This window comes from Bradyrhizobium sp. CCBAU 051011 (assembly GCF_009930815.1).
Lineage (GTDB): Bacteria > Pseudomonadota > Alphaproteobacteria > Rhizobiales > Xanthobacteraceae > Bradyrhizobium.
Map to the genome: position 1 here is coordinate 3,305,448 of NZ_CP022222.1, position 57,671 is coordinate 3,363,118.

45 protein-coding genes, 7 pseudogenes and 1 riboswitch (2 of these 53 cut by a window edge) are annotated in these 57,671 nt (G+C 60.6%); of the genes and pseudogenes, 30 read left to right on the plus strand and 22 right to left on the minus strand.

Annotated features, from left to right (window positions below; genetic code table 11):
* Together ACH79_RS15610 and ACH79_RS15615 are read right to left on the minus strand one after the other, a co-directional pair.
* Window positions 1-970, minus strand: partial view of a glycosyltransferase gene (locus ACH79_RS15610; protein ID WP_161851791.1) — the beginning only. It extends 1,370 nt beyond the left edge of the window; 970 of the gene's 2,340 nt are visible here — the first part of the coding sequence; the start codon lies at window positions 968-970; the stop codon falls past the left edge of the window.
* A 2-nt stretch (window positions 971-972) separates the two neighbouring features.
* A complete protein-coding gene (locus ACH79_RS15615) occupies window positions 973-3,000 on the minus strand; it encodes a glycosyltransferase (protein WP_246738551.1) in 2,028 nt (675 codons plus the stop codon).
* A gap of 30 nt (window positions 3,001-3,030) precedes the next feature.
* Between ACH79_RS15615 and ACH79_RS43950 the strand changes: the two genes are divergently transcribed.
* Window positions 3,031-3,441 (plus strand): hypothetical protein, encoded by a 411-nt coding sequence (locus tag ACH79_RS43950; protein ID WP_246738552.1) that lies wholly within the window; start codon window positions 3,031-3,033, stop codon window positions 3,439-3,441.
* Here ACH79_RS43950 and ACH79_RS15625 read toward each other — a convergent pair.
* Window positions 3,419-4,321 (minus strand): hypothetical protein, encoded by a 903-nt coding sequence (locus ACH79_RS15625; protein ID WP_161851793.1) that lies wholly within the window; start codon window positions 4,319-4,321, stop codon window positions 3,419-3,421. The two genes, ACH79_RS43950 and ACH79_RS15625, sit on opposite strands and share 23 nt — an antisense overlap.
* Before the next feature lie 707 nt (window positions 4,322-5,028).
* On the opposite strand from ACH79_RS15625, the gene ACH79_RS15630 reads away from it, so the two are divergent.
* The 8 genes and pseudogenes from ACH79_RS15630 (at window position 5,029) to ACH79_RS15665 (ending at window position 19,023) form a co-directional block, all read left to right on the plus strand.
* Window positions 5,029-6,318, plus strand: a complete 1,290-nt coding sequence (locus ACH79_RS15630) for a glycosyltransferase (RefSeq protein ID WP_161851794.1) — start codon at window positions 5,029-5,031, stop codon at window positions 6,316-6,318.
* A 412-nt stretch (window positions 6,319-6,730) separates the two neighbouring features.
* Window positions 6,731-7,037: pseudogene (locus tag ACH79_RS15635) on the plus strand (transposase); the annotation flags it as partial.
* A gap of 946 nt (window positions 7,038-7,983) precedes the next feature.
* Window positions 7,984-8,891: pseudogene (locus ACH79_RS15640) on the plus strand (peptidase domain-containing ABC transporter); the annotation flags it as partial.
* A pseudogene (locus ACH79_RS15645) lies at window positions 8,881-10,230 on the plus strand (HlyD family type I secretion periplasmic adaptor subunit). The pseudogenes ACH79_RS15640 and ACH79_RS15645, both read left to right, overlap by 11 nt.
* Entirely contained in the window at window positions 10,227-12,269 is a 2,043-nt protein-coding gene (locus ACH79_RS15650; protein WP_371419408.1) for a tetratricopeptide repeat protein, read from the plus strand. Before ACH79_RS15645 ends, ACH79_RS15650 begins: the two are co-directional and overlap by 4 nt.
* 247 nt (window positions 12,270-12,516) lie before the next feature.
* Window positions 12,517-16,398, plus strand: a complete 3,882-nt coding sequence (locus tag ACH79_RS15655; protein WP_246738553.1) for a glycoside hydrolase family 99-like domain-containing protein — start codon at window positions 12,517-12,519, stop codon at window positions 16,396-16,398.
* Window positions 16,399-16,989: 591 nt separating this feature from the next.
* A complete protein-coding gene (locus tag ACH79_RS15660; RefSeq protein ID WP_161851796.1) occupies window positions 16,990-17,850 on the plus strand; it encodes a glycosyltransferase family 92 protein in 861 nt (286 codons plus the stop codon).
* Window positions 17,851-17,904: 54 nt separating this feature from the next.
* Window positions 17,905-19,023, plus strand: coding sequence for a hypothetical protein (locus tag ACH79_RS15665; RefSeq protein WP_161851797.1), 1,119 nt, complete (start codon window positions 17,905-17,907; stop codon window positions 19,021-19,023).
* A gap of 81 nt (window positions 19,024-19,104) precedes the next feature.
* Here ACH79_RS15665 and ACH79_RS15670 read toward each other — a convergent pair.
* The 9 genes and pseudogenes from ACH79_RS15670 to ACH79_RS15710 all read right to left on the minus strand — a co-directional run.
* A pseudogene (locus ACH79_RS15670) lies at window positions 19,105-19,788 on the minus strand (IS3 family transposase); the annotation flags it as partial.
* A gap of 22 nt (window positions 19,789-19,810) precedes the next feature.
* Entirely contained in the window at window positions 19,811-21,403 is a 1,593-nt protein-coding gene (locus ACH79_RS15675) for an IS66 family transposase (protein WP_161851783.1), read from the minus strand.
* Between the two features lie 74 nt (window positions 21,404-21,477).
* Entirely contained in the window at window positions 21,478-21,822 is a 345-nt protein-coding gene (tnpB, locus tag ACH79_RS15680) for an IS66 family insertion sequence element accessory protein TnpB (protein ID WP_071916490.1), read from the minus strand.
* Window positions 21,819-22,166 (minus strand): transposase, encoded by a 348-nt coding sequence (locus ACH79_RS15685; RefSeq protein ID WP_246738322.1) that lies wholly within the window; start codon window positions 22,164-22,166, stop codon window positions 21,819-21,821. The genes tnpB and ACH79_RS15685 overlap by 4 nt, the downstream gene beginning before the upstream one ends.
* A gap of 116 nt (window positions 22,167-22,282) precedes the next feature.
* Complete coding sequence (locus ACH79_RS45110; protein WP_161851799.1) at window positions 22,283-22,387, minus strand: class I SAM-dependent methyltransferase; 105 nt, start codon at window positions 22,385-22,387, stop codon at window positions 22,283-22,285.
* Between the two features lie 30 nt (window positions 22,388-22,417).
* Window positions 22,418-23,595, minus strand: a protein-coding gene (locus ACH79_RS15695; RefSeq protein WP_246738128.1) for an IS3 family transposase whose coding sequence is annotated in 2 segments (ribosomal slippage) — window positions 22,418-23,298 and window positions 23,298-23,595 — 1,179 coding nt in all. Because the reading frame shifts where the segments join, the coding sequence is not laid out codon by codon here.
* A 552-nt stretch (window positions 23,596-24,147) separates the two neighbouring features.
* Complete coding sequence (locus ACH79_RS15700; RefSeq protein ID WP_161851800.1) at window positions 24,148-24,774, minus strand: class I SAM-dependent methyltransferase; 627 nt, start codon at window positions 24,772-24,774, stop codon at window positions 24,148-24,150.
* Window positions 24,775-24,846: 72 nt separating this feature from the next.
* The gene (locus ACH79_RS15705) at window positions 24,847-25,413 is read right to left on the minus strand and encodes a hypothetical protein (RefSeq protein ID WP_246738554.1); all 567 of its coding nucleotides are present in this window, start codon (window positions 25,411-25,413) and stop codon (window positions 24,847-24,849) included.
* Between the two features lie 61 nt (window positions 25,414-25,474).
* On the minus strand, window positions 25,475-26,377 hold the full coding sequence (locus ACH79_RS15710; protein WP_161851801.1) for a UDP-glucose/GDP-mannose dehydrogenase family protein: 903 nt from the start codon (window positions 26,375-26,377) through the stop codon (window positions 25,475-25,477).
* Between the two features lie 727 nt (window positions 26,378-27,104).
* On the opposite strand from ACH79_RS15710, the gene ACH79_RS43955 reads away from it, so the two are divergent.
* Genes ACH79_RS43955 through ACH79_RS43965 form a run of 3 tightly spaced genes read left to right on the plus strand, consistent with a single transcriptional unit; the run spans window position 27,105 to window position 28,507 of the window.
* Window positions 27,105-27,425, plus strand: coding sequence for an Arm DNA-binding domain-containing protein (locus ACH79_RS43955; RefSeq protein ID WP_246738555.1), 321 nt, complete (start codon window positions 27,105-27,107; stop codon window positions 27,423-27,425).
* 33 nt (window positions 27,426-27,458) lie between these two features.
* Window positions 27,459-27,950, plus strand: a complete 492-nt coding sequence (locus tag ACH79_RS43960; RefSeq protein ID WP_246738556.1) for a hypothetical protein — start codon at window positions 27,459-27,461, stop codon at window positions 27,948-27,950.
* The gene (locus ACH79_RS43965; protein ID WP_246738557.1) at window positions 27,926-28,507 is read left to right on the plus strand and encodes a tyrosine-type recombinase/integrase; all 582 of its coding nucleotides are present in this window, start codon (window positions 27,926-27,928) and stop codon (window positions 28,505-28,507) included. Before ACH79_RS43960 ends, ACH79_RS43965 begins: the two co-directional genes overlap by 25 nt.
* 211 nt (window positions 28,508-28,718) lie before the next feature.
* Here ACH79_RS43965 and ACH79_RS15720 read toward each other — a convergent pair whose 3' ends face one another.
* Genes ACH79_RS15720 through ACH79_RS15730 form a run of 3 tightly spaced genes read right to left on the minus strand, consistent with a single transcriptional unit; the run spans window position 28,719 to window position 29,825 of the window.
* On the minus strand, window positions 28,719-28,997 hold the full coding sequence (locus tag ACH79_RS15720; RefSeq protein WP_161851802.1) for an AlpA family transcriptional regulator: 279 nt from the start codon (window positions 28,995-28,997) through the stop codon (window positions 28,719-28,721).
* 10 nt (window positions 28,998-29,007) lie between these two features.
* Complete coding sequence (locus ACH79_RS15725) at window positions 29,008-29,238, minus strand: DNA-binding protein (RefSeq protein WP_371419409.1); 231 nt, start codon at window positions 29,236-29,238, stop codon at window positions 29,008-29,010.
* A gap of 2 nt (window positions 29,239-29,240) precedes the next feature.
* On the minus strand, window positions 29,241-29,825 hold the full coding sequence (locus tag ACH79_RS15730; protein ID WP_161851803.1) for a hypothetical protein: 585 nt from the start codon (window positions 29,823-29,825) through the stop codon (window positions 29,241-29,243).
* 204 nt (window positions 29,826-30,029) lie between these two features.
* Here ACH79_RS15730 and ACH79_RS15735 point away from each other — a divergent pair, with 204 nt between their 5' ends.
* From ACH79_RS15735 to ACH79_RS15765, 7 genes are all read left to right on the plus strand, one after another.
* On the plus strand, window positions 30,030-30,464 hold the full coding sequence (locus ACH79_RS15735) for a DUF1376 domain-containing protein (RefSeq protein ID WP_161851804.1): 435 nt from the start codon (window positions 30,030-30,032) through the stop codon (window positions 30,462-30,464).
* A 320-nt stretch (window positions 30,465-30,784) separates the two neighbouring features.
* Complete coding sequence (locus tag ACH79_RS15740; protein ID WP_161851805.1) at window positions 30,785-31,987, plus strand: non-ribosomal peptide synthetase; 1,203 nt, start codon at window positions 30,785-30,787, stop codon at window positions 31,985-31,987.
* Entirely contained in the window at window positions 31,984-33,111 is a 1,128-nt protein-coding gene (locus ACH79_RS15745; RefSeq protein WP_161851806.1) for a 2-hydroxyacyl-CoA dehydratase subunit D, read from the plus strand. Before ACH79_RS15740 ends, ACH79_RS15745 begins: the two co-directional genes overlap by 4 nt.
* Before the next feature lie 70 nt (window positions 33,112-33,181).
* Window positions 33,182-34,342 (plus strand): 2-hydroxyacyl-CoA dehydratase family protein, encoded by a 1,161-nt coding sequence (locus tag ACH79_RS15750; RefSeq protein WP_161851807.1) that lies wholly within the window; start codon window positions 33,182-33,184, stop codon window positions 34,340-34,342.
* A gap of 20 nt (window positions 34,343-34,362) precedes the next feature.
* Window positions 34,363-35,145 carry an acyl-CoA dehydratase activase gene (locus tag ACH79_RS15755; RefSeq protein WP_161851808.1) on the plus strand — a complete coding sequence of 261 codons (783 nt, stop codon included), beginning with the start codon at window positions 34,363-34,365 and terminating at the stop codon, window positions 35,143-35,145.
* A gap of 18 nt (window positions 35,146-35,163) precedes the next feature.
* Complete coding sequence (locus ACH79_RS15760) at window positions 35,164-36,591, plus strand: KamA family radical SAM protein (RefSeq protein WP_161851809.1); 1,428 nt, start codon at window positions 35,164-35,166, stop codon at window positions 36,589-36,591.
* Window positions 36,592-36,692: 101 nt separating this feature from the next.
* On the plus strand, window positions 36,693-37,433 hold the full coding sequence (locus tag ACH79_RS15765) for a bifunctional 2-polyprenyl-6-hydroxyphenol methylase/3-demethylubiquinol 3-O-methyltransferase UbiG (protein WP_161851810.1): 741 nt from the start codon (window positions 36,693-36,695) through the stop codon (window positions 37,431-37,433).
* On the opposite strand, the gene ACH79_RS15770 is transcribed toward ACH79_RS15765, so the two are convergent.
* Window positions 37,416-38,165: a 4'-phosphopantetheinyl transferase superfamily protein gene (locus ACH79_RS15770; RefSeq protein ID WP_371419410.1), complete on the minus strand. Its 750-nt coding sequence runs from the start codon at window positions 38,163-38,165 to the stop codon at window positions 37,416-37,418. The two genes, ACH79_RS15765 and ACH79_RS15770, sit on opposite strands and share 18 nt — an antisense overlap.
* A 196-nt stretch (window positions 38,166-38,361) precedes the next feature.
* Here ACH79_RS15770 and istA point away from each other — a divergent pair.
* Together istA and ACH79_RS15780 are read left to right on the plus strand one after the other, a co-directional pair.
* Window positions 38,362-39,811 (plus strand): annotated as a pseudogene (istA, locus tag ACH79_RS45115) (IS21 family transposase).
* 14 nt (window positions 39,812-39,825) lie between these two features.
* Complete coding sequence (locus ACH79_RS15780) at window positions 39,826-40,062, plus strand: IstB-like ATP-binding domain-containing protein (protein WP_161851812.1); 237 nt, start codon at window positions 39,826-39,828, stop codon at window positions 40,060-40,062.
* A 480-nt stretch (window positions 40,063-40,542) separates the two neighbouring features.
* Here the strand turns inward: ACH79_RS15780 and ACH79_RS15785 are convergent, their stop codons facing one another.
* The 4 genes and pseudogenes from ACH79_RS15785 to ACH79_RS15800 form a co-directional block, all read right to left on the minus strand.
* A complete protein-coding gene (locus ACH79_RS15785) occupies window positions 40,543-40,995 on the minus strand; it encodes an HdeD family acid-resistance protein (protein WP_371419411.1) in 453 nt (150 codons plus the stop codon).
* A 660-nt stretch (window positions 40,996-41,655) separates the two neighbouring features.
* Window positions 41,656-42,057: a hypothetical protein gene (locus ACH79_RS15790; RefSeq protein WP_161851813.1), complete on the minus strand. Its 402-nt coding sequence runs from the start codon at window positions 42,055-42,057 to the stop codon at window positions 41,656-41,658.
* A 1,485-nt stretch (window positions 42,058-43,542) separates the two neighbouring features.
* Window positions 43,543-43,956: pseudogene (locus ACH79_RS15795) on the minus strand (IS256 family transposase); the annotation flags it as partial.
* Window positions 43,957-44,024: 68 nt separating this feature from the next.
* A pseudogene (locus tag ACH79_RS15800) lies at window positions 44,025-44,313 on the minus strand (DDE-type integrase/transposase/recombinase); the annotation flags it as partial.
* 107 nt (window positions 44,314-44,420) lie between these two features.
* Window positions 44,421-44,635, plus strand: a riboswitch (cobalamin riboswitch).
* 100 nt (window positions 44,636-44,735) lie between these two features.
* Here ACH79_RS15800 and ACH79_RS15805 point away from each other — a divergent pair.
* The 5 genes from ACH79_RS15805 (at window position 44,736) to ACH79_RS15825 (ending at window position 51,278) form a co-directional block, all read left to right on the plus strand.
* Window positions 44,736-46,670 carry a ribonucleoside-diphosphate reductase subunit alpha gene (locus ACH79_RS15805; protein ID WP_202639251.1) on the plus strand — a complete coding sequence of 645 codons (1,935 nt, stop codon included), beginning with the start codon at window positions 44,736-44,738 and terminating at the stop codon, window positions 46,668-46,670.
* Window positions 46,661-47,734 (plus strand): ribonucleotide-diphosphate reductase subunit beta, encoded by a 1,074-nt coding sequence (locus ACH79_RS15810; RefSeq protein ID WP_202639252.1) that lies wholly within the window; start codon window positions 46,661-46,663, stop codon window positions 47,732-47,734. Before ACH79_RS15805 ends, ACH79_RS15810 begins: the two co-directional genes overlap by 10 nt.
* A 40-nt stretch (window positions 47,735-47,774) precedes the next feature.
* Window positions 47,775-48,464: a hypothetical protein gene (locus tag ACH79_RS15815; protein WP_371419412.1), complete on the plus strand. Its 690-nt coding sequence runs from the start codon at window positions 47,775-47,777 to the stop codon at window positions 48,462-48,464.
* A gap of 568 nt (window positions 48,465-49,032) precedes the next feature.
* Window positions 49,033-49,344 (plus strand): DUF736 domain-containing protein, encoded by a 312-nt coding sequence (locus ACH79_RS15820; RefSeq protein WP_161851815.1) that lies wholly within the window; start codon window positions 49,033-49,035, stop codon window positions 49,342-49,344.
* A 1,682-nt stretch (window positions 49,345-51,026) separates the two neighbouring features.
* Window positions 51,027-51,278, plus strand: coding sequence for a helix-turn-helix domain-containing protein (locus ACH79_RS15825; RefSeq protein ID WP_161851816.1), 252 nt, complete (start codon window positions 51,027-51,029; stop codon window positions 51,276-51,278).
* 402 nt (window positions 51,279-51,680) lie between these two features.
* Here ACH79_RS15825 and ACH79_RS15830 read toward each other — a convergent pair whose 3' ends face one another.
* Both ACH79_RS15830 and ACH79_RS15835 read right to left on the minus strand, forming a co-directional pair.
* Window positions 51,681-52,574 (minus strand): ImmA/IrrE family metallo-endopeptidase, encoded by an 894-nt coding sequence (locus tag ACH79_RS15830; RefSeq protein ID WP_161851817.1) that lies wholly within the window; start codon window positions 52,572-52,574, stop codon window positions 51,681-51,683.
* Window positions 52,571-52,921, minus strand: coding sequence for a helix-turn-helix domain-containing protein (locus tag ACH79_RS15835; protein ID WP_161851818.1), 351 nt, complete (start codon window positions 52,919-52,921; stop codon window positions 52,571-52,573). The genes ACH79_RS15830 and ACH79_RS15835 overlap by 4 nt, the downstream gene beginning before the upstream one ends.
* A 131-nt stretch (window positions 52,922-53,052) precedes the next feature.
* On the opposite strand from ACH79_RS15835, the gene ACH79_RS15840 reads away from it, so the two are divergent.
* The 4 genes from ACH79_RS15840 to qatB form a co-directional block, all read left to right on the plus strand.
* Window positions 53,053-53,298 (plus strand): DUF2188 domain-containing protein, encoded by a 246-nt coding sequence (locus ACH79_RS15840; RefSeq protein WP_161851819.1) that lies wholly within the window; start codon window positions 53,053-53,055, stop codon window positions 53,296-53,298.
* Window positions 53,299-53,346: 48 nt separating this feature from the next.
* Complete coding sequence (locus tag ACH79_RS15845; protein ID WP_161851820.1) at window positions 53,347-54,705, plus strand: phospholipase effector Tle1 domain-containing protein; 1,359 nt, start codon at window positions 53,347-53,349, stop codon at window positions 54,703-54,705.
* Between the two features lie 200 nt (window positions 54,706-54,905).
* Window positions 54,906-56,840: a Qat anti-phage system ATPase QatA gene (qatA, locus tag ACH79_RS15850; protein WP_161851821.1), complete on the plus strand. Its 1,935-nt coding sequence runs from the start codon at window positions 54,906-54,908 to the stop codon at window positions 56,838-56,840.
* A gap of 83 nt (window positions 56,841-56,923) precedes the next feature.
* Window positions 56,924-57,671: the 5' portion of a Qat anti-phage system associated protein QatB gene (gene qatB, locus ACH79_RS15855; RefSeq protein ID WP_161851822.1), read on the plus strand. It continues 53 nt past the right edge of the window; the window shows 748 of its 801 coding nt (coding positions 1-748); the start codon lies at window positions 56,924-56,926; its stop codon lies off the right edge, out of view.

Genomic DNA, 57,671 nt, shown 5'->3' on the forward strand with positions numbered 1-57,671 from the left:
CGTGATGTGAATCAGACGCGGCACCATCCAGGAACTCCAGGAGAGCGTCGCTGTCGACGGAGAGTGGCTCCCCCTCCATCGCGCCGGCGGTCCAGTTCTCGTGGGTCTGAGCCTCCAGCGCGGCCAGCGTTTGCGCGGCTCCGGCGGCGCCAGCGATGACGACCGCGAGCGAAAGGGTGCTGTTCCGCGGCACCGGCAGCGGAAAGCGATCGCGCCAATTTACGTAGTCGACAAGCGGAAGCGAGGCGGGAATCAGTTGATCATACAGCTTGCCGCGCAGGCATTCTGCATCGTAGCCGCCGAGGGCGTCGATCATTCCGGCGAGACCGTCGGGAAAGGCAACAAAAACGGCCGTGGCCGGAATTTGCTCTCCGTCCTCCCTGCGCAACGAAACGCTGTGAACGCGTCCGTCGGCAAGGCGTTGCGGAACGTGAAAATCGAAGGAGCGAACGTTCCGGTGTGCGGCAGCTTCGCCGATGTGCGTCCAGGCCGTGGCGTGAATCTGTGCGACAGCTTTTCCGTCAACAATTGCCTCCAGGAAGAGAGCGGTTTCGCTATCGATCCAGCCCTGGAAGCGCAGCCCGCCGAGCCAGCACAGCTCACATCTTTGGTGCAGATCGATGAGGCTTGCGCGATCACTCTCCAGGTCGACAGGTTGACCGACGGGAGTGCCAATATTGGCGAGGCGTGCCTCGAGGGTACGCGCGGCGCGAAGCAGATCTGGCTCGATCGTGACTGCAAACCCGCAAGTCGCCTGGAGCCCTTGTTCAGCGAGCTCAGGAACGAAGAGATCGGCATAGATTGTCGTGAACACCAGACCATCGAGCAAGATCTCAACGGTAAAGCGGCGCCCCGGCGCGTGGCGCGAGTACACAAAGCCGGACAACGTGCCGTCGCGCGCGAGCTCGAGGCGGCCGGCGAGCTTTGATCTGATCAAAGGTTCGGGCTGGGGCGGGGAGGGCCGCGACATGCTCAGGACCACATGATCCAGTCGACCACGCGATCGACAAGCCCTGCCGCGTCCACATTGGCAGGAATGGCAAGGTCCCCTTTGCGGGGCGTCAGCGAGCCGCCGGACCAGTCGCGATATGCGACGGGCCTTGTCGCCTGTTTAGCTGCCTCGATGAGAGGATGGCCGAAGACGGGCTGCTCGAAATTGGTCAGGAGCCAGCCCGGATTATGAGGCGCCAGGACCTCACCCAGTTCGTCCGCCGCAACCACGCCCGTGACGAAAAGACTGGGCTGCGACATCAGGCGATCATCGCCGCAAGTGGTTCCGGCGACGACTATCGGCAGCGATGGGTCGCACCGCCACAGACGATCTGCCAATGTTTGTATCATGCGCAGGGATGCGGGCGATGGCGTGGAGGGAACGATGACAAGAGACCTGTCAGAGGCGGAGATCGGAGGCAGTGCCAGGGAGCATGTGGGCCAATCATGCAGGACGATCTTGCGGCTGGGCCACCGTGCCTCGGCATAAGCCCTGGCCGCTTTGCTGGGGACGAGAAGTGGAATCGTGTCAGCGGGCGGGGAAGCGATCTCGTCTACGCTCTCCGATATCAGCCAGCGGTCAATCGGAAGATTGAGGTTCCGGATCAGCTCGATGAGCCGTGGCGGCGGATTCGGCTCGAGGATCTCGACACGGGTTGGGGATAACCGTGTCAGGATGTCGCCGGCCTCGGCGAGACCTGTCTCTGTGTCGAGGCGCAGACGAGTGGCCTGCGGCAAACCTCCGTCGGCAGCCCTGAGATGAAGCACGTCGTGCTCCCGCAAGAGCAGGATCGGGTGCTCGCCATGCAGTCGGAGGTAGCATATCCGCGCGTCGGTGACCGCAGGGTAGGTCCGATCACTCGCGAGCACCAGCACCGATGGGTCCGCCGGCCACGGCAGCGCGCATTCGAGTGCGGCGCGCGCCGCCCGCAGCGGATCGGCGATCTCAAAAGCGCGGCACTCCTCCCGGTAAGTCGGAAACCGCTGGTCTAGGATACGCAGATTACGAAGCACGAGGCCTCGCTTCTCCTCCTGAAAGGACTTCGAGCCGTGATGTCCGACATAGATCGACGGCGCGCAAACATTGCGGAATCCGTTGGCGCGCGCGCGAAGGCAGAGATCGACGTCCTCGAGATAGCCGCGCTCAAAATTATCCGAAAGCTCGCCCACACTGTCGAGGCAAGCACGGGTTATATAGAGGCAAAATCCGATGCCGCTTGCGACATCGATCGCGCGCCCCGCGTTGGCGACGCTGGCGATGCGATCGATCGCGACAATCTCCTCGTAACCGAGCATCGGATTACCGTCGTTCGGCGTCGGAAAGGAGAAGACGTCGGCGTTATTCGAGAGCGGCGTGACCGTTCCGATGTTCGGCGCCGAATGTGCGACAACAGCCAATCGATCGGCGAAGTCCGGCGGGACAAGGGTGTCTGAGTTGAGCAGCACGACGTCGCCCGTCGGGATCTCCTTCAGGCCACGATTGATCGCACCGACGAAGCCGAGATTGACTGCGTTCACGAGGAGACGGATCTTGCCGCCAGCGGCAAGCTCGCTCAGATAACGCCGCAGCTCCAATTCCGGGCTGGCATCATCGATGGCGAGAACCTGAAAGGCGTCCTTGCGGGACCCCCGCGGGCACCTTGCCTTGTCGAGGCTCTCGAAGCATTCGATCGTGGCCTGTGCATCCCCATAGACGGGGACGATAATGGTGGGCAGGTCAGCGTTTGATCTGACCTTGGTGAAAAGGGGCGGAGCGGGTCGAAGGCTCATCGTCGAGGCAAGGTTGGGCGCCACGCGTCGAACCTGGATGATGTCTCCGCCGCATGTCAGCGTCACGATCTGAGCTGCATTGGACGGCGGCCGTCGAACCAGGAAGGTCGTTGCCTGCACATCTGCGCTCGCCAGAGGGTGGAATGGATTGGGCTCGAGAACGCTCGTCAGCATGCCGTCTTCGGTTGCAAGGCTCACTTCGACTGGAAGCGCCTTGGTCCAGGCGACCCAGCCCGTCACGTGATTGTCAAATACCGAGGTGGCGGCCCAATGCTGGCCCCCGGCAAGCCGCAGCTCCGCGATTGCAACTCGAAGAATGGCTGGATTGCCTTCGCGAGGTATCAGTTGAGCGGCTGCGACCTGTCGCCGATTGTCGGCAGCCCACGCCAGCATCCGGCGATTGGCGCTGACATCGGAAGGATCGACCATAAGCGCTTGCGCAAGGTCGGCCAGTGCAGCTTCCTCAAGTCCAAGGTTCCAGGCGGCTTCGGCGCGGAGGACGAAGCAATGAGCGGCCGGCGGGGGCGCAGTTCGGACGCGTCGATCTGCGTATTTGAGCGCCTTAGCGAAGTCCCGGGCAGTCAACGCCTCGGCCGCGAGGCGTTCAAGCGCGATATGCGCACGAGGCCCGACAAGCGAGGGGACTTTATTGAACACGTCAAGAACCATGCGGTGGTCTGACCTTGTCGATCGCGTTAGCGTCAGAATTCTCTCGGCTCGACCGGCTGCGGAAAACGCGGACTCGGCCAGAGCCGACAGGCTTTCGTGCCGGCTTTGCCGGTATCATGACGTTATCTGCGGCCGCTATCCGGTTGACACCGATGCGAATGCCGACCAGAGGCTCGCGGTTGGTCGGGCCGGACAGTACGACGCGTTTGCCGACGGCGCGCAAGGTCGGCGCGTTCAAGAACGTCGCCTCCGCGACGAACCCGAATCCTTCGTCGCTAATTTCCAGCACGACACCCGTGATCGCCAAGGCTCGTCCGCGGGTGCCCGCATAGGTCCCGAGCGAGACCATTTTGCCGCTGCCCCCCTGGCCGTTGGCGAATTCGACTGCATAGCGAATATCGAGACCCACAGGCTTCTCCGGCCAGTCAAGGGCAATCCCTTCGATGCGCGATGGGGCTGTTGGACCCGCAATCCATGTGTTGGATGCGACGACAACATCGCCGCGACCTGCAACGTGGCCGAGGACCTTGAGGCCCTCCACTGCAACATTTGCGTGCAAAGCCGCTCGCTCACCTGGCGCCGCGAGCGGCCTGCGGCCGGACTGAATCGGTTCGATACGAACCATGGCCCCGCGCGATCCGCCGGGTCGCATCGGTTCAACCTTAATCTGCAATGTGCCGGGCGCGTTGACCCGAACCATCAGACCGGAATTGGGCTCCCAAAGCGTCGGCTCGGTCGCATCGGGATGCATGATGAGCTCCATGCGTCCCTCATGCCCCTCCGTCGGTACAACCGTGACGTGGGGCGGAGAGGCAACATCGTCCGCGCTCTTGTAGCTCACGAAGAACAGTCCCCGATCAAGACTTACGACTTTCTGCTGTTCGCCCATCATTGCGCCCGACTCGCATCCGATAAACTAGGACCTTCTTTTGCTTGCCTGACAGCCGCCGGTGACTGCTCGAGAGGTGGAGGGCTACTCCACGAAGGGTTCGCTTTTTAGCGAACGCTTCTCAAGGGAGCCGTGGACGCCAATCGATGGGAAGAGATCGTCGCAAGTATTCAGTTTGTGTGCTGAGCAGCTCCGCCAATTGACGAAGCCCGTCATTCTCGTTTCTCAATAGCTCGATGACATCAGCGATGTCATTGATACCGACCAAGTCGCGACACCAGTCTTGCCACTCAGAGTCAAGGCGCGGTTGTTTGATCTTCATCAGAAGGCTCACTGCGTCTGAACTTCGATTGAAGCAACCTATCAGGACTCGAATGGCGAGAGCAAACCGAACGTGGGTTTCGTTAGTCATAATTGTTTCACTTTGGGATAGGAAACTGTCAGACGCATCGAAAGCTTTGACCGGAGAAGTAGTTCAACAGTTTAGCCATCGGGAACTTGCGGAGAACTGACACCATGGGGTCATGACGGATCGATTGACTCTGAATCGAATCTAATTCGCGCCCTTGCTCACGAAACGAGCAAAGACGAAAACCCCACCGTCTAAGTTCGTTTGAACTGGAAGGTGCGTGCTTCGCGGCCGACAACCATTGCTACAGGTATCTCCATGCTGGCACTCATTCACCATGCGACCACCCGGAGCTTCGTCGATGAAGATTCTATTCGTTCACAACAATTTCCCGGCTCAGTATCGCAACATAGCGGCTGCCTTGGCCAGGGAGCCTAGCTTCGAGGTCGTCGCCGTCGGTGCATCGACTGCAAGATCGATGCTATCCGTGAGATTGACTAGATACGCTCTTCCGGACGCGGACGTTTCAGGAACGCATCCGTTTGCACGACGCTTCGACGTCGAGTGCCGGCGCGCAGAGCAGGTGCTGTACACTCTTTCGAGCCTGGTGACGTCGGGGTTCGCGCCGGATATGATCCTCGCCCATCCCGGATGGGGCGAGACTCTGCCGTTGCGCACGATGTTTCCGAAGGCGCGATTGGTCGTCTATTGTGAATTTTTTTACGGGGCCGAGGGGCGCGACGTCGGATTTGATCCGGAATTTCCAATGCCCGGACTCGATGGTCACATGGGGCTCCAGTTGAAGAATGCGACGACCCTGCTCGCGCTCGAGGATTGCGAAGTGGGCATCTCGCCAACAAAGTGGCAGCAATCGACGTTTCCCACACGTTATCAGGACAAGATTAACGTGATTCATGAGGGCGTCGACACGGCGCGCATGCGGCCGAATTCACAGGCGCGCCTAGCGCTACCGAACGGACAGCACCTGCGCCCCTCCGACGAGGTCGTGACGTTTGTCGCGCGCAATCTGGAGCCGCTGAGGGGCTACCATATCTTTATGCGCGCGCTGCCCGAGACCTTGAAACGCCGGCCGAACGCGCAGATCATCATCATCGGCAGGGATGGCGTGTCCTACGGACTGCCGCCCCCGGCGGGCGAAACCTGGAAATCGAGGTTCCTTGACGAGGTGCGCGATCGCCTCGATTTGTCCCGTGTTCATTTCATGGGCGGCGTCTCGTATGAAATCCTTATTGCAGCCCTTCAGGTGTCATCGGCGCATGTCTATTTTACCTATCCCTTCGTGCTGTCCTGGTCGATGTTGGAGGCAATGAGTGCGGGGTGCCTCGTCATCGGTTCTGACACGGCACCGGTACGCGAAGTCATCACTTCCGGCGAAAACGGCTTACTCGTCCCATTCTTCGCGGTTGACGAGCTTGCCGGACGGATCGTTGAAGCGCTGGAGCAGCCAGCAAAATTCTCCCCCCTCCGCGATAGGGCCCGCCGCCACGTTATTTATCATTATGACGCCGAGCAGGTCTGCGTGCCGCGAATGCGCCGCCTTCTTGATTTAAGGGCAGATTCCGCGTCATCCCCGCGCGTTTTCTCGCCTACGCCGCCCGGTTTTCGGCGCGTCATAGGGACAGCGCTTTGAGGTCCACGAAGGCGCCCGCGGTGTGGACAGCGTCTGCCATACTTCCAGCTTGGAGTCGCGCTCGCGCTGCTTCAGTCGCCGAGACACGCTACGCCAGCATAAGCGTGACCTTGCCCCCATATGTGGAACGGGCCGCGTGGCAAGAGCTTTTTGAGTCGATTTCACACATTGGGACGGTGCGGTCATATGTCCGGCCTTTGCGCGCGGCACCTGGCCGCTGGCCTCGATGAGATCCGCGGAAGGAGGAGCTAAATCAAGTTTACGCGCTTGAGCGCATTGGGGGCAGTAGCTTCGCTCGTTTCGGGATGTCGTCCCATGGGTTCATCGGCTTGTTGTTGCACCTTGCCCTCTGCCGGCCTGCGCCGGTCAGATCGCTTTGGCGGTAACTGCGTCCATCAGACGGCGGCCGCGGTACGACGCGCAAAATCCCCGGCGCGTCTTCATCTCCGGCCAGAAGCGCGGCGTCTTCGGCCTCATCAAGCGCGAGCTGCGCCGCCGCTCCGCCATCGAGCCCATCATCGGACACATGAAGGCAGAGGGCCACCTTGGCCGCTGCCTTCTCAAAGGCCGCGCCCGGCGATGCCGCCAATGTCGTCCTCTCAGCAGTAGGCCACAACTTCCGCCGCATCCTCGCCTGGCTCAGAGAACTCTTGTGCCTGTTTTTGGGGCTGCTATGGCGATCGTTCGCCTGCCCAGCCCAGCTCAATACGGCTTCTTAACGACGACGAACTAAAACGGTTTCTCAAACGGTGTTTTTCTCTGCGGAGCCGCAAACAGCTCTCGATAATGTGACCACACCAAAGGCGGTCCCGGATTGGCTGGGCCGCTGACGACCTTCCTCCAGCATTCTCTGAAACGTCGCGCCGCCGTTCACAAAGCTGAGTGCTCCACTTGTTGAGCGATGCTAGCTAAAAAGCCGCCTAGCTTTGCTCAATTTGACTGGCGATCGGCCGTCTGGCGCAGCCGGAATCCTAGATCGACTGCGGTTGGACGATCCCTCAATAGATTTGCGCGCGCGAACTTAGTGCTCCGCTTCAACAAATCTCATGTGACGCGCGGGCGACATATTTCGGCGGCTGCAGCCTCATGGCCGGTTGGTGAGACGATAGTCTGTTTCGAACGGGTTTGTTTTGTTTCAAACAGGGCAGACAGACTGAGGTCTGTGCCACGCCCAGGCCTGTTATCTATTTCCAAACGCGCTGATTTTCGCGCGCAAACGCCCGCTGGCCTTGTCCGGTTTCTGACAGTAGTACAGCGCGTTCAAAACACCGGCTGTCGTCTGCCCCGTGCGAACTGTTTTCAAGGGTAATCCGCCGCTTAACGAGGCGGACGCCGTTGGCACGGCGGTTGCTATTAGGATGCAGCAACACGGCTGACGGCCCGCAGACCCGCGATGCTCTCACTCTCTCTGAGTTGCAGAACTTTGCCGCTGACCAGCGTGTCAGCTCATCCACGGAGCTTGGTAGGAGGTATCATGGCTATCAACCGGACAGGACTATTCGCAGGCAGGAACCGGCGCGCAATCGCTCGTTGGCGGGGCAGGTAATGACTTCCTTATAGATGTGACCTCGGGACGCGGCACGCAGGTCCGGGGCCTGCATTGCGCAAGCGCTTGGCATGAATGTTGGCAGACAAGACCGGCTCCTGACGTCGCGATCGGCAAGTGAGATGGCGCAGCTTATCAACCAATATGATGAAGCGCGCACCGCTGTCACGATGGTCGGTAATCTCGTCAACGAACCAGCGGAAGAAGGGCGTTCCGGACACGGCGTCCGCTCGCCGCTTGAAGGCAGGGTGGAGTTTTCCGACGTCACTTTCAAATATAAGGGCGCGGTCTCCCCAGCGCTGAACAACATCTCCTTCGAGGTGCCCAGGGGAACGACGCTTGGCGTGATGGGCAAGAGCGGCTCGGGCAAGACTACGATCACGCGACTATTGCCCTGGCTGCATTCCGAATATGACGGATTAATCAAGATCGATGGTATCGATGTTCGCGAGTACGACATCGATCATCTCCGGCGCAACGTCGGTGTCGTGCTCCAGGAGAATTTCCTGTTCAGCGGCACGATCCGCGAGAACATCGCCGCGGCCAAGCCGGATGCGACGTTTGACGATACTGTAAGGTCCGCAAGACTGGCCGGTGCGGAAGAGTTCATTGACAAATTGCCGCGCGGCTACGAAACCTACGTTTACGAAGGTTCGCCGAACCTCTCGGGAGGCCAGCGGCAGCGGCTCGCGATAGCGCGCGCCCTGATTGTTGATCCGCCGATTCTGATTCTCGACGAGGCGACGAGCGCACTCGACGCCGACAGCGAGGCGATCGTGAACGCCAACATCTCGCGGATTGCCCATGGCCGCACTCTGATCATCATCTCGCACCGGCTGTCGTCGCTAACGAGGGCGGGCGCCATTCTCGTACTCGATCGGGGCGCGGTCAACGACATCGGGCGGCACGAGGAGTTATTGGAGCGCAACGATATCTACAGTTCGCTGTGGTATCAACAGAACACGCATTTGGAGCCTGGGCGCGCAGCGAAAAGCCGAACCTCCGGAGTCCGACCCTTGTCTCCTAATCAAGCGCCGCTTGCGACCATTCGCCAATTCCAGTCCGAAACTGACGCTATCCGGGAGGAGGCCGAGCCTCTGATCGCGCGGGCCACACTGTTTGTACTTTCTGCGTTTCTGGTTGCGATCGTCGTCATCCTCTCCCGGACGCGGGTCGATCGCGTCATTACCAGCGTGAGCGGCAAGATCGTGCCGGTCGGTCAGATCAGGGTTCTCCAGGCGCTGGATCCGTCGATCATCAACACGATCGATGTGCGCGAGGGCGAGCAGGTGCAGCCGGGCCAGCTGCTAGCTACCCTCGACGCCACCTTCGCATTGGCCGATCTGACGCAGGTGAATTGCAGATCGCAAGTCTCGAGATACAAGTGGCGCGGGGCGAAGCCGAACTTAATGGGCAGCTTCCCGTCTTTGCCAGCAAGTCGGATGCGGATTACCAGAAGTACGCTGCCCTGCAGAAGGCGCTCTACGACCAACGGATGGCACAATATACTGCCCAGCTCAACAGTTTCGACTCCAAGAAGAAGCAGACGCGGGCGACGATCGAAAAGCTTCGAGGCGACGATGCCAGGTATCGGCAGCGGGACGAGATTTTGCACAATGATCGAGACCATCCGCACGACGCTCGCCGAGCATGGCACGGGGTCTCAGCTCAACATGTTTATCTCACAAGACGCACGGCTAGAATTGCTGCGAACACTCGAGAACACGCATAACAGCCTGATCGAAGCGCAAAATACGTTGGGAGCGCTGATCGCCGATCCGGACGCTTTTAAGCAACAATGGTTTGCCGCTCTGAGCCAGGATCTGGTTGCAACGCGGAACAAGCTCGACGACGCGCGATCCGCCTACGAGAGGGCGCTCAAGCACCAGGATCTCATCCGCCTGACGGCGGCTGAATCCGCGGTCGTGTTGAGCATGGCAAAGCTTTCGGTCGGTTCGGTCCTCAAGCCGAGCGATCCCTTCATCACGCTGATGCCGGTCGACACCAAACTGGAGGCGGAGATCAAGATCGTTTCGCGCGATATCGGTTTCATCCGGCCCGGAGACCTCTGCACGATGAAGATAGAGGCCTTCAATGCCGCGGAGCACGGCACGGCTGAGGGCAAAGTTCGCTGGATCAGCGAGGGCGCGTTCACGACTGACGAAGATGGAAAGCCCCTCGACTACGCTTACTATAAGGCGCGTTGCTCAGTGGACTCGACCAATTTCAAGGATGTGCCGAACATTTTTCGCCTGATTCCCGGCATGACACTTGCCGGAGACGTCAACGTCGGCAGCCGATCGGTCGGAATGTTTCTGCTTGGCGGGATGTTCAAAGGTATTCGGGAGGCCATGCGTGAGCCATGAGGCTGTCCGCCCGATCGCTCTTGCAGCGGCTTCGATCTGCTTTTGCGTCCACCCGCGCAAGCCCGCTTGAGCGTGGGATGGCTGCATACGAGCGCGGTCGGTATCTTGAGGCGCTCAAGCTCTGCAAGGTGGCATCGCAGGCCGGCGACCCCGAAGCCAGCTTTCAGATCGGGATGCTTTATGCAAAGGGCCAAGGGGTTGCCGGAAGTATTCCTGACGCCGTGGTGTGGTACGAACATGCGGCGCAGCTCGGGCACACCGAGGCGCAATTTCAAGTCGGGCTGATCTTTCTGTACGGAGCCAACGCCATGCCCGGTCCGAACAGGCCGGAGACGTGGCGTCAGTCGTCGACCGTTCGGCTGGGCGACAAGGCATCGAACGTTCACGACCTGGTGTTCCCACATGGGACGAGCGTCGCGAGGGATGTCGATGCAGCTTTTCGCTGGATCTCGGCTGCGGCAGAAGCCGGTAAGGCCGAGGCGCAGACCATCCTTGGCAATATGTACAGCGAAGGGCAGGGCTGCGCTAGGGACTACGCTGCAGCGCTCAGGTGGTACCAAGCCGCGGCCGACCAGAAGTTTGCTCCGGGCGAGTTCGCACTCGGCGATGTCTATTACCAAGGGCGTGGCGCGCCCGTCGATTTCGATCGGGCCGCTGTCTGGTATCGCAAGGCCGCCGATCAGGAACACTTGAGGGCGAAGGTCGCGCTCGCGTTTATGAAGCTGAAGGGCACCAGCACGGGCGAGGATCATGCCGAAGCTGCACGGCTCTTCCAAAGCGCTGCGGCGCACGACGATCCGATCGCGCTTTACAATATCGGTCTGTTGCGCTGGAACGGCGACGGCATCGCCAAAGATCTCGATCGGGCCGAGACTGCGCTGCGCAAGGCGGCGCGCAAGGACTACCTGCCGGCGATCCAGGCGCTGGCGGAGTTTTACTCCCACGGTGCAGGTGCCGAGCCCGATCTGCGGGAAGCGGCCATTTGGTACGAGAAGGCGGCCGAGTGCGGCGACGTGCAGGCGCAGTTCTTCACCGGCCGTTTCTACGCCACGGGCACAGGGGTTGCGCCCAACATCCGCCACGCCGCAAAATGGTTCCAGCGTGCGGCCGAAAAAGGCCATGCCACGGCCGCATTCAATATTGCCATCTTCTATCTCAACGGCTCGGGGGTCGAGCGCAATGTGCAGGCGGCGATCAAATGGTTTGAGCGTGCGTCCGAAGGCGGCATCAGCGCCGCGCAGGTGCAACTCGGCCGGCTCTATTCCGTGGGGAACGGCGTGCAGCGCGATCAGAAGCTCGCAGCAGAATGGTTGAGCAAGGCCGCCATCAGCGGCGATCCTGACGCCAAGACCGCCTATGCTCTTTTCTTGCTTAACCAGGATAGTTCTGTGGAGCGCCTCGCAAGCGTGGGCTCCCTGTTAACAGAAGCGGCCGAAGGTGGCCATGCACCGGCCGCGTTTCACCTCGGTGCACTGCAAATGGGTAAGTTCGGCGGGATTGCCGATGTTCGAAGCGCTATCCCATGGTTCACGCGCGCGGCCAACGCCGGCCATGTCGAAGCCCAGTACACGCTAGCGCTTCTCTATTCCGATCCGAAACACGCCGTGAGAGATGCGAAGACCTCGGCGTCCTGGATGGCAAAAGCGGCGCGCGCGGGCAATCCGGCCGCGCAGTTTCAGCTTGCCGTGATGTACTGCACCGGCACGGGAGTCCCTCAAGATCTGGCCAAGGGCGTAAGCTGGTACGAGGCCGCGGCGGAGCAGGGACACAGCGTCGCACAGTACAACCTGGCCGTGATGCTCGGGAAAGGGCAGGCTTGTGAAGCCGATTCGAAGAAGGCGCTGGAATGGCTACAAAGAGCGGCCGGGCAAGGGATGCCGGAAGCACAGGTCGCACTGGGCGACGCGCTTATATCCGGCAACGGCATCGCGCAAGACAGAGACGGTGCCGTGCAATGGTATCAGCAAGCAGCGCGGCAAAGCAATGAGACTGCGGCTCGGCGTTTGCAATCGATCGGTGCGACACCTATCGACACCTGATAGTTGTCTTGCGAGCATCTGGATGCGGAGAACCGCGATGCGCTTTTTGGAGCAGAAAGATGCAAAAAAAGCAAGCAACACCTATAGTTCGCACAAACGACGTCGGCCTTTATATTGAAGACAGCAGATTGCACTACCTTAGAGTTGCGAAACAAAGCAAACAATGCGCGAATGACTGTGTGAACATGGCAGATTTTCTTCGAAGCTCGCGCGCGATGCCGGCCAAAAACAGCCTCGCCGAGGCGCCATGGCAAAATTTCAACTTAGCGGACATTCGAGCGTCACGAAGATGAATGGCTTAGGCGGCAAAGAACCTGCGGCCGAGCAGCTAAACGCTGCGCCTGAGCAAGAAGCGGCCAAGTCGGCTATCGACGTTGCGGTTGCCGCGCGTAGGCTCAAGCGGCTTGGGCTATTTGACGAAGTTTTCTATGCCAGGAGCTACCCGGACATAGTCGCCGTCGGCGTCGATCCGTTCGAGCATTTTTTCCATTACGGCTACAAAGAAGGTCGCAAGCCCAATCCCGTCTTCGACCCGATTTGGTATCTCACGACCTATCCAGATGTACAGGAGGCGGACGTGCATCCGCTCTTGCATTATGCCTCGGCCGGCGAGCCCGAGGGGCGAAGGCCGAGCCCCTACTTTCAGCCGACCTGGTACAGAGAGAAGTACAGCATTCCGGAAAGCGAGAGCCCGCTCGCCCATTATTTGAAGAACCGTATGGGTTCGTTCAGCCCGATCCCGGAATTCGATGCACAATATTACCTGCAGACCTACCAGGACGTTGCGGCCGCCGGCGTCGATCCGTTCGAGCACTTCATCTTCCACGGCTACAAGGAAGGCCGCAACCCGTCGGCCGAGTTCGACACCAAGTTCTACATCCAGCGCTACTTCAAGGGTAAGGCCGACCAGAACCCGCTTCTGCACTATCTGGAGCATCGGCACGACGACGGCATCTATCCGTCACCGCCCGAGAACGAAGCCACCATTCCGGCCGAGATCAAGCGCTTCACCAAACCGAGTCCGCTGTTCGAGGAACTGAGGCCGCTGCCGGCGAGCGCCAAGCCGCGCGCAAAAGTACTGGCCTATCACCTGACCCAGTTTCACGCCTTCCCCGAAAACGACAAATGGTGGGGTACGGGCTTCACCGAATGGACCAACATCGCCCGCGGCGTGCCGCGCTTCAGGGATCACTATCAGCCGCGGATTCCGCGCGACCTCGGCTTCTATTCGCTCGCCGACGTCGAGACCATGCGCAAGCAGGTCCGGCTGGCGCAGGCGACCGGCATCTACGGCTTCGTCTATTACTACTACTGGTTCAACGGCAAGCGGCTGATGGAAAAGCCGATCGAGCACTTCCTGAAAGCGCGCGACATCAACATGCCGTTCTGCCTGATGTGGGCAAACGAGAACTGGACGCGGCGCTGGGACGGCATGGAAGGCGAGGTGTTGATCTCGCAAGACTATCTCTCAGACGATGACGAGCGGCTGTTGTCGGACTTCAACCGGCACTTCAAGGACAAGCGCTACGTCCGCATTCAGGGCCGGCCGCTCCTGATGATCTACCGGCCGCGGCTGATTCCGGACACAGCCAACGTGATCGCGCGCTGGCGTTCGATCTTTGCGAAAAAGTTCGACGAGGATCCGATCATCATCATGAGCCAGAGCTTTGATGATTACGATCCGATCCCGAACGGTATGGACGGTGCGATCGAGTTTCCGCCGCACAAGCTCACCAAGTATGTGCCGCTGGTCAATGCCGAGCACAAGGTGCTGGACGACACCTATGCGGGCCAGATCTACAGCTATGACGACGTCGCCAAATACTCGATTGAGGAGCCGCGCCCCAATTTCCCACTGATCAAGACCGTGGTGCCGAGCTGGGACAATGACGCGCGCCGGCAGGGTTCGGGCCTGGTCATCCAGGGATCGACGCCACAGAAATATGAGGCGTGGCTGGCGACGCTGGTCGGGCAGGCGCAGAAGCACACGTTCTTCGGCGAGCCGTTCGTCTGCGTCAACGCCTGGAATGAATGGTGCGAGGGCGCCTATCTTGAACCTGACCTGCATTTCGGCTCGGCCTACCTAAACGCCACCGCGCGCGCGGCGACCGGCCTGACGCGCGATTTATCGCTGCCGAAGATCCTGCTGGTCGGCCATGATGCGTTCCCGAGCGGCGCGCAGCATCTGTTGCTCAACATCGGCCGGACGCTGCGCAGTGCCTTCAACATCGAGGTCGAGTATCTCTTGCTCGAGGGCGGCGCGATGGAGGCCGAATATGCGGCCGTGGCCCCACTCACATTGCTGAAGCGGATGTCCGAACTCCCGGCCGCTTTGCGACACTTGCGGGAGAAGGGATTTGCGGCCGCGATCGCCAATAGTACGGCGAGCGGGCGCGCGACCAAATTCCTGGCCGAGATGGGTTTCCGCACCATCTCGCTGGTGCACGAGTTGCCGCGGATCTTGCGCGAAAAGCAGCTGGAGGATATCGCACGGATGGCGATCGGTAGTGCCGATCACGTCGTTTTCGCTTCCGATTTCGTCCGCGATCGCCTGGTGGAGGCGCTCGATCTCAATGCCGATGACGGGCGTTTCCTGATCCGCGCGCAGGGCAGCTACAAGCAGATCGAGCCTGCGCCGACGGAGGCTGCGCTGATCCGCAAGGAATTCGGCATTGCCCCCATTGAGAAGATGGTGCTCGGCGTCGGCTATGCCGATCTGCGCAAGGGGTTCGACCTGTTCCTGCAGGTCTGGAATCTGGGTCGGCAGCGCTATCCGAACGTCCATTTCTGTTGGGCCGGCGGCATCGATCCGAACCTGCAGGAATGGCTGGGGCTCGAAATCAAGCGAGCTGAAGCCACCGGGCGTTTCCATCTCGCCGGCTTCCGCTCCGACATGCAGGCGCTCTATTCGGCTTCCGACGTCTATGCCCTGACCTCGCGCGAGGATCCGTTCCCGACGGTGGCGCTGGAGGCGCTCAGCGTCGGCGTGCCCGTGGTGGCTTTCCAGGACTCCGGCGGCATTCCCGGCTTCCTCCTGAAGGAGAATGTCGGCCGCGTGGTGCCCTATTGCGACGTGCCGGCTATGGCGCAGGCGGTCGAGAATTTTCTGCGCTGGGCGCCGTCGGAAGCCGAGCGCGCGCGCATGACCGAGATCATCCAGACCAATTTCTCGTTCCCGGACTATGTCCGCGATCTGCTGCGACTTGCCGTTCCCGCTCTGCCGACCATCTCGGTCGTGGTTCCCAACTACAATTACGCGCACTGCCTCGCCGAACGGCTTTACACCATCTTCGACCAGAACCATCCGGTCGAGGAGGTCATCGTGCTCGACGACTGCTCCTGGGACGACAGCATCGCCGTCATCATGAAACTCGCCGACGAGCGCCAGCGCGATCTCACGCTCGTCATCAACGAGCAGAATTCCGGCTCGGTGTTCGCGCAATGGGCCAAGGCCGCGGAGATGGCGACGGGCGAGTTCCTCTGGATCGCCGAGGCCGACGATCTTTCCGAACCCACTTTCCTGTCGAGCCTGCTCGCGCTGATGAGGGGCGATCCCGATATCGCGTTCGGCTTCACGGATTCGAGATCGATCGACGCCGATGGTTCCCATCTCTATGCGAGCTACAAGCCCTACTACGCAACGATCGAGCCCGGCGCACTGTCACGCACCGAGGTGTTCGACGGCCGCGATTTCGTGACCCGGTATCTCGGCGTCAAGAACACCATTTTGAACGTCAGCTCGGTGTTGTGGCGGCGTGAAGCGCTGTTGCATGCGCTCGAAGCCTGCCGCGACGATTTGGGCGAGCTACGCATGGCCGGCGACTGGCGCATTTACCTCGAGGCACTGGCCGCGCCCGGCGCCAGGATTGCCTACGTCGCCGATCCCCTCAACGTGCACCGCCGCCACGCCGCGAGCGTCACGCATTCGCTGAAGGCAAAGAAGCATCTCGAAGAGATCGACAGCATGCACCGCGTCGCCCGCGAGAGGTTCGGCCTGTCCAAGCGCGAGACCGCCTCGCAGGCCGCCTATCTCGAGGAAGTAACGGCGCAACTCCTGGGGACAGCCGCGGAAGCCGAAAAGCCGAAGCGGCCAGCAAAAGCCACGCCGCGCGCGACCGCCAAGGCGTGATGGCGGGACTGTAACTGGAAGAATGTTGGGGTGAGTTGATGTACGTTCCGCCTTACGAGTCTTTGCTGCGCGCATTGAACGCAGACAAGTCGAGCGTTGAAAGGAGTGGCAAAGTCACTATTCCGACTCGGCTCTTGCAGCTCGTGCTTCAGATAGCTGTTGCAAATAGTGACTTTGACGACGATGCTTACCTACGCACCAATTTAGACGTAAAGGGAGCCGTGGATCGTGGCGAACTGAGACCGGCCATTTGCACTATATTGGATTTGGGTATTTTGAAGGGCGAAGAGGAGGGAACCTTTGATACGGATTGGTATTTGGAGGCCAACCTGGCGTGGCCCAGGCGGTCCTCAAAGGGTTGACTCGCTCTGCCGAAGACCATTTCTATGTCGGCGGTGGCGGCGAAGGGAGAAGTCCAAATGCTGCCGAGAAATACAGCGCAGATGAATGGAAGCGCGTACTAAAGTAGCGGCCCAGCGGGGCCGACACGCGATTTCGAGACCTGACAATTTGTGGGAGGGAAGCTGTGCATGAGGATCTAGTTCGCTTCTTGACTAGGCGGTCCGACCTCTTACCAGTTCGAGGGGCGATATGAAGGACACGCTTGCGCTTGTCGCGATAATGAAGAACGAGGGCACGTACCTTCTTGAGTGGATTGCGCACTATCGACTCATCGGGGTGCGAAATATCATAATATATGACAATGACACCGCCGATCCCGGGCGAGAAATGCTGGAGAAGCTTGCGGCTTCCGGTCTGATAACGCTCCATAAATGGACTGTTGAGGTCGGTATATCGCCACAACTATCCGCCTACGCCGACGCTCTGTTGCGCTATCGCGACGCTTTCGAATTCTTGGCGTTTTTCGACGCCGACGAATTCCTAGTTCAGAAGACTTCAACGTCAATCACACGGTGGTTACCGACCCTTCCAGCTGATGTCGGAGCAATTGCTATCAATCAGCGAGTATTCGGCTCGTCCGGTCACAGGAAGAGGGGGGCTGGCCTCGTTGTAGCGCGTTTTCAGTTGGCTGCTGAACCGGACTACGATGAGAACCGTTGGGTCAAGTCAATCTATCGTAGTTCCTCGGTTGAGGTGATCGGCGACTGCCACCGAGGGAAACTCAAATCTGGGAAATACATTTTGCCCAATCGCCAAGTTGCGTTTAGCGATGACAACGCAACTGGAAAAGCCGAGCAAATCGATTACTCGCTTTTTCAGCTAAATCACTACATTATCAAATCCGAGGAAGAATTTCTGATCAAACGCCAGCGTGGAGGTGGAATGGGGCACACGCAGGCGGCTCGATTGAAGCGTTACGAGGATTTGAACTTCTTTCGAGGAAGGGACATGAAGATCAACGCCTCGCGCGACGATCAGCTGGGGAAGTCCGTCGCGGAAATTCAAGCAGAAATCGGGTACCTAGAGCAAGCGATCTCGGCTGTGGTCTAGGAAATCAGATCTCAGGCATTCGAGCGGCCGACTTGGCGGTCAGGAGTGCAGGTGATGAAGAGACTGTTCGCTATATCCCTGCTTGTGTATGCACAGTCCGTGCTCGCCGCGGAGAATGGGGAGTTTCCGCACATTTCCGTAGTGGGTGGACCCGAAGTCGTTTTCGATTATTCGAAACAGAGCTGTGAAAAGATTGATATCCCCGATCAGCCATTGCGGGCATTCCGAAAGCTCGACGGGACGATTGTTGCAATAGGTTCCCACTACGTAAATCGCGCCCTCTTGGGCCCATCCTTTGACGCGCTGAGACCCAGTTGTCATACGATTTATCAAGGGGCGGACAGCCGCGACCCTCATTCATTCGACAATAAGACTTGGCTCGCAGCACTATGGACCGACAACGGGCGTGATATCGTTGTTCTTGGCCATAACGAGTACCATGCCGACGCTTTTGAACAAAGATGCGCGTTCCGCAAAATGGAGCGGTGCTGGTACAACAGCATAACGATGCTGAAGTCTAACGACGAGGGATATTCGTTTCACGTTCAGCAAACGGATCCCATTCTCGCGTCACCAAACACAGCTGAGGTCGATCAAGGCGCACGCCGAGGATATTTTGACCCGTCAAACATTATCTCACTTGGCGAGTACAAGTATTTGCTGGTAGCTCAAAGAGGATTTGGAAATGGATATGAAGGGCGTTGCCTTCTTAGGAATCTCGACCCGAGTAACCCGAGCGGCTGGGAAATGTACACCGGCTCGGGGTACGTAAAATCGAGCGGAAGCCCCTACAACAGTTCGCAACAGCATCCGCTTTGCAGTCCAGTAGTCGGACTGAAAGGAACTCTGGGTTCGGTGACTCGCATACGCGGCACTCCGTTTTTCGCTGCATTCCTAGTTACCAATCGAAGCACGGGAGACTTCATCTCTGCATTCTTCTCCACGGATTTGATCAATTGGCGAGAAGGGGGAGATTTACTGAGGATATCATCATTTTGGTCTAAGGACTGTCAAGGAGAAGCGAGATTTAGCTATCCCTCAGTCGTTGATGATAATAGCAATGGCCGCAACTTCGACGATATCGGCGGCTCGGGATGGCTGTTTCTGGTTAGGGGACGTTGCCAACTCGATATGACGAGAGATTTGGTCCGCTTTCGCTTGGTGATCAAATAACCGGAGCTGGTCGATCTTCTTGGACGAACGCAATTCGACGTCTTGGTCCCTCTAGATATCCAGTGACCTTGCCCCCAAGTTTTATCCAATCCTGAGTTCGCTCCGGCTATTGGATTTGCCCGGTTGGGCGGTGGTAGCGACGGGAGCTGGCGCGGAGCCCTCGGCATAGCGCAGCGCCAGATCCCGGCGCGGATGGCAGGTGAAGGCGAACTCGGACGGCGTCTTCCATCCGAGCCGCGAGTGTGGGCGTGCATCGTTGTAATCGGCGCGCCAGCATCCGAGCGCGACGCGGGCCTGGGCCAGCGAGGTAAACAGCGTCTCGTTCAACAATTCATCCCGCAGCCGGCCGTTGAAGCTCTCGATGAAGGCATTCTGCATGGGCTTGCCCGGCGCAATGTAGTGCCAGGCGACCCGGCTCTGATCAGTCCATGTCAGGATGGCGTTGCTGGTGAGTTCGGTGCCGTTGTCGCTGACCACCGTCTTGGGCTTGCCGCGCTCGATCACCAGCCGGTCCAGCTCCCGCGCCACACGGGTGCCGGAGAGCGAGGTATCGGCCACCAGTGCCAGGCACTCGCGCGTGCAATCATCGACAACGGTGAGGATACGGAAGCGGCGGCCGTCGGTGAGCTGATCCGACACGAAGTCGAGCGACCAGCGGTCGTTCGGCGCCCTCGCCACCGTCATCGGCGCCCGGGTCCCGATCGCCCGCTTGCGGCCGCCACGGCGGCGCACCGCGAGCCTCTCTTCCCGGTACAGCCGGAACAGCGTAAGCGGCAAGCTGAGGCCGTCAGGCGGCGTGGTTCCATGGCATAAGCGCGTCGATTTCGCTGCTCGGCCAGCCGTTGGCGATACGCTGAAGCGTGAGGGTGAGCCAGGCGAACGGATCGACGTTGTTCATCTTCGCTGTCTGCAGCAGCGTTGCGATGGTCGCCCAGGTTCGCCCGCCGCCGTCGCTGCCAGCGAAGAGGCTATTCTTTCTCGTAATTGTTTGTGGCCTGATGGCGCGTTCGACGATGTTGGAGTCGAGCTCGATGCGACCATCGGTCAGGAAGCGCTCGAAGATGGCACGGCGCGAGACGGCATAGCGGATCGCCTCGGCCAGTTTTGATTTGCCGGAGATCCGCCGCAAGCTCTGCTGCCAGAGGTCGAAGAGATCTGCGACGACCGCTGCGGAGGCTTGCTGGCGCGCGGCAACGCGTGCGTCGGGGCTTTGACCGCGCACGGTCTTCTCGACCTGCCAGAGCTTTGCCATCCGCTCGACCGTCGTCGTTGCCACTCTCGAGCTTCCTGCAACATGCAGCTCGTAGAACTTGCGTCTGCTGTGTGACCAGCAGCCAGCCAAGGTGATGCCATCATTGCCGCGATCGGGTCGCGCCAACTTGTTATAGGCGGCATAGCCATCCACCTGCAGGATGCCGCGATAACCATTGAGATGCCGGACCGCGCATTCGCCGGAGCGGCTGTCTTCGAAGCGATAAGCCACCATCGGGGGACCGCTGCGGCCAAAGGTTCGGTCATCTCTGGCATAGGCCCATAAGTAGGCCGTCTTCGCCGATCCGGAGCCCGGAGCGAGTGTCGGCAAGGTGGTTTCGTCGGCAAAGACCCGTTCGGCCTTCTTGACCTCGCTGAAGATGTAGTCGGCTACGATCTCCAGCTCGAAGCCGAGCTTGCCCATCCATTGCGCCATCAGCTGGCGGTCGAGCCCGACCTTGTCGCGGGCGTAGATGGCCTCCTGCCGGTAGAGCGGCTGGCCATCGGCATATTTGGAGACGGCGATCTGGGCCAGAAGCGCTTCCGTCGGAATGCCTCCTTCAATGATATGGGCCGGGGCCGGCGCCTGGATTACGCCGTCCGCGTTCTTGAAGGCATACTTGGGACGGCGCGTGACGATCACACGGAACTTCGCTGGCACCACATCCAGGCGCTCCGACACGTCCTCGCCGATCAGCACCTTCTGCTTGCCGGCATGCTTAGCCAGCTCTTCCGGCTCAATGACGGTTTCGATCCGTTCCAGATGGGGTGCAAAGCCCTTGCGCCGGCGCGGTGCACGCTTGCCTTCCGCTTGCTCACGGCCCTTGCTGACCTGGGCCTTGATCGCGGCGATGCCGGTCTCGATCTCCTCGAAGACAAAGGCCCGCTGTTCATCGTCGCCGTTCACAGAGCCGAGCTTTTCCGATCGTCGGCCGAACCGGGCGCGGTCGAAGGCCTTCAGGATCTGCGTCAGCCGCTCGATGCGCGCATCGGCATCGGCGTTGCGCGCCCTGAGATCGGCGACTTCGCTCTCCAGAGCATCGGCGCGGGCCGCCTTCTCGGCCATGGCAAGCACCATGGCTTTCAACATCTCTACGTCATTCGGGAGGTTGAGATCGGGCGGCGTCATTGGCCCGACCAGAGCACATTTTGCCCCGTTTCTCTTGCCCTTTCAGCTCACTGATTCACTTCGCCGCAGCGCTTTTACCCAACAATCTCCGGCGGCTTGACCGCCACGGTCCGGACCCGCTTCCAGTCCATCCCATCCACCAGTGCCATCAACTGCGCCGGGTTGAGCTGCACCCGATGATGCCCGATCCGCGGCCAGCAGAACTTCGCCTTTTCAAGACGCTTTAAATAGAGGCACACGCCGGACCCATCCCACCATACGATCTTTATTCTGTCGGCTCTTTTGGCCCGGAAGACATAAAGCGCACCGTCGAACGGATCTGAGCCCGCATCGCGCACAAGCGCAACAAGGCCATCGATACCCTTGCGGAAGTCGACTGGATGGCTGGCGAGGAACACCTTCACACCCGAGGGAATCATGCCGAACGCACCGCCCGGATCACCCGCTGCAAGTGCGCCTCGTCGACGTCCACGCCGGCACGCACGACCACCTCGCCAATGGCAATCTCAATCACTGTGCCTGCCACAGACGCCACCACACCCTCGCAACTCGAGTGCCGCGAGCGATAATGCCGCTCGGCCCGAGCATCACGGCGCCAGGCGAACAGCTGCGACGGGTGAATGCCGATCCGGCGGGCGATCGCCGAGACGCTCGCGCCAGGCTCCAGCGCCTCTGTCACAACTTGCGCTTTGAACTCGTCCGACCAGCGTCGGCGAAGCTGCCGCGGCGTTCCCTCAAGACGGTCGGCGACCGCTTCGATCATATGGAAGGTTCTAGTTCCAGAACTAGGCGCAGACATAGAAGCTCACATCGGCTCACAAACTCAGCAGCCGATAGCCGATCGCTTACCCACTCCGCCAGACGGGGTTTCCTTGCCGCTTACGCCTTATCAGGATGGAATATATGTTCGAATACGTCCTGTGTGACCATCAAGTCAAAGCTACAGTCTTCAAACTTCTGCTCTTCTACATTTTCGTTCCTCATCCTGATCTTCCCCCGAAAAAATGGACAGGGTTAAGCTGCTTTTAGCTCCATCTCGATCGGGCTGATAAAGCCGATGGCGGAGTGACGACGAGTCCGATTGTAGAAGCCCTCGATATAGGCAAAGATATCCCGTGTGGCTTCTGCCCGTGTTGCATAGTGCCTGTGGTGGACGAGCTCCGTCTTGAGCGTGTGAAAGAAGCTCTCCATCGGAGCATTGTCATAGCAGTCGCCCTTGCGGCTCATTGACGCCCTGAGGCCGGCGGATTGCATCAGCTTGCGGTAATCCGCCGAGGCATATTGAACGCCGCGATCGGAATGGTGGATCAGGCCGGCACTTGACCGCTGCGCCGAGATCGCCATCCGCAAAGCCGCCAAGGGCAGGTCGGCGCGCAAATGATCCGCCATCGCCCAGCCGACAATCCTGCGGCTGTACAGATCCATGACGGCGGCCAGATAGAGCCAACCCGGATCGGTCTCGATGTAGGTGATATCGGCCAGCCAGATCTGGTTCCGAGCAGTGGCGATGAAGTTGCGGTCGAGCAGATTCGGGGCGATCGGCAGGTCGTGGCGGCTGTCGGTGGTCCGCACCCGGCGTGGCCGCGCCATGATGGCCCTGATGCCGTGACGCCGCATCAACCGCTCGATGCGACCACGGCTCGCCCCGCGGCCCTGAGCCTTCAACTCGACATGGATACGCGGGCTGCCATAACGCCCGCGGGTGTCGCGGTGGACCCGCCTGATGTCGTCGACGAGGTCACGATTGGCAGCAGATCGTCGGCTCTCCGGGCGCGAGCGCCAGGCATAATAGCCGGCCGGCGAGACGCCGAGCACGTCGCACAGGAGCGTCACCGGATAGTCGGCGCGGCGATCTTCGATGAAGCGGAATCTCATGTCCGTGTTCCAGCAAAGATCGCGATCGACTTTTTTAAAATGTCGCGCTCCATGCGCAGCCGCTCGTTCTCTCGCTGCAAACGCGCGATCTCTGCCGCGTGGTCCGCCGACGGCAGCGTCGCCTGCGTTGTGGGGCGCCGCGTCGCCGCCGTCGGCTCCAGCCGAGCCCCTCGCTGCTCCATCCACCGCCGCAGCACGGAATCGCGCAGCCCAAGCTCCTTGGCAACAGATCCGATCGAGCGCCCGCTCGACGCTACGAGATCAACCGCTTGCCGCTTGTAGTCGTCCGTAAACGACCGACGTTGACGTCCTTCCATCCGACACCTCCTGGCTCTTCGAGCCTACTACAGGTGTCCATCAATTCGGAGGAGGTTCATCCCTTTCTGGGTGCGGCTGCCCGAATGGGAGACCTGGGTAGTAATGAGTCTCGACATAGCCTTTACACTGCGTCTTTAGCTTCTTGCTAAGGGGTAGCCACGGAGAGGGGGATGACTCGTGAATAATCGCGTCCCTCCAGTTCGGTAATTGAGACTGGAGAACATACATAATCGCGCGTTCCCTAGGAATAGAATTGCACCGAGTGCACCGGAGCCGATCTCGAAACCAAGAGTGATCAGCCTTGAAGATCGCTTCCATTTCACAGATTGGGCACCATCCGGTGTGACTAAATTCTATCGCTTCGTGGTTCGACATGGATGTTCACTAAGTATACGTCCGGCTAGAGCAGACTTCTGCGATCGCAGATCAAACTAGCGGGAGACACGAACGAGTGGAAGATGGATTCGCTTACCGGGTTACACAGATCCCTTCCGAACTCGGTATCAAGTCTTCGACCAATAAACCCGCAGCCCTGGTTGCATGCAGAATGACTACGGCCTGCGAATCAGCGAGATGCGATCAAGATCTTCAACGCCGCCCCATCTGATCGAGATAGACTCTACAATCTCCATCCTAGCTTCGTCGCAAAATGACCTGAAGAGCTCTTGCGTCATATGATTACGGGCATGAATATTTTTTGCGTAGTTTGTCCCTGGTGCGTTGAGGTTGGAATGATGGTAAAGCGCCATCCCGCCTGACAGCAACACACGGCGGGTGTCCTTGATGTACGATTGAACAACGTCAGGAGCGAAATGCACCATCGCGTCGTAGCAGAAGATGGCCGAGATGGTATCGGCGGCAATGGGTTCAAAATTGTAGCCGTTATTGACGAAAAAGCTTAGCGTTGGAAAGCGACCGAGCCTGCTTCTGCAAGCATCGATATTTTCCTGATGTATGTCCATGAGCGCGATTGCGCCGCATTGTCCGACAATTCGTTCAGAATGCCGACCGTGGCCAGCGGCTAACTCGATCACGTTATCGAGTGCCAGTTTTTTGAAAAGTCGCAAGAAAACAGTGTTGTCCCCCCAGAAAAGATGCGTCCACCTCTCCGCATCCGCGTAGTACGGAGAGCTTTTCCAAGCAGAAGCGACGTGCTGAACCGACTTCTCGATGGTCATAGGGGGCCATCCCTCTGTTGTTGTATCACCTATAGCTGTCGTTGACTAATGATAGAGATTACCGACGCCGCATCATTGAGGGTCCAGACGATGCTTCTGAAGTATCTCTTGGGCTTGTTCGCTGTCTAAGTGTAATGGTCTTTGAAAGATTGACATGTTGTTCGCTCGAGCTATTTCCCGCGCGATCTGCTTGACAGCGTGATATTGGGGCCGATTGGAAAAATCGTGTATTGCTATGAACGTTCCTGGGGTTGAGTGAAGCAAACATTGGGTGAAACAGGCCACTCTGAAACGGCCGTCAACGAAACAAAAATCAGCGGTTCGGCTTTGCGGTCGCTGCCAAATACTTTCGTGGTACTGCGGCCACGAGGCCTCCTTTTCTCGATCTGCTGGATAGCCCCAATCGCCAAGCTTACCTATATCGACGTGAATCAGCTCGGGTCTGTTAGCGCAATTCCGGGTTGCGACAGCAACATTGGTAAGCCATGGTTGAGACGCGTCGATCGAAATGATCCACTCCTTCTTCGTTTGGCAGGCCAGCCACGTGCTGCCGCCTGATCCAAACTCCAGATATCGCGTCGATAGAGCTACGAAGCTCTTGAACAGCGTCATTTCCTGATCATCCATCGCAACTTGCATGATAGACCCCGTTGCTGTTCGACGGCCAACTCAGCTTCGTCAGTAAATCTCTGCGATCCACTTACTGCCGGCCAATACTCTCATACTTGAACCCCTGCGCCCGCACGTCTTCCGGCCGGTAGATATTCCTGAGGTCGACGATCACCGGCGCCGCCATGGCCCGCTTGATCCGCTCCAGATCAAGCCCGCGAAACTTCCACTCGGTGACGATGACGAGCGCGTCGGCGCCGCGGGTGCAGGTGTATGGGTCGTCGCAATATTCGCTGCCGTCCAGTTCCTTCTTTGCCTGCTCCATGCCGACGGGGTCGTGGGCTCCCACCTTGGCGCCGGCGATCAGCGGGAGCGACGGGGCTTCGCGCCCATCGTCGGTGTCCGGCTTGAAGGTGAGGCCAAGCATGGCAATGGTCTTGCCACGGATGTCGCCGCCCATCACCTTCCGCGCCCGCTCGTCCGCGGTGCCGACGACGATGCGATCGGGATGCTGGAAGTCGCGGATCGCCGCGCCCTCGCGCAGGAATTCCGGATTCGAAGCGACGGCGAAGTCGGCGGCCGGGTTGGCTTCCCGCACGATCCGCTCGGCCTCGTCGCCGGTGCCGACCGGCACCGTCGATTTGGTGACGACCGTGAAATCCTTCAGATGCGTCGCGATCTCGTGCGCGGCTGCGGGAACATAGCTGAGATCTGCATGCCCGTCGCCGCGCCGGGAAGCGGTACCGACCGCGATGAAGACGGCGTCCGCATCTCCGATGCTCGACAGATCGGTGGCAAATTTCAAGCGGCCGGCGTTCACGCCTGATGTGACGAGCTGATCAAGGTCGGGCTCGTAGATCGGGATCTTGCTTTGCTTCAGCGCCGCGATCTTCTCCGCATTCTTGTCGATGCAGGTGACGTCGTGGGCGAAATCGGCGAAACAGGCTCCGGATACCAGGCCTATATAGCCGGCCCCAATCATTGCTATGCGCATTGCATTATTGATCCAACTTCGTGGCGACTGTCTCCATCATGGAGCCATCGCGTGACGAGTCGATGAAATGATCGACTTCGTTTGGGGACGCCGGCCTGCCGCCAAACCTAAGCTCGGGATATCTCTTTGACAGGTTTAGGAGACTTTTAAGAAGCGATGGTCCGTGACCATCCATGGCGGCTGGCATGAGTGGATCTATTCAACGATCGGCCCGGTGAGGCAGCCCAGGTAGCGCTACGATCTCGTCACCAATGTGGCGCATGCTGCTCATTTTTCCCTGACAGTGATGCTTCAACCCGGGCGTGTGCCTTGCGTGCAACAACGATGTGGAGGTCGAGGCCGCGACTAATCAACCCGACGGGGCAAATCAGCCAGAAGTCTGTCCAGCCCACCGGCAAAAAACATTTCCCTTCAGTCTTGGCGCAAATCAGTTGCTTGTAGCGCGCGTCTCGCCCGATGCGAGGGGCGGGTCGCGATCGTCACGAACGCGCGGTGGGATGCGGTGGACCGGATGGCTGCACAAGACGAATGCAGTCTATCCGCGGACGGCGAAGTCGTGTGGGCTATATTTTGAAATCAGGTGAAAGAACCTGAAAGCAACCAGTCACCAGCTTTCAGCGCATTTCGCCAAATCTAGGGCCCGGTCCTAAGCCTCTCGCGATCCTCCAAGGACTGAGAGACCCAAGCCCGAGCCCATGGTCCCAAACCCTTCGAGGAGCCTGAAACCATGAGCGATACTACCACGACCGTTGACCGCGCCAAGCGCGGACGCAGCGGCAGCGTCATCCTAACGGACCGCAGGTGCGGAAAGCGCGTCGCCAACCGTACCAAGATTTACGACCGCAGATGCCCAGGTCTCTACGTCTCCATCATCCCGGCAGGCGTGGCCACACTCTCGTTCAAGTTCACCGATCCGGGAACCGGCAAGCAGCGCTCGACCACGCTCGGCATCTTCAACCCGGAGACCTTCACTGTCGAGCACGCGCGCAGCCGGGTCTATGCGCTGAAGGCGCTCGATCCGGCGGCGCTGGTCAATCAACTGCGCTAGCACCGGGTCACCAAAGGCAAGCACGGCAAGACGGTGGCCGAGATTATCAAACTGCGCATCAACTGGATGCAGCAACTGGAGCGGAAGGCCGATGGCGAGATGCGGCCCCGCATCGAAAGCTGGCGCTGCACCGAAGGCCACCTGAGGCGCTTGGTCGAGCCGAAGCTCGGCAAGATGATCGCAAGCGACGTGACACGGCAGGATATCGCTGAGTTGTCGAACGACATTCTCGACGGCAAGTACGGGAGGCGATCGGCCAGCAACGCCCGCCACATGCGCCGCGCCGTCTCGGGCCTTTACACATGGGCAGCGGAAGCGGGCCGCGACTTCGTCCCCGAAACCTGCCGCCCTACCTTCAATCTTCCGAAACTACCGAAGGAGCATGCCCGCGAACGGGTGCTGACCGAGGATGAAATCCGGATTTTCTGGCATGGCCTTGACCGCGACGACCTGCCTTGGGATCGCAAACGCGGCTGGCGCTCAAATTCGAATTGGTCACCATGCTGCGCTCACGCGAACTGCTAGCCGCACAGCGCAACGAACGGTTCGACCTCGACGGCAGCGCGCCTTACTTCCGCGTGCCTTCTAAGCGGGTCAAGAAGCGCCGCGTGATCGAGCAGCCATTGTCCGATCTGGCGGTCGAGATTATCCGCGAAGCGTTGGCCAGCGACGCACAACAGTTTGTTTTTGAAAGCCCGGTCTATCCGGGTCAACCGATCCACCGCATTGCGATGGCAACCGCGCTATGCGGCACCAAGCACGAGAAAAACCCGGACAAGAGCAAGAAATCGGGCCTTTGCGAATTGTTGGGCCTGAAGCCGTTCACGCCGCACGATCTGCGCCGCACCGCCGCTACGCTGGCAGGCGAACTCGGGTACTCAGACGCCGCGATCGCGAAATGCCTCGATCACGCCGTAACCAGGGATGACGGCGAGAAGGTCAACAGGGTTACCGGCATCTATAATCAGTCGAAACGTGCCCAGCAGAAGCGCGCAGTGCTCGACGGCATCGCAGCCGAACTGCGGCGCATCATCGCCGAACGAGCGCCGAAGGCCATCGCCAAGCTGCGGCTCGCGGCCTGATACACGAAAACTCCACCCAAATGACCCGACCCGGTCAGCACGTCGCTGGCCGGGTTTTCATTTGAAATCTGGTGAAGCCCGCTGTTTGGTCGCTGGTGCGTTCGGCGCGCTGCGGGGACTATCGGCATCGGCTCCGGAGTAATGCAGCAGCAATGCGAGCAACTCCAAGCCGAGGCTCCCGCCGGCCGACGCGACGCGCAACATGGAGTACTTAGGATTTCGAGCCGCTGGGGTGATTTGGGCGGCCACGGGCGCGGCCATTAATCTCGTTCTGCCAAGCGATGACTTCATCCTCGAACCAGACCTTGCGGTTCGGAGTTATGACGCTCCCGCGCGGAAACCTGCCTGTCTTTTCCATACGCCAAAGCGTCACCGGTGAGACCGGGACGATCGCCAGAACCTGCGCCTCGTTCAACATGCGTCGAGGTCCGGACTTGGTTGATGCGCTCTTGGCAAGCTCGTCCTCTACATGTTCGGATGCTTCGATCATGGCGCGCACCTCACTTGAGACCGACACTAGTTTTTTCTTGCTCGGCGATCCAAGCGAGCAATGTGCTGCGGCGACCACAGATAACGTCGCCGAGCCGAAACAGCGGCAGTTCCGAATGGGCTGCCAAGTGGTAGACGCGCCGACGTTTGGCTGCGGAGCCGAATATAAAGCGCGCGATTTCTTCTGCACGTTCGAGCAGATCGTCAGCGATGCACTCGTTATCACGCGCCATCATGGTCACCCTTATGTCCGGAGAACGTTGCCGACCGCAAGGATCGTCCGCTCGGTGATCCTTGTTCTTTCCCTGCGGTCACCAGCAGCGGCTGATAGCTGTTGCCGGCGATCCTCGAAAGAGATGTAGTCGTTTCGGCTCCCAGCCCAAACTCCTAAGACCACCGAAGGAACCGGTTTCTCAAATTCAATGTCGAGCCTATAGGCCTCGTCGAGAAACAGTTTTCTGCCGAGAATATGGCGGCGCGTTCCTAGGAGCGCGACGACCTTCATCATGTAGTGCGCCAAGCGCTCCTGCTTAGCCGCTCCAATCATCTCTTCCAGTTCGCTGCCGAATTCGCGCGTTCGCTGCCGCTGAGCTTTGAGCGCGCGGTATTGCGTGACAGTGGTCGACGCGGTGCGCGCCGTATCTGCCATGTTCGCCGCGATCAACAAGTTCGCCGCGTCCTGCTCTGACATTTGCGCAGCCGAAGTTCCTCGCCCCGAAGTTCGAATAAAGCCATCTTCGCGAACAGCGCGTGCGATCGCGCCCACGCGCTCCGCGTCGATCCCTTCCGCCGTCGCTATCGCTGTAACCAAATCGCTAAGTGTCGCCATGACAAGCCCCCATTAGTAAACATTGCAAATGGGCGGGAGGCGTGTCAACCTCCATCAGGTAAAATACCAGATGGCGAGTGACGTTAAAAATGGTGCCGCCCATTCCGGACCGAGAAGCTTCGGACAAAAGATCCGCCGGCTGTGATGCGAGCGGGACACTCCCGCAGCGCACTGCAGCCTGAAACGAAAGAACGCTACCGTGCCATGAGCAAGTTGCCTTCTTTGCCTTTGTGGGTCGACGAGTGGACGGCGAGTACGCGCCATCTCAACTATGAACAGCGAGGCATTTATTTGAGCTTGCTGATCCTGATGTGGGAAAAGCCGCGTGGCCGAATTCCGAACGACGACAAATGGCTCGCGCATCACCTCGCAATGTCGGTCGCCAAGGTCGAAAAGATTGTGCGCCCGATCATCGGGGACCTCTGCAAATCGTCCGGGAATTGGATCACGCAGGAGCGCTTGAGGAAGGAGTACGATTACGTGCGGCAGAAGATAGAAGCGAATAGGGCTTCCGCTAAACGTCGGCAGGACAAGGAGAAAGGTGCATCCGATCGCAATGCGATCGCAGGTGCGAAGGCAATGCTACCTACACCTAAACTTACACCCACACCCACAAGGAAAGAGAGAGGCTCTCTCTGAGCCGGTTGGCAAAAGATCAAACGGCCAATCGGCGTTCCTGCCCACGAACTGGAAGCCGTCACAGGCTGACGTCAGATTTGCGCTAGAGCGCGGCTGGACGAACGAGCGGATCAATTCCGTCGCCGACAAATTCCGCACCTATTACCAAACCCGCCCGATGACGACCACGGATGTCTCGGCGACGTGGCGAATGTGGGTGTGTCGGGAGAGAGATGAGCCCGAGGAAGAAAAGCCAATGGTGATCATATGACCGCGCTGAGCGGATCGATCTCTCCTCGATCACGTTGCGCCAGGCGAAGGCGGCGACACTGCGAGACGTCTTGAACTCAAAGCCCTCTAACTTGCCGCACAAGGCGAACAGAGCATCGGGAGACATCGCCGATCTGGATAGAGAGCCGTCCCTCGAGCTGTGGCCGTTCCTGGGCGCCGGCGCGGCGGTCTTGATACTGCCGGACGAGACGGCGCGCGACGGGCGATTGCTCGACGATTTTCTCCGGCGGAACGGCCCGACCCACGCCTGGCTGCCGGCGCCGCACTGCGAGAGGCTGGCGCGGCTCGAGAATGAGACGCTGCGTTTCGTGCTGACCTGCGGCGGCCATGTGGGAGCGCTGCGGCGGGGCAAGTACGAGCTTGTGCGATGCGCCGGCCCCGCCGAGACCACGGTGTTGGCGACGAGCCTCCCGGTGCGCGGCACCGGGGCGGGCGACAACATCGGCAAGCCGGCCGGGTTGTCACATATCCGGATACTCGGCCATGACGACGGCATGTTGCCGGTCGGCGTGAGCGGCGAGCTGTGCGTCGCCGGCGCCGGCGTTGCGGCCGGCTACTGGGACGATGCGGAGACCACGTCGCGCCAATTCGAGCCGTGTCCGCATGTGGCGCCGGGCCGGATGTTTCGCACCGGCCAGTCGGCGCGCTGGCTCGCCGACGGTACCATCGCGTTGACCGGGCCGGTGGTGGAGGCGAGCATCGACGGCCACCGCGTGTCGCTTGCCGAGATCGAGTGCCTGCTGCGATCGAACGGCGCCATCGACGACGCCGTCGTGGTATTCGACGACCGCGATCCGCTGAGCGAGCGGCTGGTCGCCTTCATCGTGGTCCGCGGCACCGGGCCGGTGCCGGCCCAGTCGTTCGTCCAGACGGTGTGGCACCACCTCGCGCAATGGCTGCCGCCGGCGATGATTCCCGACACCTACATGCAGGTCGGCGCGATCCCGCGCGACCTCGACGGGCGCGTGCAGCGCGAGCAGTTGCCGCTTCCCGAACTGGCGTCGGAGCCGGCCGCAGCCTCGCCCCCGTCCGTTGCCAAGGTGGCCGAGATCGTCGGGGACGTGCTGGGCGTCGACACGATTTCCCCGGACGAGGACCTGTCGGCGCTCGGTATGACATCCTTGGCGGCCGCGCGGCTGGCGACCCGCATCCATTCGAGCTTCGGCGCCGCACCCGACCTCTGCCGGATTCGGTCGGCCCCGACGATCTCGGCCATTTCCAACGCCATTGAGGCATCTGGGAGCCCGTCATGAGCACCGCAACCGCCGTGCAGGATGCCATTCGCGACGTCGTCGACCTGCACCGAGATCGGCTCGAGCTGCTGCGCGCTCGCCCGGAACCGAAGCTCGGATTCGTGTCGATTCACACGCCGGAGGAAATTCTTCTCGCCGCGGGAGCGATCCCGTTTCGCATCACCGGGGAGCAAGCGAACACGAGCGATGCCGCCGCGCGACTGAGCGCCAACTACTGCTCGTACGTGCTGGGCTGCCTAAGCGAAGGGATGGACGGCGTCCATGACTTCGCCGACGGCGTCGTGTTCGTCAACGGTTGCGACATGCGCAAGCGCCTGTGCGAGGCGTGGGCGTGCGATGTGCCCGGCCAGTCGGCGTATTATCTCGATCTGCCCGGGGATGCCAGCGACCTTTCTAAGGCCTACTTCGCGACCCAACTGCGCAAGCTGATCGGGGCGCTCGAGCGGCGCTATGACCGCAAGATCGGCGACGAGGCGCTCGGGCGGGCGATCGAGACGTGCAACCGGTTGCGCGCGCTGGTACAGGAACTCGATCGCCATGCCCGCAACGGCAGGCGGGTGCTGTCGGGCGGCGAAGCGATCGGGGTCGTCAAGGCGGCGACCACGGGGCTCAAGGACGCGTTCAACCACCGCGTCGCGACCCTGCTCGACGCGCTCAAAGCCTCCGACTCCCTGCCCCGGCGGCGGCCACATCGCGTCATGATCTGCGGCAGCTACTTCGATCACCAGGGTATCATCGACACCATCGAGGACACCGGCGCCGAAGCGATCTGCGCCGACATCAGCAACGGAGCGAAGTACTTCGAAGGCCGCATCGATCCCGACGCCGAGCCGGTCGCGGCGATCGCCGCCTACTATCTCGACAAGCACACGAGCGCGCGCCGCCTCGATACCGATGTGAGGATGCGCCACATGCTCGAGCTGGTGCGCGCCTACGGCGTCGACTCGGTCATCTATTACGTTCTCAAGTTCTGCGACACCAACCTGCACGAATACCCCTACATCCAGCAGAGGCTGCAGGCCGAGAAGATCCCGGTGTTGTTCATCGAAGGCGAACGCAACGCGACGAACATCGCCGGCACGCGAACGCGAATTCAGACTTTTCTGGAATCCCGGATGACATGAGGTGACGCCCGTGAGAACCGAGAGACGCGAAGGAGAGCGCGCAGCGCAGTATCAGAACCTGCTCGGCCTGATGGGCGAGCCGCATGCCGATGAAGCCGAGGCCCCCCAGGCCCTGCGCAAGGCAATCCGCATGCGCTCGGTGATGAACTGCCATCGCCTAGCCGACGCCTACCGCGACGACTCCAAGGTCGCGTACGTGTCCGAGCAGTTTCCCACCGAGGTCGTGTTCGCGGCGGGCGCGATGCCGTGGAACATCGAATCAATGGCGATCATGCTCGCCCAGTCGGTCGACGTGAACCGCATCTTCCAGCTGACGCAGGAGAAGGGGCTGTCACGCGACATCTGCTCGTTCCTGCGCGGGCCGTACGGCATGATGCTGGCCGATTGCTATCCGACGCCGGACTTCGTCCTGACCAACGACCAGCCGTGCGAGGGCCTCGCCAAGGAGATGTGCCTCGCCGGGAAGCGATTCAACGTGCCGGTGATCGCGCTAAACACCCCGGAATCGCTCGACGAGGACGCAATCGGCTACGTCGCAGGGCAGATCGAGCGGATGCGAGAGAGGATGGCGGCGGAGCTCGGACTCGAGGGGAGTTCCGAGTCCCTGCAGCGGGCGGTCGCGTTCTCCAACGAGGCCCGCGAGTACTACCGCAAGACGGTGGCACTGCTCGAGACCCACAAACTTCCCGGCGTCTCGCGCGAGCTGCAGGAGATCTTCGGGATGAATTATTTCGGCCCGCGGGAGAACGTGACCCTGTGCAAGGCACTGTACCAGGCTGCGGCCGAGCTCGCCAAGGACGCGCCGGGCAGCGGCAAGCGCGTGATGTGGATCGGCCAGGTCCCGGAGGAGGCACACGAGCTGCTGCGCCACATGAGCCGCGTGGTCGAGATCCTCTACTGGGCGCCGCTGTGGAACGCCAATCTGCGCAGCCTCGACGAGACCCGGCCGCTGCACAGCATCGCCGAGCGGGCGATCCTCTACCACTGGAATGCGGAGCGGATGTCGGTCGAGCTGGAGCGGATCTGCGATCGCTTCTCCGTCGAAGGCTTCGTGATCGTCAACGTGTGGGGATGCCGGAACATCGCCGGCATCAGCCCGGTGCTCAGGGACTTCGCCGCAAGGCGCAAGATCAGGCACATCACGCTCAACATCGACCTGGTCGACCGCAACAACTACGCGTTCAACCACGTCAAGAACCGGGTCGACGCTTTTCTCGAGTTGATGCAATAGGCGCGTGGAGGCGCAACAACATGATCACGGTAGGTATCGACGTCGGCTCGCTGTCGACGAAGTCCGCTCTCATGAACAATCGCCTGGAGGTGATCGCATCGGACGTGGTGCTGACCGGAGGCACCAACCGGGCGGCGGCCGAGACCACCTACGAGCAGGTGCTGGCCAAGGCCGGGCTCAGGCGCCACGACGTCGGCTTCGTGGTCACGACCGGGTACGGGCGGGAGAACATCACGTTCGCCGACAAGCACCTCTCGGAGATCACCTGCCACGGGCTCGGCATGCACCTCATCAATCCGGAGATCCGCACGATCCTCGAGATCGGCGGCCAGGACAGCAAGGCGATCCGGATCGACGAGCACGGGAACGTCGAGAACTTCGCCATGAACGACAAGTGTGCGGCCGGCTGCGGCAGGTTCCTCGAGGTCACCGCGCGGGCGATGGGGGTCCCACTCGACCAGCTCGGCGAGGTGTCGGCGCGCTCGCAGAACACCGTGCGGATCAGCAATACCTGCACGGTCTTTGCCGAGACCGAGGTCGTCTCCCTGGTCGCGGTCGGGACACCCATTCCGGACATCGTGCGCGGCGTCCACAACTCGATCGCGGCGCGCGCCGCCTCGCTGCTGCGCACCGTGACGATCAGCGGCCGGGTCGGGATGAGCGGGGGAGTGGCGCTCAATTCCGGCGTCGTGCGGGCGCTCGCCGACGCGCTCAAGACCGACATTTACGTGGTGGACAACCCGCAGGTCAGAGGCGCGATCGGCGCGGCGTTCATCGGCCAGCGGCGCTCGCGCGCCGCCTAGCGCGCCACGGAGGCGCTCATGAACCTGTGTGGCACGAAGATGGGCCGTTACCAGGCGATCGGCCGGCACAACATCGGCAAGCTGCCGGAATGGGCCGCCCTCGACCCCGACCTGCGCGAGGCCATCCAGGTCGTCGCGCAGGTGCTGCCGTTCCGCGCCAACCGTTACGTGGTCGAGAGCCTGATCGATTGGTCCAAGGTCCCCGACGACCCGATCTTCCGGCTAATCTTCCCGCAGCGAGAGATGCTCGACGCCGACGAGTTCGGCGAGGTGAAGCAATGCCTGCGCGAGAACGACAGCGAAGCACTGGCCAGGACCGTCCGCCGCATCCGGCTGGCGCTCAATCCGCATCCGGACGGGCAGCTTACCCACAACGTGCCGATTGTCGCGGGACGGCCCCTCTGGGGCCTGCAGCACAAGTACCGCGAAACCGTGCTGTTCTTTCCGTTTCAGGGACAGACGTGCCATTCCTACTGCACGTATTGCTTCCGCTGGGCGCAGTTCGTCGACATGGACGGCCTCAAGTTCGCTCGCAAGGATGCCACCGACCTGGTCGCCTATCTCAAGGTCCACCCCGAAGTGACCGACGTGCTCGTCACCGGCGGCGACCCCATGGTGATGCGCGCGCCGGTGCTGCGGAAGTACATCGAGCCGCTGCTCGATCCCGCGCTCGAGCACGTGCAGACGATCCGCATCGGTACCAAAGCGGTCGCCTCGTGGCCGTATCGCTTCGTGTCGGACGACGATGCGGACGACTGCCTGCGGCTGTTCGAGCAGATCGTCGCCGCCGGGCGGCATCTCGCCGTCATGGGGCACTACTCGCATCCGGCCGAGCTCGCGCCGGAGATCGCCCGCGAGGCCATCCGCCGCATCCGCGCGACCGGCGCGCAGATCCGCATGCAGACGCCGCTGATCCGCCATGTGAATGACAACCCCGAGGCGTGGGCCGCGCTGTGGCGGACGGGCGTGCGGCTCGGGCTTGTTCCCTACTACATGTTCGTCGAGCGGGACACCGGCGCGCGCAAGTACTTCGAGGTGCCGCTGGTGCGGGCGCTCGACGTCTATCGGCAGGCGCAGGCGCGTGTGTCCGGCCTCGGTCGCACCGCGCAGGGCCCGTCGATGTCGGCGTTCCCTGGCAAGGTGCGGATTCTCGGCTCGGTCACGCTGCGCAGCCTGCTCGACGACTGCGCGGCCGCCGCGCTGGCGGCGCTGCCGGCGCGTGCCGGGGCGGCCGATCCGGACACGCCGATGCTGATCTGCGATTTCCTCCAGGCGCGCGATCCGGCCTTCGATCGCACGCTCTTCGTCGCCGCGTGCGACCCGGACGCGACCTGGCTCGATCATCTGCGGCCCGTCGGGAGGCGAGATCGGTTCCCGTTCGACTGCTGGACCGACAACGGCCGGAGCCACCGGCTGCAGTCGGAGACGGAGTGTCTGCTGCATTGAAGACGTACGACAAAGCCCCCGGCCAATTCCTCAGTGTGAGTGGCGCGCGAGCAGTGCCGCCATCGCGGCCCTTGGGGCGATATCCTGAGAGGAGCGAAGCCATGTCCTTCTCCAACGTCTATGACGATGCCGCGCGTGCCGAGGCGTACGCGCGGTTGGAGTTCCCCTGTACGTACTATCTCGCCTACCGCGATCTGCCGACCATCATCGCGGCCCATGTAAAGGGTGGTACGGCACTCGACTTCGGCTGCGGCGCTGGCCGTTCGACCCGCTTCCTCAAGAAGCTCAAGTTCGACGCCATCGGGATTGACATCTCGCGGAGCATGATCGCAGCTGCCAAGAAAGCTGATCCGGACGGAGACTATCGCCTGGTCGGCAACGGCGATTTCAGCGCGTTCGCGCCCGGATCGCTCGACCTCGTGCTTTCGGCTTTCGCATTCGACAATATTCCCGACCTCGCCAACCGGCGCGCCTTGCTGGAAGGCCTGAGACGCCTGCTGCGGCCGGACGGGCGCGTCATCATGCTCGGCTCGACGCCGGAGATATACAGGCACGAATGGGCGTCGTTCACAACTGAGGCCTTTCCCGAGAACCGCGTGGCGAAAAGCGGCGAGGTGGTCCGCATCGTCATGACTGACGTTGGTGATTCGCGGCCCGTAGTCGACCTCGTCTGGTCTCACCAGGACTACCTGGACCTGTTTGCGGCCAGCGGGCTCGTGTTGCGCGCCGAGTACCGCCCGCTCGGGCGCGCCGACGAGCCTTATTCCTGGGTCAGCGAGATGACGGTCGCGCCGTGGTTCATCTACGTGCTGGAGCGGAGCGGCTCATTTTCCTGCGGCTAGATTCCGCGCCGGGAGCCATCGTGCGACCACGCGCCAGTCGGAGCCGCGCATTGCGACCGCGCCGTAGTATCCGTCGTATCCGTCGGGGACTTCTATCTGGACAACAAACCAGTTTGTCATGATCGGCGGCTCACCGACGGGAATCACGGGCCGCGGCGCCGGCGCAGAGGATGGAACAGTGAAACAATCGAGCGGAAGCCCGAGACCCTGTCCCGCAGCCTTCACGACCGCTTCCTTCATGGTCCAGATGCGAAAGAACTCGTCGGTCGGATCGGTCGCGGCGCGCACGCGCTCCGCCTCGTTTTTCGAAAAGAAACGCGCCGCGATCGCCGCCATTTCGGGAATGTGATGCTTGGCCTCGATGTCGACCCCGACTTCGTTCGCCGCTAGCGCGATCGCGACGACCTCGCCTGAATGGCTCACGTTGAAGTGGATGTCCGACTGCTGCAGGAAGGGTTTGCCGTTCTCCCGCAGATCGAAACGAAACGCTTGCGGCTCGACGCCCAGATGCCGGGACAAGAGGCGTCTCAACGCGGCGCGGCCGACGATGCTTCTGCGTCGATCCTCGTCACGATGAAAACGGGCCGCACGATCCGCTTCGGCTGAAGTGAGAAAAGTCAAGAGGCGCGCAACAACGGATGGCGTAACATCGATCGAGACGAAGAGAAGTTCCACAGCGTTTCGCGCGAGGGCCATGGTCATCCCGCGGGTCGTCAACTGGGAACGTGGCATCCATCGCTCCGCGCGCAGGGTCGATCGGATATTTGGAACATTTTCGCACGCGCAAGCAAGTGCGGATTCCGATTTGTTCCGGCCGGCATTCCGATTTGAAGCCGGCCGGGGTTTTGGAAGTCGGCGTTTTCGTTTGGGTCAGTTCTTCAGGCATCAAGTCCCTCGTTGATCAACCAGGAAGCGGAGAGAACTGACCATGCGACAGATACGACAGATGCTTCGGCTTGCCCGTGATGGGGTGAGCGCCCGGGAGATCGGGCGCACGCTCGGTGTGGCGCGCAGCACCATCCAGGACAATCTCAAGCGTGCCTCGACTGCCGGGCTGGCGTGGCCTCTGGCGGGCGATCTGACCGATGCCGTTCTTGAACAACGTCTGTTTGCCCATGCCGGCGTCAGGCGCGGCTTCCGCCGGCGCCGGGAACCGGATTGGGCCTCGCTGGTGTGTGAGCTGAAGCGGCTTGGCGTCAATCTGATGGTGCTGTGGGAGGAGTACCGGGCGGTCCACCCCCAAGGATATGGCTACAGCCGGTTCTGCGATTTATTCCGGAAATTTGTGCGGCGGCTGTCTCCGACGATGCGGCAGCACCATCCGGCCGGCGACAAGGTCTTTGTCGATTACTCCGGCAAGAAGATCATGATCGTTGATCGCAAAACTGGGGTTGTGCGCGACGCGGAGATCTTCGTCGCCGTGCTTGGCGCCTCGAATTACACGTACGCCGAGGCGAGCTGGACGCAGACACTACCGGACTGGATCGAGGCCCATGTCCGGATGTTCCGGTTCTTTGGCGGGGTGCCCGCCTCGTCGTCCCTGACAAAGTCCGGCGTGCACCGGCTTCGTTCTATGACCCTGAAATCAATCGCAGCTACGGGATGATGGCGTCCCATTACGGCGTTGGCATCCTTCCGGCACGGCCAAGAAAGCCCCGGGATAAGGCAAAAGTGGAAGCCGGAGTGCGTTTTGCCCAGACCTATATCCCTCGGGTGGCTTCGCGGGCAGACCTTCTTCTCCCTGGCCGAGGCGAAAGCGGCAATCACCGCCGCGCTGGAGCGCATCAACGCCCACGTCATGCGCCGGATCGGCGTCAGCCGCCGACAATTGTTCGAGACCGTCGAAAGGCCTGTCCTGGCGCCGTTGCCGGATGCTGACTATCAGTTCGCGGAATGGCCCTTGGCCCGCGTCTCGCTTGATTATCACGTCGAGGTCGACGGCTTCTTCTACTCAGTTCCACACGGCCTGATCCGGGAGCAGGTCGACGTTCGCGCCACCACCCGGACCATCGAGTTGTTCCATCGGGGTTTGCGTGTTGCTGCTCACCAGCGCCGTTATGGCGGCCGCCGGCACGGCACTGATCCCGATCACATGCCCAGTGCGCATCGGCGTTACGCCGAGTGGACTCCCGATCGATTCCGGCGCTGGGGGCGGTCGATCGGGCCCAACACCGAGGGGCTAAGTCCTCGCCATTTTGGCCAATCGGCCTCATCCCGAACGCGCCGAGCTGATCGCGGCCCGCGCGGTCGCGGTCAGCGCACTGACCTACAAGAGCATCGCCTCCATCATTGCCAACAAGCTCGAACGCAGTTCTCGCGATACCGAGGACGCGGTCATCGAACATCCCAATCTGCGCGGCCCCGGTTACTTCCATTGAAAGGATTATCCAGCATGCTGACCCATCCTACCCTCGACCTGCTGCATAGCCTCGGTCTCCACGGTATGGCCAAAGGCTTCAAGGACCTCGATGCCCAGTCCGAAGCGCGCAGCCTCGAACACGCCGAATGGCTGGCTTTGCTCCTGGAACACGAGAAAACGCTGCGCCAGCAAAAGTTGCGACGCTCTCGGCGCGGTCCGAATCCGCGCTGGATACTGATGGATCGAAGAGAGCCTGTTAAAAGGCCGTAATGGTTCAATCGGTTGGAGCGATAGCATCGCGCCATATGGCATGCACAATCGGTACACCGGCTTGTCGCGCAAGCTTCGCGGCTTGCTATTTTACCGCAAATAGTGGAGGCGTTCTGAGACGATGCAATATCTCAAGCCTTCGCTGACGATTTCGACCAAGATTGCTGGGCGAGGTCGAGGTGGCACTTCAGCACATCAATGTATTTTTAGAGTCGGCAAGATTCTTCAGATAATTGGCCTGATCGTGCAGAGAGGAAGTAGCCAATCTTAATCCGTCCTTTGGTACCACATCGAACATGATTCTTGTTGCCTCGATTGATTTTTGCCATTCCGGAATGAAATGTGCGATGTGGCTGTCTTTTCTACCATGTAGCCACTTCTAAGGGTTGAATTCTTTCTCGGTCAGTAAGCACCTCCGGTGGAGACAGCTAAACTCTCCTCTGGCTCTGCATGTCTTTCTTCGAATTAAGGCGCCCCGCACTACGCCGGCGATAGTGCCTGTGACACGATCGAAGTGCGGCGCAGGCGAAAGCTGATTCCGATCCAGCTCGCGCCTGCCACAATTAGATCGAGGCCGAGAAACAGGCCCAGGATATAAACACTGTTGATCGGCCAACGTGCTAGGATCAACAATCCAACCAGCATGGTAATCACGCCAGATGTCGGTAGCCAGAACCTCGCCGTTTGGCGCTTCATGCTGAATCCCAGGATCACGCGCATAATGCCGGCGGCGACCAGCGATCCGCCCAGGATCAGCGTAAGCACCGCAGCAGCGAGCGCATGATTCTCAAATGTCACAAAGCCCGCAACGATGTAGAGCGCACCCAAAGGAGCCCACACAAAAAACTTGCCCCAATTCTTTACCTGGAAGGCGTTGATCAGCTCGGCGACACCAGCGATGAACATCATCACGCCAACGACGAGCACACTCACGACCGTCGCGAGCGCAACGCTACCGAGCGCCACGAAGCCAGTGAAACATAAACTACGCCGAGGGCGAAAACCCACCCCCACTTCGGTAGTGAAGCGATGTCCGGACCGGCTCGAAAATGCTTCAGGATATCAGAATTTGTCATGATGGTGCTCCGATGCGAAAGCTGCGCCGCTGCGTGGCGCGTACCCTGAAATTTTCGCCATCGCTTGTCGCGACGTGCGGCGAGATCACCGGGCTGAGCTCACCGTTCGTTGCGAGCAGTCGGCTCAGCGTGCCCATGACATGCACGCGCTGCGCGAGGTGCTCGCCCTCGAGGCCCAGGCGGCGAGTTGCTCACGATCTCGCCCAGATACCGACGCCCAGGTCTCTAACACCACGTTGTTGTTCAGGCCCGGCAGACTTGTTGACCATCGCGAACAGTTCCCACGAGACCTTGTCGGGATTGTTCAGTGCGGAATCGAGATCAGGAGCCTGGGCGCGCGCAGCCCACGAGCGCGAATGTGACAAGGAAAACTGATGCGCTGCGCTTCATCTTTGCCTCCTATTGTTGTCGTAACGTAGTCGAAAGAACGCTCCATACCGTCGCCAGCCGCAACGTACGGCCCGGTCGCGCAGGGAATAGAGCGCGGTCGCGCCCTATCTCACGCTTGGCGGATTGCTTATCTTACCGCAGATTGATGGCTGTGGTTTAAATGATCCAACATCTTCGAGCCTTCGCTGAACGATTTCGACCAGGATTGCTCCGCGAAATTCACGTGGCACTTCAGTAGCTCAGAGGAAGTTTTGGAGTCGGCAAGAGTTTTCAGAAAATTGGCCTGGTCGTGCAAAGAGGAAGCAGCCAATTTCAATCCGCCCCCCAGTGCCGCGGCGAACAGGTTTCTTGTTGCTTCGATTGATTTTTGCCATTCCGGAAACGAAAATGAAATGTGCGATGCAGCTGCCGCCTTTTCTCTAACACCATCAGCGGCGCCACCTCCTCCAGGGGTTGATGCTTGGGCCAGTTCGGGCCCTGCACGTGTCCGCCGTTCGCGTTTCTCGTCTTCGCCTGTGGTCGCGGGCATTCGATATCTCCCGGAAAGGAGTTGCTACGTGCGGAGTGGTTCGCTGCTCAGTTACGATCAGCACCCTTCAGAGGGTACCACAACCTTCAACAAGTCATACCTGCCTTATCTGGTAGCGCTTGATCGCGAGGAAGAAGCACGACATCCGTTCGGCCTCCGTCCTCAAGGAGCAATGTGAAGCTCGCCCAATGATTCTGGATGCAGTTGAAGGATGTGGTCAGGTCGTGTGCACCGGAGAGCTTGGCCACTTGCTCGCGCATATACTATACGTTGAAGACCGCCGATACCGGTCGGCTTAGCGTCTGCCGCCTCCAGGCGCCGCATGGACCGTCTCTGTCGGCAGCTCGATCCTTGGCTGTCAGGCAAAAAGACCACCTACTTGGTTGCAGACTGTCAGTGGTGTGTCCGGCTCGCTGTCCCCGATAACGATCCGCTGGAAATAGCGATCACGACCTCGTGGAAATGGTGATCACGATCAGGGAGCGCTTGCACCGCGCGTGATATTCCTTGTCGCCGCTTGTTCGCGTTCGGAGTGCACTGGCAAGGCCGTGGCCGGACCGCTGGCCGACTGCTTGCTGCCATCGCGGCTCGCCAAGCGTCAGAATCCCGGGAAGCAGCTGTGCGAAATTGCGCGTGACGAAGTCGCTGTTGTAGACGCGAGACACGAGCGTCTGGCCCTTTTGCCACGTCAAGGCGCACGACGCGTAAGAGTCAGGATCGTTGATGCCGCACTCACCCGCGCGATTCTCAGCCTGGGCTGATCGTGATTCAGACGCGCCGCTATGGTAACGCTAGCCGCGGGGCGCCGCTTGCGGCCCCAAGCGTCGCGTGTGATAGATTGTCATCAAACACCAGCGTGTAGCGCATTTCCTCTCCACCCCACACGTGAATAGCCCCCAAGTACTTCCCGAGATGTTGTCGGAGACGAAGCGTCCGTCGATATAGAGGCCCAAGCGACCATTCCGTACGGTAAACTCGCCATCGCAATCGATGTAGGGCAGCGCGACGCGTGCCTTTCGCGTCTCGTCGTCGTTAGTGCGAACGGCCGGTTTGCGCGCCGCGCGCTCCATATTAAGTGCAGCAAAGCACACACGCGGCGCATCGTTAGAGTTCGGCAACCACTCCGCGCAGATGCGACGCAGTTCGGACGTGTCTTGCCGTATCTTGGCCTCGTCGCCGCACACCGGCGCCAGCGGCGAGCACGAGCAGGCTTGCGACGGTTCGGTTCATTTGCAGTTCCTTCAAAAGTCATCAGAGCGCATCGCGCCCGCAGGCCGGGAAGCGCCGGAGCCCCAAGCAAATTGATTAGTCGATATCGAATTTCACGGCCAGTTTCGGGCGAAACTGCTACGTCTCTATGTCGTCCCGGTCACCTACCTTATCTGGTAGCGCTCGCTATTCGATCTCGTTAAGCATGTGTTAACCACGCACGTGCCCGAGCGAGAACGCCGCCCCGAAGTGGTGAATGTCCCAATCGCTGTTGAACTAGGTCGGGCCGACGTTGCCAGAATGAACTTGCGCGGCCCTCGTAACGTGCGCAACGAGGTTGATCGTCATGTGATTGTGGTGGGCTTGAAGAGCCGCACGCAGAACCAACAATTGCTTAATGCGCCTTCAATCGTCGGAAGCCCTTGTTGGCCTCGATCATGCCGGCCGCGATCTATCGCAAGGCCATACCGGCATCCCGCCAGCGTTTGACTTGTGTGTGACGCGGCGAATGGTGCCCATCATGTTCTCGGCGATGTTGGTACAGGCGAGCGATCGACGAAGCTCCTTCGGCAACTTCAACCGGACGACAGTCAGGATTTCGTCAAGGCCTTCGAGGATGCTCGCCGCTACGCCGGGCCATTGCAGGTCGAGTCGACGCGCAAGATTGCGGATCATTTTCTCAGCCTTGTCGGGCGTAGCCTTAGTGGGGATGCCGGCGATGCGGCGAGCGCATCAGCGAGCCAAGCTTGCGCGCCCTCGTTGTTGAGAGCTTTGTGCTGGTGATGTTCAACGTGAAAGCCCATCTTCGCCCCCGCAGCGCCGTATAAACGGAGCTTGTCCGTGATCATCACGCCCGGCGGCGTGCCGGCGGATTTCAACATTTCATGAGCCGCTGCGCAGCGCGCGACTTTCTTTGGGCGCAGGATCAAGACCTCGAGAACGAAGCCATTCTGGTCGACAGCGCGTCAGAGCCAATGTTGTCCGCCCGATCGCGATAACAACTTCGTCCAAATGCCGTTTGTCGCGGCGAGCGGGGGCGCGCCGGCGGCGATAAAGAGGGGCCCGGGCGGTCGGCATGCCGGTCGTCTATCCCTCGGCCGCTCCATTTCCGTAACGTGACGGTGCCGACTTGACGAATCTCGGCGAGCGACCCCTATATGTAGGTCTGTTACGGTCTTCTATTCCAACATCTCGGAGGATGGAAGCTAAGAGGGAACCCGGTGCGCCGGCAACGGCTATTCCGGGGCTGCCCCCGCAACTGTAAGCGGCGAGCGGTTGTCATCATGGTCACTGGCGCGACAGCGCCGGGAAGGCCGACAGCTGCAGCGACCCGCGAGCCAGGAGACCTGCCGCGACAGAACGAACGTCCTCGGGCGGGGTGCCCGGTGGGGCGCTTGCAGCTGGGAACATTTGCCCGGTCTTCTTGCAAGTTGTCCGCGGCCCCAGCCCCAAACATCGCGGGGTTGCCGATGTCGCAGTCCTACAACTTCGATCAGCATGGTCATCTCATTGAGCCGAGTATGCCGCCGCGGCCAGCGCATGCAAAGCCTACCGCGCCAGAGCTGTATCTTGTGCCGCCGCCATCGCCGGCTCCGCTGCCGTGGCCCCTTGCGCCATCGCCAAAGCCGTCCGACCTCACGCTCGATCGGTCGCGCGACGACCTGCTGGCATCGTTCGGCAAGCTGACGCTGACCGACCGTTATCTGCTCGCCGGCGAAAGCCTCCAGGACATGTTCGCACGGGTGTCTTGCGCCTTCGCGGACGATGTTGCGCATGCTCAACGTCTCTATGATGCGATGTCTCGGCTGTGGTTCATGCCGGCCACACCGGTGCTCTCTAACGGCGGCACCACGCGCGGCCTGCCGATCTCGTGCTTCGTTAACTCGGTGCCGGACTCGCTCGAAGGCATCGTCGGCACCTGGAACGAAAACGTCTTGCTTGCCTCCAACGGCGGCGGCATCGGCACCTACTGGGGCAATGTTCGCTCGATCGGCGAGAAGGTGAAGGGCGGCGTCACCTCAGGCATCATCCCGTTCATCCACGTCATGGACGGCCTGACGCTGGCGATCAGCCAGGGCTCGTTGCGGCGGGGCTCGGCGGCGGTCTATCTCGATATCCACCATCCCGAGATCGAGGAGTTCCTCGAGATCCGCAAGGCGTCCGGCGACTTCAACCGCAAGAGCCTCAACCTGCATCACGGCATCAACGTCACCGACGAGTTCATGGATGCGGTGGGCGCCGGCACCGCGTTCGCTCTGCGCAGCCCGAAGACGAACGAGGTCGTCCGCGAGATCGACGCCCGCCAGCTGTGGCAACGAATCCTTGAGAACCGGCTGCAGACCGGCGAGCCTTATCTCTTGTTCATCGACACCGTGAACCGCTCGCTCCCCAAGCACCAGCGCGAGCTCGGCCTCAAGGTCTCGACCTCCAACCTGTGCAGCGAGATTACGCTGCCGACCGGCATTGATCATCGCGATGAGGAGCGCACCGCGGTGTGCTGCCTGTCGTCGCTCAACCTCGAGGCCTGGGATCAATGGAATGAGGAGCCCGGCTTCATCGAGGACGTCATGCGCTTCCTCGATAACGTGCTCACCCATTTCATCAGGGTGGCGCCGGACGGCATGAAGCGTGCCCGCTACGCCGCCCTGCGCGAGCGCTCCGTCGGCCTCGGCGTGATGGGCTTCCACTCGTTTCTCCAGGCCAAGGGCATTCCGATGGAGAGTGTCCTGGCCAAGTCGTTCAATCTGAACATGTTCCAGAAAATCCGTCGCGATGCCGACGCGGCATCGGTGGCGCTCGCTCGCGAGCGCGGCCCGTGCCCGGATGCCCTGGAACGCGGCGTGATGGCGCGCTTCAGCCACAAGATCGCGATCGCGCCGACCGCCTCGATTAGCATCATCTGCGGCGGCACCAGCGCCTGCACCGAGCCGATCCCGGCCAACATCTACACCCACAAGACGTTGTCCGGCGCCATCTCGGTGCGCAATCCGCATCTCGCCAAGGTGCTGACCGCCAAGGGCGCCGACATCTTGGCGACCTGGCAGTCGATCATCGCGCACGAGGGGTCGGTCGCCCATCTCGACATCCTGTCGGAGCACGAGAAAGCGATCTTTCGCACCGCCTTCGAGATCGACCAGCGCTGGATCATCGAGCTTGCCGCCGATCGCGCCGCGTTCATCTGCCAGAGCCAGTCGATCAACCTCTATCTGCCGGCCGACGTCGATAAGTGGGACCTCCACATGCTGCACTGGACGGCATGGAAGCGCGGGGTGAAGAGCCTCTACTACTGCCGTTCAAAATCGATCTCGCGCGCGGCGTTCGCCGGCAAGACCGCCGACGGCGACAAGGCCGCGCCGCTGGCGCCGCAGCGCACCGACTATGAGGAGTGCCTCGCATGTCAGTGATCGATTTCTCGGCCGTCGATCCGCGCACGCTGATCGGCAAGGGACGCGTCGGCCTCCTGGACTCGACCGGCAGCTATGACGTCGATCGCTACGCCTGGGCCTACGAGTTCTGGAAGCGCCAGCAGCAGACCCACTGGATGGGCGAGGAGGTGCCGCTCGGCACCGACCTCAAGGACTGGGCGTCGGACCGCGTCACCGCCAACGAGCGCGCGCTGCTCACCCAGATCTTCCGTTTCTTCACTCAGTCGGACATCGAGGTCGGCGACAACTATCTCAAGCGCTACATCCCGATTTTCCAGCCGCTCACCGTTCAGATGATGATGGCCGCCTTCACCAACATGGAGACGGTCCATATCGACGCCTATGCGCTGCTGCTCAAGACGCTCGGCATGCCCAAGACCGAGTTCGAGGCATTCCGCGGCTATGCGGAGATGCGCGCCAAGGCGGATTACATGCACGAGTTCGGCGTTGACACCGTGTCCGATGTCGCGCGCACGCTGGCAATGTTCGGCGCCTTCACCGAAGGTATGGCGTTGTTCGCGAGCTTCGCCATGCTGCTCAACTTCCCGCGCCACAACAAGATGAACGGCATGGGACAGATCGTAAGCTGGTCAGTGCGCGACGAGAGTCTCCACTGCGAGGGCGTCATCAAGTTATTTCACGAATGGCACCGGGAAACCGGCGCGGTGACGCGCTCGGTCCGCGACGACATTGTCGACGTCGCCAAGACCATGGTGAAGCTGGAGGAGAACTTCGTCGATCTCGCCTTCGGCCTCGGCACGATCGAGGGCATGCGGCCTGAGCAGATCCACACCTACGTCCGCTATGTCGCCGACTGGCGACTGACCCAACTCCGGATTGCCCCGGTCTTCGGCTTCTTCGAGGCTAAGGAGGGCGGGTTCTCCCAGCTCAAGGCGCATCCGCTGCCGTGGCTCGTCGAGATTCTCAATGGCGTCGAGCACGCCAACTTCTTCGAGCAGCGCGCCACGGAGTACTCCAAGGCAGCGAGTCGCGGCAGCTGGGACGGCGAAGACGGGGTGTGGGCGGCTTTCGGCCGTATGTAGGCAACACGAACCGCGGTTTGGTGAGGTACCGTCATGTTATATGGTCGCAGGTAATCCGCTGGGCGGTTTTTCTCGCGATGCTTGTCGAGCTTTTGCCGAGCTTGCAGTTTCTGGCCTCTTTCCTGGAATTGCAGGCAATGACAACTGGGCAAGGCAGATACCTCGGGACGCGATCTCCTTGTGGACTTTTGTGGCCGAACTTGACCACGACAGCCGCATGGCGTTGTTCGCGCATTGCGTTGCGCTCACCGTCAATGCGGTCAAATTGCCGTGGGATCGCAGGCCGCGCGCCTTGGCGGCAGCCGATCGTTTGGCCGAAGCCGTGGCCCTCGACATGACCAGTTGCTGGCGCCCGACAGTGCGCAGTTGTCTCGGCCGTGTCACCAAGGCGGGCATTCTGGAAGCCGTGCGCGAAGGCGTGGGCGAGGAGGCGACTGAGCGCATGTCGGCCATGACGAAGGCTGACATGCGCAAGCCGCAGAGCAGCTGTTGGCGGCGACGGGCTGGCTCCCGTCGTTGCTGCGGACGGCCGCGTCGCAGGGGCAAACCGATGTGCAAAGCGAGGCGCAAGGCAGCGAGCTCCATTCGCAAGCTGCGGAATGAAGCCAGCGCCGGGGCCGCGAGGGCGGCCCCGGCCGGCTCCAAAATTTTGGCCACGTGCCTGATGGCGCGCGGCTGGTTCGATCGGTCCAAAGTAACGGCTTGTCGACGCAAGCCCTCGCTCGGATGAGGGCTACAATCTGTCCGTTCGGCGCGTCCGGGGCAACTGTTTCGCCTCCTTTTGAAGAGCGAAGCGATTGGGCCAGACGCCTCGATCATGTCATGATGGCAGGCTTCGAGAGCGCGCTTTGGCCGATAATTCTGGCGGTACCGCCGGCTCCTTACGCGCAAATGTCGCTGGGTTCGCTTGTGTTGGTCCGGCTGCGTCCACCCTGCGATTGATGCGCAGACATCGACCTATCTTCAACCGATTCAGCCGTGTCCCGGTGCTGCGGCGGGGGGCGGTCGCCACGAAAATCGCCATCAGTTCGCTCATGGACTCGCGTCCAACGCAACCTCGAATGGGCCGATCAAGCCCGAGGGACGGCAAGAGCCTCGATCGTCTTCCTGCAACGGCTACGCCTGCTTTTTTCCCCTGCCGCCAAGCGGCGGCATTCCTCGCGGGAAAACAAAAAAGCCGGCTTTCGCCGTCCTCCGCTGGCGCTGCGGGCCTTAGGCTGCGGGCCGATCGCTCCCCGGGCCAAGGATCGCCATCGAGGCTGCGATGGGCGCGGCCCGAGCAACAGACGGAGATTACCATGGCGACCATCGGCACCTTCACCGCATCGGACAACGGATACACCGGCTCGATCAAGACGCTGACGCTGAACATCAAGGCAAAGTTCGTGGCATCGGAGAAGGACAACGACAAGGCTCCCGACTACCGTATCTTCGCCGGCGCCACCGAGTTCGGCGCCGCCTGGAAGAAGACCGCCCGCGAGACCGATCGCGAATATCTCTCGGTCAAACTCGACGATCCGAGCTTCCCGGCGCCGATCTACGCCTCGCTGGTGAAGGTCGAAGGCGACGAAGGCTTCAGCCTGATCTGGTCGCGCCGCAACGGCGACTGATCGCCCGGGACCATCGGCCCCGCCTCCTCGGAGGCGGGGCCTTTTGCGTTTCTTGCGCTGCTTTGGGAGGAAGCAGAAGAGCATTTTGCGTTCAGAAGAGGAGCTTCGCCGCCCGCCAAAATGCGATCAATCGGACAGATCCTGGGACACTGTTTGGGCTGATCCTCGGAATTTCGCGTCGGATCGAGCCCCGATTTTCGATGTCCGGACGTGCTATTTCGTCGGTTCTCACGAGCTGCAGGGACGTGTCCACACCTGCTCTCAGGGCTCAAACTGATTTCAATTTGTTGAGCGAAAGGCCTCTACTTCACGTCGCTCCCATTGAACCAGGGTGGATGAAGTTGGCAATGTAAGCAAAGCCAGACCAGCCAAGCTTGGGGACGGGGCAGGGTAGGGTGTAGAGCAAGATAAAAGCACTATCGCCCAAGAGCGGCTAAGTCGTTGTCTGCACATCCAAGATTTGGCGCCATTGGCGCACTACGTGTCGCCACAACGTGCTCAAGTGGCGCAGTCTCTTCGTGAAATTCGTCTGCATGCTCCATTTGGGTTTGTCGTTCGGAGAATTCCGGAATCGCGCCGGCAGCAGCGCAAGTGCGACCGAACTCGGACCGATCGGTGCCGATGAGGCTATCGTTGCGTCGGCGTAGGCATTCGGCAGCGAGGCCTGCCGCCTCATCCGTAACTCGGCCGGCATCGTCGACGAGGTCAGGATCGGCGGCACTTAACAGGTTAACCATCGCGCGTAACCAGCGGCGGGGGCTACCTATCGGCTTAGGTCCGAGTTTGCGACCCTGACCGCTCTAAGTCCAGCGGAGCGCGGCCGCGCCTCGAAGACTTGCAATTGGGCGTGCTTGCTGGTCGCAGCAGGCACAGTATCGTTGCCCCACAGGACATTGAGGTCACCCCTACCTTTGGCGAGCTTCCGAACGTCGCCGCAGCTTTTGATGCAAACGAGGCCAGATGATCGAATCTGCGTGGTCCATGGCCGCGGCGGCGGATTGCCTCATCCCGTCAGCTTGGATCGGGTCGCGTAAGCAGTCACACGTCGCGTTCCAACCAGCGCGGCAGCGCCTTCCGACAACAGCAATTCTGACCGCGACGCGTTTCGCCGACACGAGGGATTGCTAATTCGACCCATGCTTCATAACCTGTCGAACAAGTTCTACCGACCGCTCAAGCCGCTCTAACAGCAAAGCCAAATCCCCCGCCGAGATCTCCTCGAGGTGTAGATTTTCGATTGAAAGCAACTGGGCGATGAGCTGGTCGATCGGTTCTGCTCTCGACGTGGAGCCCGCACTTCCACCTACGCTGGATCTAACGTGTCCGTCGGGGGTGATCGTTATCGCAAGCGCTGACTTAGCTAAGATGGCTGCCTCAACGATCGCTGCAGGTAGCTCTACATTGCAGATAATAGCCGCCCGGAGGCGATAGCCGGCGCGGTATGATATGGGACCCAAAGGTCCCAATTCGCTAATCTCCCAGAACGCTTCCACCGTGTCAGTCATCGTAGGCAGGCTTCGGAGCCAGGTTGCTATTGTGGAAAGCGATCTTGCAGGTGGCCATTGATCCTCGAGGAGCAATTAGATCAAGCAACTTAATGTAGACGATAGTTAACATTTGCGGCCAAAAAATGGGACTCAAAGTCCGTGGATCGATAGTCTTCTCCGACGTTCTTTGGGCCGATGGCGGTCGGGAAGGACGATCAAGGAATAATCGGCGTCGTGGCTGACAACGTCAGGTCGCTCAGAAAGACGGCTGGGCTGTCGCAAGAAGGATTAGCCCATGAGGCGGGGGTGGATCGGACCTATATTAGCCAGGTCGAACGCCGCCAAAGAAACGTGACAATCGTGGTCCTGGCGAAAATCGCAAAAGCTCTGAACGTGACACCGGACAAGCTACTACTCGCGCCCTCATCTCGGAGGAGAGGTCCCTGAACGTGGCTATCGATCCACCACCTCGCCACACGGACCGACCAAGGCGACTGGGATTCGGGTGGAGGCTGATACGGAGGGTGATTTCCGCCTGAGCCGAGTAATTCAGCAAAAAATTTGAGTGGGCCGGGATCCATGACCGCTCCCGCACAGCTCGTCAGGCTCATAACCTGAAGGTCATAGGTTCAAATCCCATCCCCGCAACCAAACCTAAATGAAATCAGCCGGTTAGCAGATCGCTAACCGAGAAGCTTCAGCTTGCCGCTACGAGGCCAAGGCGGCGCATACGTAGCACGAATGACTGCAATTACCCCTGGCCTGGAAACGGAGGAGCATGTGGGTGGAATGACAGCCCGACGCTAGCTGCCGCGCTGCGACGGCCCGACCAAGTAGCAGGCCGTAGCGCTAGCGTCGAAATCGAGGCGTCCAGTTCTCGATCAAAGCTTCGTCGTCATCTTCCTGGTCGTCTTCTTCGACCCGTGCACTCAGACTCTTGCAGGTCAGGATCGTCAGGGTTCGGCCATACTGCCCGAGACCGACAACTTCTTCGGTGATATTGTACCCGCGTTCGATATCCATCCAATCGCGCAGATTGCCGTCGGCGGCGTCTTGTTGCCCAGTGCGGATGTTCTCCGGGCGAGCGTTGAAGGACTCGGTCAATGTGCCCCCGGGAACGGGCGTGCCCTTGCGTAGCCACTTTATTCCTTTGGCCTCCTTGAGGCCGTCGGACATGAAGCACCAGTCGACCGTGCCGCCAACGCTGGAAATGACGGCGATACCGTCACGCGTCAGTCCCGAATAGCGAATGGCGGTTGCCGTCAAAGACGTGGCGCACGCCTTGCGCAACGCCTCGATGCCGGCGAGCCCGATGGGATGGTCGTCGATTGCATTCTTGAAAGGACGCTCCGGCATCAGCAGCGCTGAGGCGAAGAAATCGGCCTCCTGTTCGTACGGGTCGGCCGAATGAAATCCGGCGTGCGAATAGTGCACGCCGGTTCCAAGCAGCGCATCAACATGGCCGCTTATGTAGTAGTGGCCAATTTCATGGGCGATGCTGAAGCGCTGGAATCCCTTGCTCGGAATATTCGTGGCGTACATGATTCCGAACTCATCGCCCACCTTGATGAGCGCGCCCGAGACACCGTTCGCCGTGTCCGGCTTGGCCTGTACCACGATATCTTTGGCCGTCGCGATCGCTTCCGGGTCAACATAGAGACCTTCGATCTTCATCTCGCGCAGCACGCCGTGCGCGGTGTTCTCAGCTAAAGCGCGACGCGCGAGCTTCAGCTTTGTACTCATTTCTTATCCTTCGACTGACCGCGCTTGATCAGCATTTCGACGAAGGCCTCCGTCAGCTTGATGTCTTCGGCGCTCAGCTTGTTCACATCGCGGTTGAGGCGGCCCGCCGTGGCTGACGCGTCAGGCGTCGCGGCGCGACCGAGCAGGTAGTCCGTCGTCACGTCGAGCGCTATCGCCAGGCGCTTGAGATTCTCAAACGATGGCTTTCGTGCGCCCGACTCGAAGTGGGACACCGAACTTGGCGGCAGCCCTGCTTTGGAGGCCAGATCGGTCTGATTAAGCCGTCGGAGGTCGCGGGCGGCTTTGAGACGTTCCTTAAAGATATCAGAAGCTTGCTGTTGTTCCATGGCTCTTTCGACATGACGATATTGACGTATTCGCCATATGGAGTCAGTATGGCGGCACCGTCAACTATGCCATGGCGGATTCGTAATGCAAATCAACTTGAGGCCTAGTGCCCAAATAGAAGGGAAAGTTCATGAGCAAAGATCGTGACAGAACGGTCTTCCGCCGCGATGGCGAGTGGATCAACAAGCGCAACGACGCCGACCGGGCATCGAGCAAACACGATACACAGGCCGAGGCCATCAAGGCGGCCAAGGAGAACCTCGGCAAGCAGGGCGGGGGCGAACTGATCGTGAAAGGCCGCGACGGCCAGATTCGCGGCAAGGACACGATCCCCCCTGGCAACGATCCCAATCCGCCGAAGGACCGCGAGCACTGATCGGGCGATGCGCACCGCCGAGTTCACCCTCAAGCGACTGAGACCCTCATGAAACGGATCATCTTCTGCTTCGACGGAACCTGGAACAGGCTGAGCGCAGACACGCCGACCAACGTGGTGCTGACGGCGGCGAGCATCATGCGGCAAGCGCCGGACGGCATTACGCAGATCATTCACTACGACGAAGGCGTCGGGACGGACCGGCTCGAGCATTGGTCCGGTGGCATCATCGGATCAGGCCTCGTCGAGAATGTTCGCGAGGCCTATCGCTTTCTCATCTTCAATTACGACCCCGGCGATGAAATCTACGTCTTTGGCTTCTCCCGCGGCGCTTTCAGTGCGCAGACCTTTGTCGGCTTCCTTCGCCATGTTGGGCCGCTGCACCGCTTGCATGCCGCGCGGATTGACGAGGCGCTTGAGCTATATCGCCAGCGCCTGACGGAGTCTCCCGGGTCGAGCGATCGCATGCGGCGCTTCAGGGCTGACTATGCCAACAAAGTTTGCATCGGCACCGATGACGACGACTGGCGATGCCGGCACGTGCCCGCATATGTTCAGGGCGCCGCCCCGTTGTTCGCGATCAAGTATCTTGGCGTTTGGGACACCGTTTCTGCTCTCGGCCTTCCCGCGATCACGCCGTTCAGCGCCCACCTCAATCGAAAGCATGCATTCCACGACGCGGGCCTCACGAACTTCGTGGAAAGCGCACGCCACGCCGTGGCCATCGACGAACGGCGTGCGCTCTTTCCGGCTGTGCTGTGGGGCGATTTGACGGAGATCAACAAGGCGAAAAGCTCGTCGGCGGACGCGCTCGACGCGCCTTATCAAGAAAAATGGTTTCCCGGTGTCCACGGATCAGTCGGTGGCGGCGGCGACATCCGCGGTTTATCGGACGGTTCATTGGCGTGGGTGTTGAAGGGCGCGAAGCTGGCCGGCCTGAGACTTGATGTCGAGCACGGATCTCGCATTCACGGTTTCGCACCTGATCCCTTCGCTCCGCTCATCAACATGAAGATGCCGGAGAAAGGCTTCACCGATATCATCCGAACGGATCGGCCTGGGCCCGATCACCTTTGGCAGCTCTCTGCGGCTGCCATACGGAGGTGGACCGCGAACGCCGAAAGGCTTCCAGAACGCACGCTCTATCGACCCAAAGCATTGAGCAAAGTTTCGGAACGCCTTAGCGCGCACCTGATCACGCAAACCGCGCCTTCTTCCGACCTCTTGACTGAACATGTTGTTCAGTCTGGCGATGCGCTCCGCAAACTCGCAAAGCAATATTACGGCGACGCGAAGCTGTGGGGTGTGATCTTCGAAGCCAACCGCGATGTCCTGGACGATCCGGACGAGCTCTTCGTCCATCAGCGGCTGCGTATCCCAGCGCAGAGCATTGTCGAAGCTGTCTGAAACCGTTCGAACATGTGCAGCCAGAGTTCACAATTTCGCCCAAGCCACGACCTCAAGAGGACAGAGCGCCGCAAGTACGCAAACAGACCGCAAGATTTGGACGCTGCGACTATGTTGGGCCTGCGGCTTGGCTCCCCTTCAAATGCTCGCTATAGTTGCACCCAAAGAAGAGCCGCAACGGCCTTTACAGGGGATGGGGCATGTTGATTCCAGATTACGAGACCGAAGTCGATTTTCTGAACTGTGAAGCCATTTCGAAGACAGTCGTTGAACTGCTTGTTCAGAACCGCAGTCGCGCGCTGACGATCGGCATTCACGGGGACTGGGGCGCGGGCAAGTCCAGCATTCTGAAGATGGTGCAGCGCGACCTTGCCGGAGACAAAGCTGTTGCCTGCCTGTGGTTCAACGGTTGGGCTTTTCAGGGCTTCGAGGATGCCAAGACGGTTCTTATCGAAGCGACCATCACCGAGCTGTGTCAGCAGCGCTCGACGATTGGCAAAGTGAAAGAACTCGGCGGGCGACTGCTCAAGCGCGTCGAGTGGCTCAAGCTCTTGAAGCGCGGCGGCGGCCTCGTGTTCAACGTGGCTACCGGACTGCCTTCGCCCGATCAGATCGGTTCCGTTATCGAAAAGCTCAACGCCACGATCGGCGGCCTGAAGGATTTGTCGCCCGATCAGATCAAGGAGCAGCTCTCCGAGGCCAGCACTTTTCTGAAGCCGGCGGAAGCCGCCGAGGCCAACGTGCCGGAGATCATTTATCACTTCCGTAAAGAGTTTGCCGACTTGCTGGAGGAAGCGAAGATCGATCAGCTTGTCGTGCTGATCGACGACCTCGATCGCTGCCTTCCGTCCACCGCGATCGCAACTCTCGAAGCCATCAGGCTCTTCCTCTTCGTCCCGAAGACAGCCTTCGTGATCGGCGCTGACGAGGGCATGATCGAATATGCCGTCCGGCAGCATTTTCCTGACCTTCCCCTCGCATCAGGACCTGTCTCCTACACACGCAACTATCTCGAGAAGCTGATTCAGGTGCCCTTCCGCATACCGGCTCTCGGCACGCAAGAGACCCGTGTCTACGTGATGCTCCTAATGGTCGAAAGTCTTCTCGGCAGCGAGCACGCTGGATTTAGAAAACTGCTTTCGGGCGCCAAGGCTGCACTCAATCGTCCCTGGCTCGGCACTGGCCTAACGCAAGCTGACGTGCGCGCAGCGGACCCTGGGCGGGCATCCGAACTCGACGCGGCCTTCGTTCTTGCAACGCGAATTGGCCCCATCCTGGGCGAAGGCACCAAAGGCAATCCGCGTCAGATCAAACGCTTTCTCAACACCATGCTTGTGCGCCGCGCGATCGCCAAGGCGCGTGGTTTCGACGGCGAAGTCGATCAAAGCAAGCTCGCCAAGCTGATGCTCGCCGAGCGATTCCAGGAGGATTTCTATAACTACGTCGCCGGCAAGGCCATGTCCTCCGAAGACGGCAAAGTCGCCGAACTCCATGCATTCGAGGAGGAGTTGAAGGCGGAGAAGGACGAGGCCGAGACGCCGAAGAAGAAATCGGGCCAACAGACGTCGGAGACGGCCGAGGATGATGGAGCGAAGTGGCTTGCACGAGACTGGCTGAGGCGCTGGCTCACCATTCCGCCCGCGCTAGGTGATACCGATCTGCGGCCTTACATCTTTGTCACGCGCGATAAGCGCGCTCTGGCCGGACCGGCAAGCATCGGCGGTATCGAAGGGCTGGTCGAGAAGCTCACGGGCTCAGGTCTCGCTTTGCGAATGGTCGAGCCTGAGGTGCGGGCGCTGCTGGCACAAGATGCTGAGGCCGCCTTCAGGGCGCTCAGCGAGCGCGTCCTTCAAGCGACCAATCTCAAGAGCCCCCCGGAGGGTTTCGAGGGGCTCGGCATCCTCGCCAAACATCATCCCCGGTTTCAGTCGCAGTTGGTCGCCCTTGTCAGCGCACTTGACGTTAGATCACTTGGTATCTGGATCGTCCGAGGCTGGAACGAGATCCTCACCGACGGGGCGGCCATGGCGCAGTTTCAAGCGGTCCTCAGCGAGTGGGCGGCGCAAGATGAGAACGCGACGTTGAAACGGGCCGCTGCGCAGGCCACCGCCGCCGTTCGCAAGAGGAAGAGCTAGTGGGGACCTCAGGCTCTTCGGGAGGTCCCGGCTCGAACACGTCTCTCGTCCCGACGTTCCTTGAGCCAATCTCGAGCGAACCGTTGCCAGGCGGTGAGGTCGATCCCGCGGACGGTGGCGAAACGGGCAATGGCAAGGGGCCCGGTGATGGAGCACCACCGACCGGGTCGCAAGCACCACGACCCGCCATCCAGCCGCCACCATCCGCCGGGCGCTACACAGGTGCTCGCACCAACTTCACGCGCTTTGCCTCGTCCGGGGGAAATGACCGCCGCGCCTTGCGGCGTGCGGTACGAGACTATGTGCGATCGGGCACGGGCGGCAGCCGCAATGCCACCCGAAAGATGGGCAGCGCCCGCGACACCGCCAGCGGCGCGCTGGGCGTCTTCAGGGCCTTTCAACGTGATGGGGTTGCCGACACGCTCGCTCGGCTTAACCTCGGAAACCTCGTGGGTCGCCCGACCCGCGAAGTGTTCATCGGCCTCACGGACATCATCTGCCGGGATGGCGGGCCGATTGACGAGGCCATCGCTCGCGACGCCTGGCTTGAAACCTGCGTCGATCTCGAACAGATCGGCATCGACAACCTCGATGCCCTGACCGCTGAACAGATCAGGGACGTGTTCCTCGCCTTCATCGCGCACGCGGTCGAGGCCAGACTCTTTCAGGAGATCGGCATCAACGGGTTTGAGGTGGCCGACCTCAACACCATCCAAGCGTTTGAGGCGCAGTTTCGCAGCTATGTGGAGCGCGACGTTCGGGACTCGTTCGCCTCCGATCTTTCCTCGATTGCCGAACTTTCGGATGCCGAGATTCGGGCGATCGTCGATC

Bases quoted from the DNA above. Each gene is read 5' to 3' on its own strand.
- ACH79_RS43950 (WP_246738552.1), top strand. From the start codon at position 3,031: ATGCTGGCCCCCGGCAAGCCGCAGCTCCGCGATTGCAACTCGAAGAAT.
- ACH79_RS15625 (WP_161851793.1), bottom strand. From the start codon at position 4,321: ATGATGGGCGAACAGCAGAAAGTCGTAAGTCTTGATCGGGGACTGTTC.
- ACH79_RS15630 (WP_161851794.1), top strand. From the start codon at position 5,029: ATGAAGATTCTATTCGTTCACAACAATTTCCCGGCTCAGTATCGCAAC.
- ACH79_RS15650 (WP_371419408.1), top strand. From the start codon at position 10,227: ATGAGGCTGTCCGCCCGATCGCTCTTGCAGCGGCTTCGATCTGCTTTT.
- ACH79_RS15655 (WP_246738553.1), top strand. From the start codon at position 12,517: ATGGCAAAATTTCAACTTAGCGGACATTCGAGCGTCACGAAGATGAAT.
- ACH79_RS15660 (WP_161851796.1), top strand. From the start codon at position 16,990: ATGAAGGACACGCTTGCGCTTGTCGCGATAATGAAGAACGAGGGCACG.
- ACH79_RS15665 (WP_161851797.1), top strand. From the start codon at position 17,905: ATGAAGAGACTGTTCGCTATATCCCTGCTTGTGTATGCACAGTCCGTG.
- ACH79_RS15675 (WP_161851783.1), bottom strand. From the start codon at position 21,403: ATGACGCCGCCCGATCTCAACCTCCCGAATGACGTAGAGATGTTGAAA.
- tnpB (WP_071916490.1), bottom strand. From the start codon at position 21,822: ATGATTCCCTCGGGTGTGAAGGTGTTCCTCGCCAGCCATCCAGTCGAC.
- ACH79_RS15685 (WP_246738322.1), bottom strand. From the start codon at position 22,166: ATGATCGAAGCGGTCGCCGACCGTCTTGAGGGAACGCCGCGGCAGCTT.
- ACH79_RS45110 (WP_161851799.1), bottom strand. From the start codon at position 22,387: ATGAGGAACGAAAATGTAGAAGAGCAGAAGTTTGAAGACTGTAGCTTT.
- ACH79_RS15700 (WP_161851800.1), bottom strand. From the start codon at position 24,774: ATGACCATCGAGAAGTCGGTTCAGCACGTCGCTTCTGCTTGGAAAAGC.
- ACH79_RS15705 (WP_246738554.1), bottom strand. From the start codon at position 25,413: ATGCAAGTTGCGATGGATGATCAGGAAATGACGCTGTTCAAGAGCTTC.
- ACH79_RS15710 (WP_161851801.1), bottom strand. From the start codon at position 26,377: ATGCGCATAGCAATGATTGGGGCCGGCTATATAGGCCTGGTATCCGGA.
- ACH79_RS43955 (WP_246738555.1), top strand. From the start codon at position 27,105: ATGAGCGATACTACCACGACCGTTGACCGCGCCAAGCGCGGACGCAGC.
- ACH79_RS43965 (WP_246738557.1), top strand. From the start codon at position 27,926: ATGCTGCGCTCACGCGAACTGCTAGCCGCACAGCGCAACGAACGGTTC.
- ACH79_RS15720 (WP_161851802.1), bottom strand. From the start codon at position 28,997: ATGATCGAAGCATCCGAACATGTAGAGGACGAGCTTGCCAAGAGCGCA.
- ACH79_RS15730 (WP_161851803.1), bottom strand. From the start codon at position 29,825: ATGGCGACACTTAGCGATTTGGTTACAGCGATAGCGACGGCGGAAGGG.
- ACH79_RS15735 (WP_161851804.1), top strand. From the start codon at position 30,030: ATGAGCAAGTTGCCTTCTTTGCCTTTGTGGGTCGACGAGTGGACGGCG.
- ACH79_RS15745 (WP_161851806.1), top strand. From the start codon at position 31,984: ATGAGCACCGCAACCGCCGTGCAGGATGCCATTCGCGACGTCGTCGAC.
- ACH79_RS15750 (WP_161851807.1), top strand. From the start codon at position 33,182: ATGGGCGAGCCGCATGCCGATGAAGCCGAGGCCCCCCAGGCCCTGCGC.
- ACH79_RS15755 (WP_161851808.1), top strand. From the start codon at position 34,363: ATGATCACGGTAGGTATCGACGTCGGCTCGCTGTCGACGAAGTCCGCT.
- ACH79_RS15760 (WP_161851809.1), top strand. From the start codon at position 35,164: ATGAACCTGTGTGGCACGAAGATGGGCCGTTACCAGGCGATCGGCCGG.
- ACH79_RS15765 (WP_161851810.1), top strand. From the start codon at position 36,693: ATGTCCTTCTCCAACGTCTATGACGATGCCGCGCGTGCCGAGGCGTAC.
- ACH79_RS15770 (WP_371419410.1), bottom strand. From the start codon at position 38,165: ATGCCACGTTCCCAGTTGACGACCCGCGGGATGACCATGGCCCTCGCG.
- ACH79_RS15780 (WP_161851812.1), top strand. From the start codon at position 39,826: ATGCTGACCCATCCTACCCTCGACCTGCTGCATAGCCTCGGTCTCCAC.
- ACH79_RS15790 (WP_161851813.1), bottom strand. From the start codon at position 42,057: ATGCCCGCGACCACAGGCGAAGACGAGAAACGCGAACGGCGGACACGT.
- ACH79_RS15805 (WP_202639251.1), top strand. From the start codon at position 44,736: ATGTCGCAGTCCTACAACTTCGATCAGCATGGTCATCTCATTGAGCCG.
- ACH79_RS15810 (WP_202639252.1), top strand. From the start codon at position 46,661: ATGTCAGTGATCGATTTCTCGGCCGTCGATCCGCGCACGCTGATCGGC.
- ACH79_RS15815 (WP_371419412.1), top strand. From the start codon at position 47,775: ATGGTCGCAGGTAATCCGCTGGGCGGTTTTTCTCGCGATGCTTGTCGA.
- ACH79_RS15820 (WP_161851815.1), top strand. From the start codon at position 49,033: ATGGCGACCATCGGCACCTTCACCGCATCGGACAACGGATACACCGGC.
- ACH79_RS15825 (WP_161851816.1), top strand. From the start codon at position 51,027: ATGGCGGTCGGGAAGGACGATCAAGGAATAATCGGCGTCGTGGCTGAC.
- ACH79_RS15830 (WP_161851817.1), bottom strand. From the start codon at position 52,574: ATGAGTACAAAGCTGAAGCTCGCGCGTCGCGCTTTAGCTGAGAACACC.
- ACH79_RS15835 (WP_161851818.1), bottom strand. From the start codon at position 52,921: ATGGAACAACAGCAAGCTTCTGATATCTTTAAGGAACGTCTCAAAGCC.
- ACH79_RS15840 (WP_161851819.1), top strand. From the start codon at position 53,053: ATGAGCAAAGATCGTGACAGAACGGTCTTCCGCCGCGATGGCGAGTGG.
- ACH79_RS15845 (WP_161851820.1), top strand. From the start codon at position 53,347: ATGAAACGGATCATCTTCTGCTTCGACGGAACCTGGAACAGGCTGAGC.
- qatA (WP_161851821.1), top strand. From the start codon at position 54,906: ATGTTGATTCCAGATTACGAGACCGAAGTCGATTTTCTGAACTGTGAA.